Genomic DNA, 56,107 nt, shown 5'->3' with positions numbered 1-56,107 from the left:
AAACGCTCCCAGGTTTTTAACAATGTATAACGAAGCCGTAAATTCCGAAAAGCGCGCTAAAGGGCAGGTTACCGATTTTAAATACCCCAAACAATACCCCGGCTGGGAAAAACGTTACCTGCCACAAATGCGTTTTAAAGGTTTCAGGAACGCCCTGGTATCAACCATGTATGATTATAATGTGCAAGGCCGTCAAAGTAATGCCTGCTTAAACAGTACCAACAAGCAGGTGCTGCTAATATGGGGTAAGGACGACCAAACGGTGCCTTTTAGGTTTAGCGATTCGATACGTAGCGTTTTGAAAGTAGATTTTTTCCCGGTGACCGATGCCGCGCATCTGCCCTTTTTAGAAAAACCAGATTCGGTTAACGCGAAGATAGCAGCGTTTTTGAAGAGGTGATTTCATATTTAAACTAAAGCGCAAAGAGCGGTTTCTAATCAAACCTTATTTAAATCAATAGTTGGCTAAATACCACGTTTGATCTACAGTTTTGAAAAGCAACTCCCTTTTCGCTACATTGTACAAATGAAACCTAAATTATTCTCCTGCTTATTTTTGTTTTTGAATTTAAGTTGTTACGCAGTCAATAACAGTATAAATAATCGCCCTGATACCACAAATAAAATTATAAAAAGCAATTTAAAAGTTAAACATCGGGAACCTGGGGTAAGTTATTCGCGCGAATCTTTTGAAGGATATAAGCCTTGGTTTGACAACTGTGTTTTCACCAATAAGTATACTATTCAACAACGGTTAAAAATGTATCCGTATTCTAAGGCCGTTAAAGTCCTGGCTGTTTCCTATGCGGGAAACGAAGTATCCGCCCCATCGTACAAAGGGCATATAACCGGCAAAAAAGCTTTAGGATTAGTTATTCATCAAAATCAGTTGGATTACTCTACCCTTATAGAGCACAAGGTAATGGACTTTGCTGCTATAAACCGGCTGACCGAAATTATTTTCAATACCGACTATAAAGTACAATTAAAAGATTTTGCGACTATGGGACACACTTGCTATGAACCTCATAACGCCTTTATATTTTTAAATAAAGAGGGGAAGGTAATTGATTTCCTTGAGATCTGTTTTGAATGTAAACAATACAGATCGATGCATAACAAACTTACAGTAGGTGAATATTGTACCCAAAAATTCGACATGCTTAAAAGATGCTTTATCGACCAAGGCGTAAACTATGGTACTTTGAAAGATCCATGGCAGAGAAATTAACAATAACGGTACGCCCTAAAAGTGTTTTAAAACAAAATTTGATTTTATTTATCTACAACTTTTAACAATCAAAACGTAAGTTTCTCCGCCCAGCCCAATCCGCCATCCAAATCAGCCCTGCTAAATTCAATATGCACTACCCTGCGCTTTTGATTATTGGTGGTTCGGTTGGATGCATGGAGCAATAAGGGGCGCATAATCATGAAGCCGCCGGCATTTACATTGCAGGTGGTTTCTGTTTCGATATTCCAATCGATAGTCTCTGGTCGGTAGATGTCTTTCAAGTGAGAGCCTGTGATCGCTTTTAAAGCTCCGTTAGCTTCGTTGGTGTCATCCAGATGAATGCGGATAGTAAAGTTATCCTTGAGGATGGGTAACGGTGGCTGCACACCGAATTGATTTTGTTTAACCGTCCATGGGCCATAGCCTTCAACGTCCGTTTTCTTATCCACCACAATGGTTAAATCCTGGTGCCAGGCAACAAACCAATTGCTTAGTTCCGGCTTATCAAAGTAGATGGATTTGGTAACAAAATAGTCCTGATCAAAAAGCGCGGTGATGATCGCTTTTAGTTTATCATTAAAAATTAAAGGAACTACCTGCGGTAATTCCTTTAAAAATTGCCTGATGGCAAACAGATCGTCGGTTTTGCGGAAGGCAGGGTTGCTTTGGTTTGCCGATGCTATTACGTCAAGGATGCTTTTAACTTCGGCATTGGTATAAATTCCGTTGATAACGGTAAAGCCATCGTTTACGATCTCCTGCCGATGTGCTGTTAAATGGTTATCCATCTAACCAAACCTAAACTACCTTTAATTCCTTTTTACGGCGCAGTATCGACATAAAGAAACCTATTACCATAATAATACTACCCGCCCAAAAAAAGTTGATATAAGGGAACTGAATGGCCTTCATTACCACAAATTTCTTTTTGCTCTCTGGTTGTTGAAAAACCACGATCTCCACCGTTTTATGCTCGGGGATTACCTTACTGAAACGCAGTTTTAAACCTGCATCATCAACCTTGCGGGCAAAATCAAATACGTTGCCGTTTTTGATCATGTAAACCGGGCGGGCGCTGTATTTGTTTCCGTTTGATACAATTTCCAAATCGGCACCAATGGCTACGTCGCTATCGGTAAGCGGAATATTTTGCACTTTGGCTTCTTTGTTAAGCGATTTCAATACGATATAGCCATCGCGGTACTTGATAGTATCGCCCGCTTTAACTTCGTGCGCTATCGGTGCGTCATAGTTTTTGTCATCGTTATCAGCATCGTGGGCTGCTTCCGCGCTTTCACTGCCGGCCTCAACCGGGGTAATAGCGTTGGTAAGGGTGATGTGTGTGTAAAGATCGCTGAACAAGTAATGCCTGGTATCCGGTGATGCGGCCAGTTGCCCCTTGCTAACCTGCACTTTTGGTTTCAGCGTAAACTCCTCAGTAACTTTACCTGTTGCATCAACCCTTTTATAGTTGATTTTAAAGAAGTGATTTGGTGACGATATCGAGTCGCCCAGGTAAGTAACCATATAATCGCCCATTTTCATGGGCTGGTTACGGTATACGGTGATGTTTTCGCGCGGATTTTCTTCTTTGGCAAACTCGGCCGAATAGGCCTCGCCGGTGTTGTTGACAGAGATAACAGATTGGGTACCTGCAGATACTACCGCGCCAACCAATAACATACCAAAACCAATATGCGCCACCGCCGATCCGGCCAGTTTAAACTTGCCTTTAATGGCATCGGCCAATATTTTACCGTTGGCAATAATAGAATACAATGATCCCCACATTAGCAACACAAATACAAAGTTAAGTTTGTACAGGCCGCTTAAATAAGCGAATAGTGTAGTTAACAGTGCCGCAAAAAGCAGGTAAATACCAGTGGTGATAAAGAACCGGGTAACATCGGTCTTTTTATATTTTAAAAACTGGGTAAAGCCAGTTAGTATCGCAATCACAAACGCAAACGACGATTGGATAACATTATAATGTTTAATAATGCTTGATGGCGGTGCCATTTTGGTATGGAATATCTCGTTCCAAACCGGCACCGATGTTACGATCAACAGGTGAAAGCATGACAGGCCTAAAAATACCGAACCTACAAACATCCAGAATTCACGGCTATAAGTTTCTTCGTCTTTTTGGGTGATGGGCAGTTCTTTATACCGGCGCACCAATAATACTATCGATAACACCAGGAACAGCATAATACCAATTACCAGTTGCCAAAACATGCCCAGGTCTGTAAATGAGTGTACCGAAGTATCGCCCAAAATACCGCTCCTGTTCAGGAACGATGAATACCAGGTTAGCACGTTGCTCAGCAATACTAAAAACGTAGCCGTAAAGTACGAATGCCCCGTATTTTTAAACACGATCATCACATGTAAACCCGCTACCAAAACTATCCAGGGGAAAATAGAGGCGTTCTCTACCGGGTCCCAGGCCCAGAAACCGCCAAAGTTAAGCGATTCGTAGGCCCAAAAAGAACCCATTACCACACCAGTACCCAATATCATACAGGCAAACAGGGCGTAAGGAATGGCTTGTGAAACCCACTCTTTGTATTTTTTTTGCCAAAGGCCGGCAATAGCGTAAGCAAAAGGCACTACCATTGATGCAAAGCCCAGGAACAAGGTCGGCGGGTGGATGATCATCCAGTAATTTTGCAGGGATGGCACCATTCCCTGCCCATCTTTTATAAAAGAAAGATAGTCTGGGTTAGAGAAGATGGGCGCTTCCATTGATTGCCTTAACAGCAAAAACGGCGAGCTGCCTATACGCTGACCAAATATTTCGACACCTAACACCATGGAGGCCAGCATTACCTGCGATAGCGCGATAACCGTCATTACCGGGCGCTCCCATGATTTTGAACGGAAGATTAATACAATACCCAATACCGCCTGCCAGAATAACCAAAGCAAAAAGCCCCCCTCCTGTCCGTTCCAAAAAGCGGATAGGATGTAATAAATGGGTAACGACCGCGAGGTATAGGCCCAGGCGTAGTGATACTCAAAATAATGTTTATAAATAACGTAAAACAGGCAGGTACCTATTCCAATAATGGACACCCCATTAATAAAATAGCTTATGCGACCTAATTTTTGCCAAAAGCTATCGGTTTTCCCGGCATCTTCTGTGGTGGCAAAATAATAACTGATACATGATAAAAGAGCGGCTCCGAAAGAAAGTACGATAAAAAACTGACCTATCTGCCCCGGTAAAAGGTGTTCACCTTTAAATTGAATATCCATCAAAATGGTTTTATATGCTGGCCTGTTTGGCCTTTACTTCTGTAGTTTTTAACTCATCCTGCTGGTATTTGGATGGGCATTTCATCAGGATTTTTGACGCGTGAAATTCGCTGCCCACCATAGTGCCGGTAAGTACCAGTTGTTCGCTGCGCTCAAAATCCTCGGGTTTGGTACCTTTAAAAACTACCTTGCGCTCCTCGCCTTTGTTATCTTTCATGTAAAACGAAAAATAATTGGCATCCTTAGTGGCATCAAAAAACAACTCCTTTGTTTTATTAAGGTGACCTACAATATGCAGCTCGCTGCTGGTTTTGGTTGCATCGTTAAATGAACCGTAAGTACTTGAGTTGGCATATACACTTATGATAACCGCTATAGCTATAGCTATAACAACAAGACCAAAAATTGAACTTTTTTTCATCTGCGGTTTATAAAATAAAAATCGATTTGCAAAAATACAAAACGTATAGCTAATAATGTTTATTACGGGTGGTTTGTGTTATTTAGAATTATTCTTGATAGAATAGAGCAAGGATGAGGGGATCAAAGAGTAAGGACTTTTAGAAGGAAGATAGCAAACCCGCTTACAGCTATTTTGTCTGAACCACGATTTATAGGATTAAGGGATTCTCAGGATTTTACCTTGATACCAGGTTTAAGTTTTTTTACTGAAATAAAATCCTATAAATCCCTTAATCTGTTTGATCCCGGTTCAGACAATTTGCGTTAGTGATAGTAGCGGATACCGACCCTCGCCTAAGGCCTTGTGCACGTATGAGCGAATAGCACGGCCCAAAGGGAACGCCAAAAAAACAAAAAGAGGCAAGCTTCTAAACTTACCTCTTAATAATGTTATTGACTCTGTAAGGTTCGCGATTGCTTCGTTCCTCGCAATGACATGGCTGTTAACGCATTGCACTAATGATTAATGACAGCGCAGCGAAATGACTAATGACGCGAAGCAAATGACTGCGCAGCAAAATTTACGGCCAGATACCTAAGTTTTGGTAGCTAACGGCAATTTTGTTGATAGCACCTACCATGGCCGCGCTACGTAATGTATCTATCGCTGGGTTGCTTTTGTAAGTTTCCCTTATTTCGTGGTATGAGCGGATCATGGTATCTTCTAAGCCCGAGTTTACCAACTCAAGTTCAGATGCACCTTTAATGATGGTTGAGCGCTGCATTGGAGTTAATGATGTACCGGTAATGCCTTCTACCATGTTTACCAGGTTAAGGTTTGAGTTTTCTTCAAACCGGCGGTTCATGCGGCCAAATGCTACGTGGCTCAGGTTTTTTAACCACTCAAAGTATGATACTGTTACACCGCCCGCATTGGCATACATATCCGGAATGATGATACCGCCATTTGCGTAAAATATAGCTTCTGCCTCTGGTGAGGTTGGGCCGTTTGCACCTTCGGCGATAATTTTTGCCTGAATGTTGCGAATGTTGGCTTCGGTGATTTGGTTCTCTAAAGCGGCAGGTACCAGGATATCGCATGGCTGCTCTAAACCTTCCATGGTATTTTTAAACTCCTGGGTGGCACCAGCGTAACCTAAAATAGATCCGCTTGCTTTGCGATGTTGGAAAACTGCTTCAACATCTAAGCCATTCTCGTTGTAAATAGCACCTTCAAATTCGCACAAACCAACAATGATGGCACCAAACTCGGCCAGGAATTTAGCTGAGTAATAACCTACATTACCTAAACCCTGTACAATAACTCTTTTGCCCGATAAACCTGGCAACAAACCTAACTTCTGCATATCATCACCAAAGCTTACACACTCGCGGATAGCGATTGCCACGCCCCTGCCGGTTGCCTCCCTCCTGCCTGCAATACCATGTAAAGCAATAGGTTTACCTGTAACAGCACCCATTGCATCCAGCTGACCTGGGTTCATGGTTGCATACGTATCGGCAATCCAGCTCATTTCACGTTCGCCGCTGCCGTAATCTGGCGCGGGTACGTCAATGCTTGGACCAATAAAGTTCTTTTTAATAAGCTCCACAGTATAGCGGCGGGTAATGTTTTCCAGCTCGCTTACAGTGTAGTTTTTAGGATTGATTTTGATACCGCCTTTGGCACCGCCAAAGGGCACGTTTACAATAGCACACTTGTAGGTCATCAGCGCGGCCAGGGCCATCACCTCATCCTCGTTCACCATTTCGCTGTAGCGGATACCGCCTTTGGTTGGCGATTGGTGGTGCGAGTGCTCTACACGCCAGGCGTCAATTACCTCGAAACCATTACCCCTGCGGATAGGGAAACGGAAACGGTAAACACTGTTACATGATTTGATCTGATCAAGCAGGCCGGCATCGTGTTTGGTGAATTGAGCGGCATAATCAAAGTTTTTGCATACGTCGCCAAAAAAGTGTGTCTCTTCGTCGGCAACTAAAATATTGGTATCCATAATTATTGTATAAATATTAAACTCTTAAAAAAGTGTGCAAATTTGGTACAATTTTTATCAATATTGCAAATATATTATAGTTAGTGTCGCGGATACACACTATGCATGCATAGTAAAATCAGTGTTTAAACAACATAGACCTTGTTTTTTTGTTAGTTGTTTTTTTCGATTTTTTTCAGCCTGCGGTCGATAGAAAACAGGTAAATGGCCAAACCGATAAAAACGATCACGATAGTACACACCACGACGTATATTTTCCCCGAACCGCGCAAGGCATCGGCCATTTCAACAGGCTGGTTTTGCTGTGCAAACGCGGTAGCAAAGCTCAGCAACAACATTAACATTAATGTTAACTTTTTCATTAATTTATCTGGTTCTTTTTATTTTCAATTAAACGGATGCGGTAACGTACCGACGCTATCCAAACGCCCATAAAGCTCCAGGCGATGAATGCCGGGTACAATACAATGCGCATACGGTTATCTAAATCGAGCTTGCCGAAAGCGGGGTTACCGCCATTGCCGGGATGCAGGGAATCTGTCATACGGGGCAGTACCATAATCAACACGATCATGATAGGAAACGCGAAGATGTTATAGATGGCCGAAATTTTGGCGCGCTTTTGTTCCTCATCAATAGAGTTACGCAATACCGAGTAAGCGCAGTATAACAGGAAGGCAATGGCCGCGCTGTTTTGTTTAGGATCATTACTCCAGAAAGCGCCCCAGGTGTACCTGGCCCAAAGCATACCTGTAACCAGGCCTATAACAAAAAAGAAAATGCCTGTGTTGGCACTTTCAACCGCTATCAGATCATACTTCTCTTCACCTGTTTGCAGGTACTTAATGCTATAGTAAACAGATATGGTAAACACCGTGAACATGGCCATCCACATAGGTACGTGGAAATAAGTATTACGGATAGTTTCGTGTAGGATGGGCATGGCCGGCACGCCGAGTAATAAACCCGCGATCAATGTGTAAATGATCACGATTACGGTTATTACCTTCCACCAGGTTTGATAAATAAACTTCATATTATGCAACAAAGGTAATAATTAGTCATTGATCATTAGTTTTTTTGTGCAGTTATTGGTCATTAAGGCAAGTCGGATTTTTAAAAGCGGTTTTAAAAATTTTCAAATAAAAACTAATGACTGCAAAGCACCAATGACTAATGACAGCGAAGCGAAATGACCAATGACGGCGAAGCTAATCCCCCGGTTCGTAGTCAACCGGTAACAGGTCGCATAGTTTGGCTTTTGACCAGGTGCCTTCGTACAGCGGGGCCGGGTTCGACATCACAATGCCGTTTTGATCAAATGCGGCATAACCACCATACAGGGTAATAATACTGGTTTCAAAGTTTTCCATATCCAACGGACGGTAAACATCTTTAAACTCGGTAAGCTCATGCTTTTTGGTGTACACCACGTATAAAAAATGCGGGAAAGCAATGGCATAAATACCGGCCTGCTGCGTTTTACGCAGGATCTCTGCAGATTGATAAGGGATCTTTACCACATTCTCATTGTTCCACTTGGTGTAGTTAGCTACATGGTACCAATGGATAAGCGAATCGCGGTTGGTTTCTTTATAACGTTTAATTTTTTGCTGAATTACTTCTTCAGGTGGGCGTTCCCTGTTTAGCGTGCGGGTAAAATCATGGGCCTCAAAGCCTTCTTCCTGTAGTTTATCTTTATATAAAGCCCTAAAGAATTGCTGCGGCGAACCATAATAGGCTTCTTCCCGCTTCAGCTTCCAAAGCTTCTTTTGCTCGGGCGATCCCGGCAGGTTTTCAAACAAGGCCCGGCCGGTATATTGAATGGTATGCTCAATGGCATCGCTCAAAAAATTCTTCAGCAAGTATTTGGTACGATAGCCTAACGCGCGGTTCTCCACCACTAAAAACTCATCACCATCGGCCTCTAACTGTTGTTTGGTGCGGTTATAAACCAGGTTAAGGATATGCGGGTTAAGCACCTTGCACAGTTTGGAGTTTTCGGTAGTGCCGATAAACTCGCGTCTGAATTGTTCATAATTTTTTTTCCAATCGGCATTACTGCTGATCACCACTTCACGCAGCATCAATACCTTTTGATTTAAGGAGATATCCAGTTTGATCACATCGTGTCCTACCTGTACGGTTTGTGAATAGTCTTCATAGCCAACCACAGTAACAATCAATTCATACTGACCAGGTTTTATTCCCGATAGCGTAAACGAACCATCCTCGGCTGTGGAAGTGCCATAGGTAGCATTGTTTAAAAACACGCTGGCATTGGCAATTGGGGCTTTACTTTCGCCATGCACTACCCTACCCGTAATGGTTGCAGTTTGTGCCAAAACAACAAACGGGAACAGTAAAAATAAAATCAGGGATAACCGGTACAGCCGCATCAATATTAAAAATACTCAAATTTATTTCAAGCTATCAAAAAAACACATTTTTTATGAACGCAGGATGAATTAGGCAAGTATTTATTTTGTGATATAGGATTTTTACAAATGGAGGTGCGGGTGATGAGGTGCGGGGAGCGGGGTTCGAGTTGCGAGTGAAGCCTGGAATCGGGTTGTCGATTGCGAGGCTCAGCTAAAAAACATGTTACCCTCTCAAGGTCATTAACCAAACAAAGTTTTTTGAATTTTTATTTTTGAATTTTGAATTAACCATGGCGTTGCCTGCGGCCCGTGCTGTACGCTCATACGCACACAAGGCCTTAAGCTCGGGGCCGGTATCCGCTTCCATCACTAACGCGAAAATTTCGTTAACGCAGTTTTATCAATCATCACCCCAAATGAGCAATTTATCTATATTAATTATGTTCAAACTGAGAGATTTATTTATGCCTTCTATTCTTTCAGCGAATTTGTAAAGTTCTATTTCTACCTCATCAACCGCCTTTTTCAAGTCGGCCTTTTTTATGATAATTTTATCATAAAGTGGTGGTGGCGTAAATTTTTCACCAATCTCACCAGCCTTAAAATCGAATAGAACTTCGTCGTCGGTAAAAGTTAAAACCGGAGCTGGATGACCATCATCGTAACCAGCCTGGCTTTCCCGTGCCATTCTTTTCCAGTAATTTATACCGGCAAGGTCTGAGCAACATTGTGGAAAACTCACATCTTTTCCGTCAATATTTAAAACGTAGCCTCCCGATAAGTACCCTCCGTCTTCTCTTGAATGTTCGCCGCTCAAAATGCCTTTAACTTCATCTTTGATAAGCTTTTCTAAATTTGATATTGTTATGTCATTAATCCGTACAAAAGTGGCTCCCTTCATATAAAATACAAACTCATCTTCGAACCCTGCCTTTAAGCGGCATGCATTATTGTAGTGATTGTACTCTTCCGGATAAAGCCAATAAGGACCATTGCCGGGTGATAGTACATCGGCATCCCAGCAATTTATTTCTAATACAGGAATTAGTTTAACGTCCATGCTTAACTTATCTTAAAACAACTGCCAATTTATAGATATGTACTTTATTATACCCATCATTTCTCTTAAATATTGTTTGTATTTTCCGCCCCTATTATCACAACAACCATGCAGGAAAAAACTATCCATATCCCATTTAACCGCACCTACTTTTTAAACAAACAGCGCGTTCATTGGTCGTTATCAAACGCCAAAATCATGAAACGGTATTTTATTTTGACGTTAGTAATCATGATTGTGGCAGCAGCAGTATTTTCCGGCGACACCAGTAACCGGTTTCCACTGGATAAAATTATCGAAGGAGGCTCGGTATTTTACCTGTTTTTGTGGTGGTTAACCTTTATAGAACGCTGGGTTCGCTTTTCCAGAAAAACAAAGGCGCGCGCGGAGCGGCTTGAAAAGGAAATGATGGATTGTACTTTTACCTTTAATGATGAAGGGATAGATTACCGGGATAAGGAAAAGCGTTTACAATTGAGCTGGTCTCTTTTCAACTCCGCCATAATTTTTAAGGATACCCTATTCATCCTGGTTAAAGAATCCGCAGGGGTAATGTTTTTCTTTAGTCGCCAAGAACTTGGCGATAAAGAGTTTAACGAAGTATTTGAACTTCTACAGAGTAGAATTGACAAATAAAAAATCAAGAATTAAGACAGAAATGCTTACCTGTCTTAATTCTTGACTCTAACCTCTTGACTCTCTTTCCTTACAAACTTCCCAAAAACTTCAACACCAAAGTTCTGTCGGATTTTGACAATTTAGAGAAATATACTTTAGCCGATTCGGCCTCTCCCCCATGCCACATAATGGCTTCGGTTACGGAGCGTGCGCGACCATCATGCAAATAATAGCCCGGGCTGTTCACTTTTTCAAATAAACCAAGGCCCCAAAGGGAGGCGGTGCGCCACTCTTGTCCGCCGGCTAAAAAGTCGGGGCGGTTATCGGCAAGACCGGTACCCATGTCATGCACCAGCATATCGGTATACGGGTGAATAACCTGGTTTGATATTGATGGGAAAGATACATTTACTGCTGTAGTAAGCGTTTGCCTGTGGCAAACAGCACATTTTGCTGCTTTAAATAAAGCCTCTCCTCTTTGAGCATCAGGGTCGGTAACGCTGCGGCGAGCAGGTACCGCCAGGGTAGCCGCATAAAACCGTACCGCATTTAAGGTACTGTCCGGTAATTCGGGATCATCCTTCAAGCCATCATCCTGGGTTTGGCCAAAACTACTTTCAACCGGAAAAATCCTGCTGGTAATGCCTATATCCTGGTTATAGGCGGCAGCAACCTGTGTTAATATCGACGCGGTATTAGCTTTCCAGCCAAAACGACCTAACTGGCGCGATTGTGTGGCTACATCCCAAACATAGTTTGGCTTACCTTTTATACCATCGCCGTCGGCATCATTAGGGTCGGCCATGGCTACAATTTCACTTTCGGGTACTGCTTCCAGCAAGCCCAAACCAAACATGGGCGGCGCCAGGCGTGGCGAAAGCAGGTAATTACCTGTTATGGCGGTGTACAAATTGGTTAAAGTATACGTTGGTGCCCTTAATTCATAAGTTTCGCCATCGGCAAAACTGTATGTAGTATTGGTGTAGTTAATATTGATTTTAGCTTCGGGGACTTTACCATAAACGGCTTTATCCTGTAGCTGTAAGCCATAGCCAGGCACCGCTACCGGACCTCCATGGGCATCAGTGCCGGGCAAACTAATCCGCACTAATAATGAAGAGCGGGAATCTCCTGCAGTGGGTAAACCAATGCCATCGTTGTGGTGACAAGAGATACAGGAGTTATTGTTAAAAATAGTACCCAAGCCACTATTAACAGGTGCAGGCGCAGTAACAAATATTTTGCTGAAAGCAGCGTCGCCAAACGCGTGCACTATCTGATCACGATCAGATAGTCCTGGAAACATATTGCTGAACGCGTGTGATGTGATATCAAACACGGTGGCTACACCGCCCGATAAGCGTGCGTCATAACCGGTATCAGGAAAAGTTGCCGCCTTTTGACATTGCGACAAAACAAGCACTAAAATTGCTAATACGCCTACTACTGTTAACTTTTTCACCTGTATTGTTAGTCTTTTATGTTTGCTTCAACAAAAGCGTTTAAATCAACATCAAGCGTGCTTTGCAATGTGGCAATAGCATCCTGGGTTGCTTTTACCTGGGCACGCTGATCATAGATCGCTTTTTCGAATGTATGTGTAATGGTTGCAAATGATGCCAATACAGCATTGTATTGTGTTTTTATTTTTGCATCTAAAGAGGCATTTTTAGCAGCTACCAGTGTGCTTAAACTTGCAGAACCGGTTTTGCCCCCGTAGGTACAGGTATATACGTTAAGGATACCTTTGATGTTGTTTGTAAAATCGACAGTGGAGTTGTGTGAAAATGACGACTCGTCTAATGTACTATCGCGGGCAGCGTATGGATCTTCCATTTTGCTGGTACCAACTTCGCCGCAAATATCACTCATTGCGCCAACCATTGCTTTAAACACATCTTTACGGGTTTTGTATACCGCGCTGCCTTTACCTGCTGTAGTAACGGTTGCAGAGTAGTTGCCTTTTGAGGCATCCCAGCTATCGCGCAAAGCTTGCGTAGTAGCTACTAAACTTGTGGTTGATGCAGCAAGGTATAATTTTTCGCGCGCGGTAACATCAGTTGCTTTTTTAGCACCACCTTCACCAAAAATAATGTACTCAATACCGTGAAAACCTTTGGCAGTGCCATCCAGTCCATCAATATAAGAAGTGGTAAACACATCGCTGCTGGCCAAACGGGCATCAACATCTGTTTTATTTAAAGGCCAGCTATCCATAGTAGGGTCATAATCATTGTCCTCTACCGGGCCAAATAAAAAACCTTCGCATGATTCCCATGGCTCGCGGGTTGCTTTCCACGCGTTTTGAGCAGCTAATAAATTAGCAGCGTTAGGCGTACTGATCAATAAAGTAACAGCGGCCTGCAACTTAACAGCGTTATCGTTAATCGCGGCATAATCGGGGTTGGCAACAACGTTAACAAACTCGGTAATAACGGTTCCCTCAGCATCCGTAGTGACCGGTGTTGGTGTACTTTTGCTGCTGCAGCTGGCTAAAGCAAGCAGAGCCACGCTTGATAGCGCAAGTAGTGTATTTTTCATAGGTAGTTTAACTTAAATGAATAATTATTTGATCTGATTGTATTTCTGTGGCGTATTTTTTAAGCGGGCGTTCTGCCGGGCCGGTAATTACTTTGCCGGTGGCGCTAAAAGCGCTGCCATGCAAATCGCATTTGTAACCGTTACCGGTTGGAGTTAGTTGGTTATCGGCGTGGGTGCATTTTAAAAGCAGCGCTGTGTAGGTGCCATCTGCTTCTTTTTTAAGACCGATATTGTAATATTGATTTTTAGGTTGGATAAGCTGGAAACTGGTAGTAGCAAATATGGCTACCGGTACGCTTACGGCGTTATTGGCAACAGCGGTTTTGTATACCGGCAGGGTCGCGCATCCGTCTAATGAACCTATTACCATGCCTGCGCCAACAGCTACACATAATGAGCACGACTGTTGTATAAATTTCCTTCTGTCCATATAAATCAGCTTAAAATGAATATCCAATGCCCAGGTTTATCAAAGCGTTGTTGTTTTGATAGGGTAAAGCCACCGGGCTGGGATTAATTATCAACGCCGGATTTTGCGCGCCGCCATGAACCAGCCTTACATCGGCTTTTACAGCTACGTTACGCAGCGGCAAATAAGTAAAGCCCGCTACAACATAGTTTTGATTTAAAGTTTGATCGGTAATGCCGTTGCCCGGGATGCTGGAATTGAGGTTAAGCTTTTCATCGCGCACAAATAGAATAAGCTGTGCAGGGTTTGCTTTACCGTAACCCGCACGATACAAAAGATCATATCCAATTTCGGCGTAAGCACCGTAGGCTGTTTTAGGAGTGTTGCTGGCATAAGCCCTGTTTATTTTATCAGCATCGGGTATAGATAATATCGTACCTAATATTTTTACCGAAAAGCCCTGGTTATTGAATTGAATATCGCCTTCGCCCATAGCAACCGGCGTACCAAACACGCCGGAGTTTAAGCCTAAGCTATCGGCCTCTGTTTTCCTGATGCCTACTGTACCACCGTAATAGCCGGATAATTGCGCTTTAAAAGGGCCCTGGTAGTATTGCAGAGCGCTGGTTACAGCAAGATTGGTGCCGGTTGCGTTACGCCCTTCAAAACGGCCATCAACAATACCTGTACCATGGGTAAAGCCCGCGGCGCTCAAACCGTTCATTATCCCTACCGAGTAATTGACAGGCAGGTTGTTTAAACGGCCATAAAAACCAACACCCAATTCACGCCAGGTAGCAGGGATCAACAGTGTTTCTACATAATTGCGCTCGTTACCGTTAAAAGTGGTAGGCAGGTGGTTTTCGTTAAGGATACCTATCCTTGGTAAAAACAAACCAGCTACAATGTATTGGTTAGGATTAAGGCTAAACTTTAAATAAGCCTGCTCAATGGTGATTTCACCACCTGGCTGCCCGCCATTTACTTTGGCATCTTCTAATTCCATTTCGGAGAAAAAAGAAATCTTATCGCTGAATTTATGGCCAATAAAAAGCACAAAACGCTCCAGATCAACCTTGGCTGTTTTTTGGTTTTTATTGTACTGATAAAAAGCGTTGCCGTACCCGCCAATGGACGTATTGGATAGGAAGTTTTTGGCCGAGTTATTATTTAATGAATCTTCGGCAGTTGAATTATTAGGCTGCTGCGCTAATAAGGTACCTGATATAAATAAAGAAGATATAACTAAAGTAAAGAATTTACCATGCATTGCCATGAGTTTAATGTGGCAGCAAAAATAATTGTTACTTAGACTTAATCCAAATAAAGTTTTTAATTATTCTAAATAAGGTATAACAATTTGATTTTAAGGCATTAATCCCGCCACAAATAGGGAAACAATAACAGCGCGGTTGTAATAACAATGGCATTTATGGCAAACAGCACACCTATATCGCCATAGCTTAAACTCCGTTCAAGGCCATCCATAGCCCTTTTGCTCAGGCGGATAAGGATTAATATTATGGGAATAATAACCGGAAAGCTGAGGATAGCCATCAGCGTACCGTTATTACCTGCTTTTGAGGCAATGGCCGAGATCATAGTAAATACAGTTGAAAAACTGATACTGCCCAACAGCACCGTTAAAAAGTAAAAAAGCGGATCGCCAAGTGGTTTTACAAAAAATACCTGGTATACAAGTAACGCGAGTACGCTGATCAATGACATCAGCAGGATGTTATAAATAGTTTTTGACAGGATGATAGCCTGAGGGCTGGCAATGGAATAATAATAAAGCAGGCGGCCTTTACTTTCCTGCATAAAGCTTTTGGCAATGGCGTTTACCGACGCAAAAAGCATAATGATCCAAAACAGCACATTCCACACCAGCGGATAACTACTGGTACCGCTAAGGCCGGCACTTTGGTTAAACGAAATGTAGCACACAAACACGGTTGATACAACATATAGCAAAATGCCGTTAAAAGCATATTTTGAACGCCACTCCAGTAAAATTTCCTTTTTAAGCAAATGGACGGTTTCGTTAACAAGCTTCATGCGGCAAAGGTAATAATTTGTGGTATTTGATTTTATCCATTTGTTTCATCGGGCAGTTTCTGTTAAGTTTGATATTCTTAACCAATTTTGAAATTCATGCCCATAGCCTACTACCGTACCCCAATTGGCATTGTCCGCATTACGCAGGATGATGAATTTATTTCGGGCATTTCTATCCGGGATGAGGAATATGATATTGAGCCGGCCTCTACCCCGTTGTTGCAAATAGCTATTGATCAGCTGCAGGAATATTTTGCTGGCAAAAGAAAAACGTTTGATTTCTCTATAAAGCAACCGGGCACCGATTTTCAGCAACAGGTTTGGCAATGTTTGTTAAGTATTGAATATGGTACTACCACAACCTACATGCAGCAATCAAACCTCATGAAAAACCCTTTAGCTATAAGGGCTATTGCAGCAGCCAATGGCAAAAACAACTTATGGGTTGTAGTACCCTGCCACCGGGTTATAGGTTCCGATGGCAGTTTAACCGGCTACGCGGGCGGGCTTTGGCGCAAGCAATGGCTGCTTGACCACGAAGCCCGTATTATGGGTGTTGGGCAAACTAAATTAAACTTTTAACCCTTTAGCATCTCTATTTAAAAGTTTGCTCATTTTTTCATGTAACTGGTATGGTTGAAATGGTTTCGATAATACATCGTTCATACCAGAGGTAAGCGCTTCCTGCTGCTCGTGCCCAAATGATGCTGCCGATAGCGATATGATAGGAATACTCCTTTTGGGTTCGGCAAAATCAACCCTGATGTTCCTGGCTGTTTCATATCCATTCATTTCGGGCATATGCGTATCCATCAATATAATATCGTAGTCATTTGCGGCCAGCTTATCAAGCGCTTTGCGCCCGTTATCAACCATATCAACCTCAATTTGCCAGTCTTTCAAAATTTTTGAAAGCATAAACTGGTTTACCATATTATCCTCAGCTACCAATACCCGCACATTAACAAAGGGAGCAAGAGTTTTATCAGGCTTTACGCTTACCTTATTTACCGGTTTGGTGGCAATAGTATGCCAGTTTATAAAACTGAATGTGCTGCCCTTACCTAACTGACTGCTCACAGTAAGTTCGCCGCCTTTTAGCTCAACCAGGTTCTTTACAATGGCCAGGCCCAGTCCCGTACCACCATATTTGCTTACAGTATCTTCTTCGGCCTGCTCAAATGATTCAAATATCCTGTTGATCCTATCGGCCGGGATACCTATGCCGGTGTCTTCAATGCTGTACTTTAATTTCACTTTATCATTGTGCTTTTGCAATACCGAAACCTTAAGTTTTACATATCCCCTTTCGGTAAACTTAATGGCATTACTAAGCAGGTTCATCAGGATTTGGTTAAGCCTCAACGAATCTACCATCAGGCTTTGGGGTACACCGGGATCAATCTCTAATAAAAATTCAATATTGCCTTCATCAGCCCTGAATTTGAGCAAATCAAAAACCGACTTAATGATATCAGAAACATTATTTGGCGTACGGATGATGTTAAATTTACCGGCTTCAATTTTTGAAATATCCAGCACATCATTAATTACGCCCAACAATGATCTTGAAGAAGTTTCTAACAAATTAAGCATTCCTTTTTGCTGCTCATCAACATTGGTTTTAAGCAGCATACCGGTAATCCCTATAATACCGTTTATAGGCGTACGGAGTTCATGACTCATATTGGCCAAAAAGGTTTCTTTTACCTTTTTAGTATACTCGGCCTGCTCTTTTGATTTAATGAGCTGTTCCTGGTAGCTTTTTTGCGGCGAGATATCGCTGATATTGATAAAGATGATTTTGTTACGGTACGATGCACGGCACTCAACCCAAATGACTTGTTTATCAAACCGCTCAAACCTAAACTCAAATACCGCAAAGGGCAGGTTATCTTTAATAATTTCGCCCAGCTTTTTTCTAAACGCCGGTTGATGCTCTTCTATAGCCATATTAACAATGCTTTTACCCAAAAGCTCGGCAGGTTTAAAACCCATAATAGGTTCAACAGCCGGGTTAATATTTTCTATGCGTAAGGTTTGCGCATCAACAGAGCAAATGATATCGGCAGAGTTTTTTACAACTATAGAATAATTTTGCAGTTCGTCGTTCTTCTGCCTGATCTCAGCTTGTGTACGGGCAAGCTGCACAAAGGAGTCAACTTTCGCCGATGTAATATATGGATCGAGGGGTTTGTACAGGTAATCAACGGCACCGGTCCCTAAGCCTTTTACCGCGTATTTGGTTTCCTTTGATATGGCAGTAACAAATATTACCATAATATCTTTGGTGCGAGGATTTGATTTCAGCATCTCTACCAATTCAAAACCATCCATTTCAGGCATCTGCACATCAACCAGGGCTATGGCTATATGGATTTCCCAGGCTATTTTTAAAGCTTCATTAGGCGATGTTGTAGAAAAAATGCGAATATCATCGCGGGTTAACAAAGCCTCAAGCGCTATAATATTCTCTTCCCTATCATCAACAATAAGAATATTTACAGGGGTCATGTAATATTAATTAATGTATGGTGAATCATTCTGTTTGCAATAATTTAAAAATCTCGTCTGTGTGTAATATATATTGAGCAGCACCAATGTTTATGGCTGCCCTGGGCATTTCGTCCATTTCTGCATCTTCGGGATGTTGTGCAATAGTTGTGGCGCCGCTTTGTTTTAGTTTTAGTAATCCTTCGGCCCCATCCTGGTTTGCGCCAGATAGCAGTATAGCTATGCAGCGTTCCCTATAAACTTCGGCCGCGCTTTCAAAGGTTACATCAATTGATGGCTTTGAGTACCAAACCGCTTCCGAAACATCCAAACCAAAGGTACCATCTTTTTCTATCAGCGTATGATAATTTGCAGGTGCTATATAGATAGTGTTCTTATTAAGGGTATCCTTATCAACAATTTCGCGTAACGACATACGGCTATTCTCTGCAAACAGTTTTTCTATCTCGCTGAAAAAATTCTTTTTTCTGTGAATTACGATGATTACTGCTTTATTAAGCGTGGGCAACAAAGATTTAACGATATGGAACAACAGTTTAAATGACCCTGCCGACCCTCCTAACAGGAGGATATCGGCATTACGCCAACGTTCGAGTAAATTTTTATCAGGTCCCAACTTTTTGATAAATATTTTCTTTCTGATTGATGACCTTAAACTTCTTTTTGAAGGCATCTGAGCGGATGGTTTCTTTACTGCCCAGGCATAAATACCCTAAATGACATAAGCTTTTATAAAACAGCTCCAGAATACGTTCCTGCAATTCGGTTTCAAAGTAGATAAACACGTTACGGCAACTTATAAGTTGAAACTCATTGAACACGCCATCGGATACTAAATTATGTACCGAAAACAGTGTATTTTGCTTCAGTTCGTTATGGATAGACGCCGCATCATACAATATCGTAAAATTATCTGATATTGAACCTTTTAAACCGGTAAACTGATAGTTCTCGGCATAGCTTTTTATATTACGCAAACTATAGATGCCACGACGGGCTTCCTTCAATACTTCTGTGTTGATATCGGTACCGTAGATGAATGATTTTTGACTCAGCCCGGCCTCACGCATCAATATGGCCAGTGAATAGGTCTCTTCGCCGGTTGAGCAACCTGCACACCATATTTTTGAATGCTGATAGGTTGACAGGTAGGGCACCACCTGGTTATTTAAAGCTTTATAAAACGAAGGATCACGAAACATTTCGGTAACGTTTACCGTGATCTCCTCTAAAAACTCCTGGAAAAAATGCGGGTCGTTTACCAGTATATGTTTCAGATCATAAAAGCTTAACTTTTTTAACTGCATGATCCTGGTAACCCTGCGTTTTAGCGAAGCCTTGGTATAGCCCGAGAAATCAAACCCATGAAATTTCTTTACAAGGTCTATCAATTCAGCTATTTGAACGGATGATATTATAACGGAAGTATCGGTCATAAATTAACTTTCCAGCCACAGCTGCATCAATGAAATAAGCCTGTCCATATCAACCGGTTTGGTAATATAGTCATTGGCACCGGCCGCAATACATTTCTCGCGGTCGTCTTTCATTGCTTTGGCCGTCAAAGCTATTACAGGTAGCTTAGCCCATTTGTTTTGTTTGCGTATATATCTTGTAGCTTCGTACCCGTCCATTTTAGGCATCATGATATCCATCAGCACAATATCAATGTTGGGTATTTCTTCTAATTTGGCAATAGCTTCTTCACCATCGTTGGCTATCTCTACCACCAGGTCGTAACTTTGCAGGGCACTGCTTAAGGCAAAAATGTTACGCATATCATCGTCAACAATAAGCACTTTTTTGCCTTTAATAGCGTCTTTGCCTTTTGATGGTAATTTGGGTTTAGGCGGCACCGACTGCACATTTACTGATGATTCGCTGATTTTGTTCAGGAACAGGTTAACCTCGTCAATTAGCCTATCGGCCGATTTGTTGGTTTTGATTACCATGGCATTGGCATATTGCATCAACCTGTTCACCGATGTTTTATCAAGCTCCATGGCTGTATTTACCACAACGGGTAACGATGCAAAACGATCAACTTCTTTAATCTTATCCAACAGATCAAGACCCGAAATGTCGGGCAGGTTCAAATCAAGGATCACGCACTGGTATTCATTTTCATGCAACATCCTGAATGCCGATTCGCCATCAAATGCCTGATCAACAGTGATACCCTGGCTTTGCATCATATCCTTAAGCGCCTGGCTTTGGGCCCGGTGATCTTCAACCAGCAATATCTGTTTAAATTTGGTGCCGCTTTGCAACATGATATCTGCAAACAGCTTATCCAGTGTTTCGGTATTGATAGGTTTTTTAAGGAAACTGATAGCGCCTTCCTTACGCACACGGTTAGCCGCTGCCTCGCCGGCCGACATTAAGTGCACAGGGATATGCATCGTTTCGGGATGAGCTTTTAGCTCTTTCAATATCTGCCAGCCATCTTTTCCCGGTAGCATGATATCTAATATCACGGCATCGGGCTTAGCCTCCTTCACGGTTTCTACCGCGCGGGTGCCTTCATAAACCATAATAGATTTATAGCCATGGTCTCGGGCGTAATCCTGTAATATATTGGCAAAGTTTTTATCATCCTCTACAATAACTACCAATGGCTCGCGGTTATCCTCCCTTACCAAAGCCTTGGCAGGTTTCAGGAAGTTAGCTTCAGACCTGAAGGTTTGCGCGGTTGGCAACACCACATCTTCTTCAACAACGGGTACTATTTTAGCTTCGTATGGTATGGTAAGCACAAACTCGCTGCCTAAACCCTGTTCGCTGGTTAGGCTTATACGGCCACCAAGTAATACAGATAATTCGCGGCTGATGGATAGCCCCAAACCTGTGCCTCCGTATTTACGGCTGGTTGAACCATCTGCTTGCTGGAATGCCTCAAATATGATGCGCTGTTTTTCGGCAGGGATGCCTATGCCTGAATCTTTAATAGCGAAGGCAATAGTTTTATCTAAAGCACCCGGACTAACATTGATGGATATTGAGCCATTCTCCGGCGTAAACTTAAACGCGTTACTCAGCAGGTTTTTGATCACCTGTTCAACACGTACTTTATCTGTAAATACGGTAGCCGGAACATTTTTGGCAATGCTGGTAGTGTAATTGATGTTTTTGTTGCTGGCTACTTCGGCAAACAGCATTTCCATGTCGCTCAAAATTTCGGATACTTTGATATCCTCATTTTGCATATCCAGCTTGCCCGATTCAATTTTTGAAAGGTCGAGGATATCATTGATCAGCGTTAACAGGTCATTACCGGCGTTAAAGATCACGCTGGCATATTTGATCTGATCTTCTGACAGGTTGAGCGGTTTATTATCTTTCAGGATGCGCGCCAACACCAGGATACTGTTGAGCGGCGTACGCAGCTCATGGCTCATATTGGCCAAAAATTCCGATTTATATTTGCCGGTTGTTTCCAGTTCTTCAACTTTGATGTTGATAGCAGCACGGGCCTCTTCAATAGCCTGGTTCTTTTCTTCCAGCAAACTGGCCTTCTCTTCCAGCTCGGCGTTGATGGTACGCAGTTCCTCCTGTTGTACACGCAACTCTTCTTCTGATGCCTGCAACATTTCTGTTTTGTTCATCAGTTCCTCGTTGGTAACGCGCATTTCTTCTTGCTGTGCTTCCAGCTCTTCGGCCTGTTGTTGGGTTTCCTCAAACAGGTCGTGCATAATGGTGCGGGCCTGGGCGGTATTTACCGCTATGCCTATATCGTTGGCCACGGCTATTATGTAACCTTTATCCTTATCGGTCAATTCGCCGGTAAAGGCTACCTCCATAACACCTTTCAACTTTTTATCAAAAAAGAAAGGAATAATAAATGTCTCTGTTAAAAGCTCTTTTACTATGGATGAAGAAAGCTCCAACTTATCGTTCAGTTTACCTTTAACAACAGCAGCCTTTTCATCGGCAGCTACCTGGCCAAGCCAACCTTCAGATAGTTTTACCTGTTTTTTAAGCAATTCGGGGTTATGGAAAGCGTATGAAGCATACAGGTCAAGGCGGTGTTCTTTATCCTCATAAAGATAAAATGTGCCTGCTGCGGCATTGGTATAGGTACAAACCTCGGCCAATACATTTTGCGATAGTTCCCTTTCGCTTTGCTGGCCCTGCATTTTTTCGTTAAGGGCACCGGTGCCGGTAAGCAGCCAGTTTTTGGCTTCATTTTCGGCAAGTACCTTAGCCAGCTCAACATTGGCAATTTTTATTTCGTCCTCAATTTTTTTCTGTTCATCAAACGTTTTTTGTATGTAGCGGAACAACATCAGGATGATAAGCAGAAATATCAGCGAGCCACAAACAATAATAATAATAGCCAAATTAGAAGCTTTGTTAGAGCTTGACTTACGCTCTTTAAGAAAGCCGTTTTCAGTTTCCATCAGCCGGGCAATAATTGCCCGTATTGTATCCATGTTTTGTTTGCCATTCAAAAACATGTTGTTTGTAACCATAAAATCGAGCCCCTTGGTTTCGCGGGCGTCAACGTTTAGCTTAAGAATGGCAATCTGGGCATTAGCAAGGGTATTTAATGAATCTATCCTTCTTTGTTGGAGTTGTTTATCTGCAGTAAGTTTCCTCAATTCATCAATGTCACCACCTATTCGGGGCAAGGCGTCATTATATGGGTCAAGAAATATCTTCTTATCTGTGGCCCCAAAACCGCGCATACCGGTTTCGGCGTCTATTAAATGTTGCAGCAAATGATTTGATGACCTGATAACACTTTGAGTATGGTCAACCCAAACATTATCATCTTCTAACTGGCGGATGCTGGTGTAGGATAAAATGCCCACCACCAAAACCAATAAAATTGATACCACAAAGCCAGCTAATACCTGCTGGCGGAAAGAGAATTTCAACATTTATAGATCTTATTAATCTGAATTACAAATATGTTCAAAAAAAAGCTGTTTACATAAAGTGCACAGCTAATAAACATTTGAGGAATAATTTGTTTTAATCAAATTGTTTCGGGTGGCACAACGAAGCCTTTGGACTTGCCACTTAAACTACCTGCCAATGCCAAAACGGCACCTGCAAATAAAACCCACCAACCCCATTTAAATTTAATATGCCTGGTTAAAAAGGAATCGAACTTTTTGAATGGGATAAAGCTAAAAGCAGTCTCGACCTTAAAAATAGCGGCTGCAAGCAAAACCACTACCAACAAAAGCGATGCCCACGCGGCAACCCGGGTTAGTTTTTGCTGATTAAGAAAAGACGCGAGCACGCCAACAACAGCAACAAGCAAAATTACCAAACCATAAGGCTGGTTAAGTTGGTAAACATCCCAGTTAAACAAGCCCAGCGGGCGCAACAAAGGGCAATACGTTCCCGCAAAAAGCAGTACAAAGCCAAGGAAAGATAAAATTGAACTAAGTCTCATAATAGTATCAAGTAATTAGTAGCAAGTAGCAAGTATTTTTTTAAAGTCGTTTAGGTATTCAGTTTATTAGTATCCGTTTAGTATCAGAACAGTTCCAATCAGGCAATTCTCAAGTCAAAATCTTGATACTTGATACTAACTACTTGATACTGTTCCGATACTCACTACTTGATACTAAAAAGCTATTGTTTAATTTCCATTTTATCGGCAAAGTGGGCACAGTAATCGCGCAGGTCTTCAACGATGGCGGTTTCGCCGGTGGCGCGTAAAAAGCTGTCGCCCATGGTTTGCAGGGTTTCGTAAAAAAACCGTTTCATTTCATCAACCGGCATGTCTTTAGTCCAAAGGTCAATGCGCAGGGTATTTTTATAGCTTTGATCCCAAAGGGCCAGCATAAATGATTTTACCGGCAGTGCTTCCTTTGATGTTGAATCGGTTGATTCCCACATGATGTTTTCAGGAACATTATTATCGTCGAGGGTAACGGTCAGCTTTATTTCAGCAGTTTTCATTTGAATTTAAATGTAGTTTTATTTAACAAGAAAGAATATGATGGTCACCAACGCTATAAAGCACAGCTCAATGATCCATAGTTTTTTAAGCTCGGCAAAAAAATTTCGGAAGATGAGATCTAAAAAAAATACCACAACAGCAAACAGCACAAATATCCAACTGATGGTACCGCTAAAATGTTCAAGCGGCCGGCCGGCAACAGCCGCGCCATTTATCCAAATGTAAACCGCTATCACTATAAAAAAGGTAGTGGCAAAATTTAGCGGGGTGATACGCAATTTCATCTATAAGTATTATTGGAGTTTTATGGTTTAATGTTTTTTACGGGACGATGATTTACCTTTTTGACCACCGGCCATTTTATAAGCCTTGCCATATTTAACCTTGTTTTTGGCGGCATCGAATTTTTTATGCTGATTGGCAGTCTTTTTTTCGTGGAAAGCCCCTTTAAAATCGGGATCTTCTTTACGCTTCTGCATATCAATTTCTTTGTTCTGCTCCTGGCGCTCGTCGTAACCTGTTTCCTCAATAAATACATCATCGGGCATTGGCTCAACGGGGATACTTTGCTTGATCAGCTTTTCTATCTTTTGCAGGTAATATTCTTCAGATGGCGCGCAAAAAGTAATGGCTACGCCCGATTGCAGCGCCCTGCCGGTACGCCCTATCCTGTGCACATAATCTTCAATAACTACCGGTACATCAAAATTTATCACATGGCTCACATCGCTCACGTCAATACCGCGCGATGCCACATCCGTAGCTACCAATATTTTCACCTCATCGTTTTTAAACGAGTTGATGGAATTGATGCGGGTATTTTGCCCTTTATTGGCATGTAATACTTTAACGCCGCCCTCGCCGTATTTGCGTTGCAAAAACTTGTAAACGTCATCGGCCGCCACACGGGTTTTGCAAAATATCATCAGTTTGGTGATATCGCCTTCCAAATCAAGCAGCTTTTTGAGCAGGTTTATTTTGGTTTTAACATTGGGCACATGGTACAGATGCTGGCTAACCGTTTGCGCCGGCGTTGCTTGCGGACTAACCTCTATAATGGTTGGAAACTCCAGGAAATTATTGGATAGCTCATGGATCCTGTCGCTCATGGTGGCAGAGAACAGCAGGTTTTGCCTTTTTACGGGTACCACTTCCAACAGGCGATTGATCTGGGGCATAAAGCCCATGTCCATCATTTTATCGGCCTCATCAAGTACCAGCACCTGCAGGGTTTTGGTAACGATATGGCCTGCCAGGTAAATATCCATGAAGCGGCCGGGTGTGGCCACAATAATATCAACCCCTTTATTGATCTGCTCTATTTGTGTTTTAGGGCCAAGGCCGCCGTATAAAACCACCACGCGCAAATCGGTATTAGCGGCAAAGGTTTTAACGTTTTCCTCTATTTGCATGGCCAGCTCGCGTGTTGGCGAAATGATCAATGCGCGCGGATTATCGCCCTGCGCGTATTTAAGCTTCATGATAATGGGCAAAACATAGGCCGCAGTTTTACCTGTACCGGTTTGTGCTATGCCCATTACATCCTGCCCGTTTAATATTGGCGGGATAGCTTTTTGCTGTATAGGCGTAGCTTCGGTATAACCGGCATCGGCTATCGCGTTTAAAATTTGCCGGTTAAAATTAAATTCTTCAAAAGTTACACCCATGCCGCAAAGATAGGCTTTTTGTTTAATAGGGACATTTTAACTTAACAGCGGCTAAGGGAAATCGCTTTTACCATTTAACTTTATTTATCACAGGCGGGAGCGTTGAGTAAACACGAATTTAACTGCCCGTAAAATAGCTTATAGCTAATTTCACGAATTTTTTCAATCACATTTAAATTTTTGCCACGGGGCAAACGCGCCTGATTGGGTTAACATAACTTAACATATTTCAGATAAAATACCTATTAACAATTTGATAATCAATATTTTAAATTTCAACATGGTTAACACTAAACTGATATATATTGCAGTATAGGCGCATCCAAATATTGGAGCCTGTTGTTGGCCAATATAAGTCCCTTCGGTACCGGGTCCGCGGGCAGTCGTGCATAACTCCCCAAAAGGTACCTTAAGATAACACAAATTCATTACTTGCGGGTAAAAGCGATTTACCCGGATACCGGCTAACCTTAAGCACAAGTTTTACGTTTAAATGAGGATGGAGAAATGACTTTGCGAATACAAGCTAAGCGCCATTTGGAGATTTTAAGGGTAGTTTTCAGATGGTATGTTTCGTTTTGACCGCATTGTTCGTATGCCTATTTAAAAAACTTTATATACACACGAATGAAAAAAATTCTACTGATTATCCTTTTAACTACTATGGCAGCGGGCGCTGCAAACGCACAAATTGGCACCGGCCGTTATTATGTTGGCGGCAGCTTTAACTACAATTACGATAGTTATGGCTATACCAATACCTACACTTATACCCAAGGTACTACAGTTTACAATAATCACGGCATATCTACCCTGCAGATCAATCCCGACTTTGGTATGTTTTTATCAAAAAACTGGACGATAGGCATCCAACCGGGCTATTCGCGCACGGCAGGTACCGAAACATCTACCTATACCGCACTGGCCAACAGTGGCACAACCAGCTACGTTTACAACCATACATACCACAATGATGCCGCATCTTTCGGTATTCATTTCAGGTATTATTGCATGCTGAACGATAAGGTAGGCATCTTCCCTCAATTTGGGATAACCACGGCCAACGACATCAACAACCTAAAATCAGGGTCGTTAAACATTGGCGGTAACCCCAACATTGTATTTTTTGCAACGCCAAAACTTGCCGTGAACCTTGGATTTGGGAACATCCTTTACACGCATGATTATCAAACCAAAGCCAACTCTTTTAACATCGGCTTAAATACCAATATCGGTTTCGGTGTAAATTATTATTGGGGAAAGCAATAGACTTTTGGATAAAGGACTTTTAGACAAAAGAATAAGGACTTATTTATCAACCTGCAGATAGAAAGAAGAACCGACGTTTTAAACAAAGCCGCCACCTGTTTGGGCGGCTTTGTTGTTTAATATACCAACCTTTATGTAAAGTCTCCCCTACCGGGGGAGATTATTCACATTTTAATAGTCTTTTGGTGTTCATGAAGGCTACGCCGTTTAGAGGGGGCTTATTTAAGCGTTGTATACAGCGGCAAATTCTTTGGCAAAGTCGGCTAATTTGATTTTGCCGGTTGTTGCTGGCTGGTGCTTATCATAATCTTCCCAAATTGCGCCGCTGCGGATGGCGGTGCCCATCTCCACAAAGTTTTTGGCCATTTCTTCGGGTACATCGTGCTGGGTCATTCCGCCGTAAGCTTGCTCGTCGGTAAATTCTACCCATGGTAGTTGTGGCTTGCCTATGGCCGCGCCTAAAGTTTTGGCAAGGTGGCTGGTAGTGGTTTCGTCGCTTACCAGGTAACGCACGCTTTTGCCGGTAAAGCCTTTTTGTAATTCTTCGGCAACGGCGGCGGCAATATCAGTGGGGTGTACCATTACTAACCTTGCCGTAGCCGGATAATTTGCGCCTAAAATGCCCGCGGTTTTAATCATCGGAATATCGTTAAACAGGTTAACGTAAAAGAACGGCGCACGGATAAATTTGACGTCCACACCGTCTACCTGGCTCAAGATACCTTCCACATCATGAATGCCTTTGATTGGGCCGGTACCGCTATCTAAATGTGCGCCGATACTACTTAAGGCCACAACCCGTTTAACGCCCGATTGCCTGATCGCTTCGGCATAGTTTTTACCGGTTTGGCCCATGTAAGCCCTCAAATCGGCAGCGCCAAAGTTTGGTGGTACCATGGCGTAAACGGCATCGGCACCGGTAAATGCCAAAGTGATGAAAGCGACATCGGCCAGTGAACCGATGGCTGCTTTGGCACCTAATGCCTCAATTTCGGCAGTCTTATCCGGGTTGCTGCTCACAATGGTTAATTCATGACCTGCTGCTTTTAATATTTGAGCCAATGGTTTGCTGATGTTGCCTAATGACCCTGTGATGGTGATTTTCATAATCTTTTATATTTTGTTTTTGTTGAGGGCAAAGCTATATTTGTACTTACTTTTACACAAGTACTTACCCTAAAGTATGTATCCATGACCCAGATCAAAGAAAGCTCAACCATACAGGAAAATAAAATAACGGCCTTTAACGAATGCCCGGTAACGTATGTAATGGAAAAGATAGGCGGTTACTGGAAACCCATTATCCTGTACCACCTGCTCACAGGCAGCAAACGGTACAGCGAATTGAAAAAGACCATCCCGGCTATTACCGAAAAGATGCTCATTCAACATCTGAAACAACTGGAGGCTGATGATCTGGTAATCCGCGAATCCAGGCCCGTTGTGCCACCTCATGTAACTTACACATTAACCAAAGCCGGCATGGCTTTAAAACCGGTGATGTACACCATGGCTAAATGGGCTATTGAACAGGCCGATACCAATGCTAAATTCACCTATAAAAGTTTGGATGATTTTCCGGAATCGCCAACTATGCTGGAGGAGGTTTAATTAAAAGGCATTCCTGATAGCAATGGGTTTAAAACCTATCACTATCAGGAAATGTTATAGGTTCTGTAAACATCAATGCAAACGTTTAACTTTGCCACCAAACGTCAAATCCGAAATCGAACATCCAAAATCCGAAATCAAACATGTCAACTATCCTCATTAAATCAACAACCGTAGTAAACGAAAACAAGCAATTTATTGCCGATGTATTGATCAAAGATGGATTGATTGAGCGGATTGACGCCAATATAAACGCACATACCGATGAGGTGATCAACGCCCAAGGCCTGCACCTTTTACCCGGCTTAATTGACGACCAGGTGCATTTTCGTGAACCGGGCTTAACTTACAAAGCCGATATCCATTCCGAATCGCGCGCTGCTGTAGCGGGCGGTATTACTTCTTTTATGGAGATGCCTAACACTGTACCCAATACTTTAACCCAACAATTATTGGAGGATAAATATGAGATAGCATCCCGTAACTCATTGGCGAACTATTCCTTTTTTATGGGTGCCTCGAACGATAACCTGGACGAGGTGCTGCGTACTGATACGGCCAACGTTTGCGGTATAAAAGTATTTATGGGATCATCAACCGGCAATATGCTGGTTGATAACCCTACCACGTTAGATAACCTGTTTGCCAATTCGCCCATGTTGATTGCTGTGCATTGCGAAGATGAGGCAACCATAAAAAGTAACCTTAACCACTACAAGCAGCTCCTGGGCGAAAATATCCCGATAGGGTTACATCCTAAGATCAGGAGTGCGGAGGCCTGTTACCTGTCATCGTCATTAGCGGTTGAACTGGCTAAAAAACACAATACCCGCCTGCATATTTTGCATATTTCTACCGCGCTCGAAACGCACCTGTTTGATAACACCATCCCGCTAAAAGATAAACGCATTACGGCCGAGGCCTGCGTGCATCATTTATGGTTTACCGATGCCGATTATGAAACCAAAGGCAACTTTATAAAATGGAACCCGGCCGTAAAAAAAGAGAGCGACCGCGATGCTGTTTTAGCTGCGGTATTGGATGGCAAAATTGACGTAATAGCTACCGACCATGCCCCGCATACTTTGGCAGAAAAAGAGCAACCATACCTGCAGGCCCCATCCGGCGGGCCATTGGTACAACACGCCCTGCCCGCACTTTTGGAACTGCACCATCATGGCAAAATGAGCCTTGAGCAAATTGTCGAAAAAACAGCCCACAACGTAGCCACCTGTTTCCAGATTGATAAGCGTGGTTTTATCCGAGAAGGCTATTGGGCCGACCTTGTGCTGGTTGATTTGAACAAGCCATGGAATGTGAACCGAAGCAATATTTTATACAAATGTGGCTGGAGTCCCTTTGAAGGGACTACCTTCCGATCCAAAGTTGCCTACACTATTGTATCCGGTAATGTGGCTTACACCAATGGAAGTTTAATTGAAGGTAAAGCCGGTAAGCGACTGAATTTTAACAGGTAATGAGTTTTATGTTTTGAGGATACAGAAATTTCTGTAGAGGAAATTAGTTCATTCTCAAGCATCATTGGTTTAAAATCCGGGGGACAGTGAAGGTGGGAACGACAAAGCTACGAGAGACTTACGAAGTTTTAAAAACTTCGTAAGTCTGGGTATACAAGTTGCCATATTGGGCACGATGCAATCCCCGCTACGTAAATGTAAGTTGGGGATTGCTTCGTCGTTCCTACTTATAATGACACCCATGTAAGTTATTGATTATCAAATATGTTTTTTTTGTAGAGATGCAATATTTTGCGTCTCTGGCTATACAGAGCGGGTTTGCGTGGTGCATTTGCACGCGGGAGACGCAAAATGTTGCGTCTCTACACAAGCGCGTTAACGATGTCATCACTGTTTTTTTTCAGGTTACCCTGATGGATACTCGCAATGACTATCGCCCCTCACCCCAAATTCCCACCCCATTTACACACTTTATTGCAATATTTCCACAACAAAGAACAATACCAGTTTAAAAAAGGCTATTTAAATGCTTTTCAGGCGGCTTTGGCGTTTGGCACTGCAATTGAATATACCTTATTACCCTTCCAAAAGGGTTGTTTTTCATAGGTAGATGTAGGGTCGAAATACTGCGAGAGTCTTTCGACCTTTTTTTGTTTACACTTTTTTAAACCAGGCATTTACAACACCTGTTTCAACTTAAGATATGGCTTTTTATAGCACGCCAACGTAAATATCCACTTCGGCGTCTTCGGGATTTTGTGCTTTTTCGCCCCAAACATCAAAATCGGCTTTATATGTTCTGTTGAACGACGTGTTCCATATCTCCTGCCAGGTTTCGGCAACGCAATCGGGCAGCCGGCCTTTGGCAATGTATCTTACGTATTCTGAAGCCGGCACAGTTACGCTAATCAATCCGGCAGGCATATTATCCAATGAACTCACCGGGCAGCCTAAAACGGCTGTATATGGCCCCGTATGGTCGCTTTCATAATCTGTATAGATGCAGTAGATGGAGTCGGTAATACGGTCTTCTATTTTTTCAATCACATCATCGGCCATAAACCGCCCCCAAAGGTCGCCAATGTCTTTAGCCGATTGTCCGTTCTGGTTTGTCGTTCGTACAGATATGCCCTGTAAAAAGAAGCCCTTGCTATGTATGTTTTCCATGTTGTTATGCTTATTACTATTTGTTATACTGACCACTATTTATTTAGAAGTCAACTATTTGAGAAGATTAATTGATGGGGGAATTGATGTGCAGATATGCAGATTTCAGATGTGCAAATGAAAAGAACATTCCTCATTTTCAAATTTTCAAATCCTCAAATTTTCAAATCAAAATTATTCAATCATCTTCCTCAACTCTTCAAACATCCCTTTCCAGTTTTGTTCGGAGTGCTCTTTGGCATCCTGGTTCTTCACGTTGTCCTGGGTAACGGTAAGCGTAGTTTCGCCATCTTTTTCATCAAGATCGTAGCTGATGTTGGCGTAGTTTTCGGGCTTATCTTCTGTACCGCTCATGCTGCTCCAGTAACTATAGGTTACAAATTTGCCTGGATCAATTTCAAGGATAGTACCCTTGTCTTCGTACTTGTGGCCATCCCACTCGCCGCTGAATTTAATGGGCTCCCCTACCCTCCAGGTCGATTCTAAATTGGTACCAAAAAAGTAGGCTTTTACCATTGCGGGATCGGTAAGGCCCTGCCAAACTTTTGCCGCCGGGGCTTTAAATTTAATCTGAACGTGCACTGTTAGCTTTTCCATATTGTTTTTGCTTGTTGATGATTTTGTACTATTGTGAGTAGAACTGTCAGTCTGAGCTTGTCGAAGACTTGTGCGCAGAGGCCTTTGCACGCGTGCTTCGACAAGCTCAGCATGACCCTCTTTTTACTTACTGGTTATCTACTTCCCTACCGCTTCCCCCACCAACATACACCCCTTAATCAATTCAAAATCCTTTTCGGGCAGTTCAAAAAAACCGAACCTGAAAGGATAACCCCATGATTTTTTATTGGCGATGAAACTCAGTTCATCAACCAGCGGTATTATCGGTGTTTCTGTACAGGGGTAATAATTAACGTTGCGGCGGTAAGGGGTAAAGTCTTCACTCATTTTATGCTGATAGATGCCGTCATGAGCCACCTGCCCTATCGCCGTAAAGGCCTGTAATGGCTCGGTACCGCTCATGCTTTGTTTGGGCGAATAGTTGATCACCCAGTCGCCGGGTTGCATACGCTTTAGCGGACCGGGTTTGCCATGATTAGCTTGTATAAAGCCACCTGCTATGCCACGTGTAATGTGATCTTTTGATACTACGGTTATCCAGTATTTCATGATGCCTGTGCTTATGGTTAATTACAAGCAAAAACATGACCACAACGCGTGGTTTATTTTTGATTGCATTACAAAGAAAGCACCGGGCACTGACAGCAGTATGTCAGTAGGAATTGGTAAGTTGTAAATTTTTTTGAGCAATGGCGGCGGCAATCTCGCCCACCCTGTCTTTTAGCTGCCCGGGTTTTATAATTTCGGCCTTATCGCCAAACATCAGGTACCAGCGGGCAAAACCTTCTATTGATGAGGTTAGGAAAGTCATTTCAATTTTGCTGCCAACGTGTTTTTCGGATACAAAACCACTATAATATTTCTGGTAATCCAGGTGACTGTGTATTTCCTTTTCGACCTTGATCACCACCATCTCCAACTGTTTTTCTTTACTGGCCTGCGCTATATAGGCTTTTAAAGTAGGGTGCTTGCTGTTGTTATAGGTTTTATCGGTTACAGCAAGCTTAAGGATTCGATCTATCCTGAAATCGCGGTAGTCATTACGTAAACGACAAAAGGCTATCAGGTGCCAAAAACTATCAATAAAAACAACACCTACCGGCTCCACATCCCGATTGGTATTTTCCTGGCTATGGCTGGCAAAGTAATCAATACACAAAACCTTTCTGTAAATAATGCTATCCAAAATGGTTTGAATGTGATCACCACCTGCGCCCTGTTTCATTTTGGCACTTTTCATTACCTCAATGCTGCCATCCAGGTTTTCCAAGGCATCCTTCTCGGTAGTCTTAAGTATCGCCCGCACCTTATACATGGCCGATTGATATTGCGCCATGGTGGTAGAATCGGTCAACTTTTCAACAAACTTTTCGGCAGTTAAAAAGGCTGTAGCTTCCTCGCGGGTAAACATTACCGGCGGCAGGCGATAGCCATCCATGATAGAGTAACCAACACCGGCTTCGCCAATGAGTGGGATACCTGCTTCTTCCAGTGTTTTAATATCACGGTAAACGGTACGCAGGCTTATGTTGAAGCGCTCGGCAATATCACCGGCCTTTACCACCCTGCGCGATTGTAACTGGATCAAAATAGCCGAAATACGGTCGATGCGGTTCATGGTGTCAAATTAAACAAAAAACGGGCTACCTTTGTTAACATAATTACATTTACTACCATGGCAAACCAATCCGAAGAAAAGATCATCACGTTTGAAAACTATTACGATGTGATGCTGGCACACATTGTACGCACCAAGCTGGAAGACAATGGCATCCCTTGCTTTATATCGGACGAGAACACGATAGCCGCAAATCCTATTTATAACCAGGCAATAGGCGGTATTAAACTCAAAATCTTTGAACGCGACCTGGAACGCTGCCGTCAGATCATGGCCGAAGAAGGCGACATGCACAATCTGGACCATATAGAAATTGACGAGGAAACCAATAACGCCGTGATTTGCACCTATTGTGCGTCAACCAATATAGGCAGCACCGATACGGGCAAATTCGCATCTATATTATCAGCAGTATTCCCTTTCTACAATAACAAAGCCTGGCATTGCTTTAACTGTCAGCAGGATTTTGAGTAGTTGTTGCCAAATTGTATCAAAACGACTACAGAATCCTGTACTTTAAACGATTTAAATTATATTAGCGGTATGTATAACCGCCGTAAGTTTATCAAAATTTCTGCCGCAGGTGCGTCACTTGCAGCGCTTTCAAAATCGGCTATTGCCAAAACGGTAGCCTTAAAACCCGAAACTACTTTACCTATTGTGATCTCCACCTGGGATTTTGGCATTTATGCTAATAAAGAAGCCTGGAAAACCCTGGTAAAAGGTGGCCGCGCGCTGGATGCCATTGAAGCCGGTGCCCGTGTACCCGAAGAACTGGACATTACCAATGGAACGGTTGGCCGTACCGGCACACCGGACCGGGATGGCCATGTTACGCTCGACTCCTGCATTATGGATGAATTTGGTAACTGCGGATCGGTTGCGGCGATGGAAAACATAGCTCACCCCATTTCTGTCGCCCGTATGGTAATGGAAAGAACGCCACACGTGATGCTTGTTGGCGAAGGAGCTACCCAGTTTGCTGTTGAGCAAGGCATGAAAAAGGAAAAGCTATTAACACCTAAAGCCGAAAAGGCCTGGAAAGAATGGCTTAAAACTGCTAAATACAGCCCGGTAATGAACGTAGAAAACGGCAGCAACCGCCCCGGCGGCAAATATAACCACGATACCATTGGCATGCTGGCTATTGATGCCAAAGGCAATATATCCGGCGGCTGCACTACCAGCGGTATGGCATTTAAAATGCACGGTCGTGTAGGTGATAGCCCTATTATTGGTGCCGGTTTATATGTAGACAATGAAGTTGGCGGCGCTACCTCAACCGGTGTAGGCGAAGAAGTGATTCGCAATGTGGGTAGCTTTTTAGTTGTGGAGCTGATGCGCCAGGGTTTATCACCCGAGGATGCCTGTAAAGAAGCTGTAAACCGCATCATCAAAAAGAAACCCGAAACTGCTAAAAATATCCAGGTGGGCTTTTTGGCCATCAACAAAAAAGGCGAATACGGCGCTTATGCTATACAGCCAGGCTTTAGCTACGCGGTGGCCAACGCCCAAACACAGGATTTATTGATCAAAGGAAAAAGTCATTATCCGGCGCAGTAACAGTTGGCGGTTTGCAGTTATCCGTTGGCAGTTGGCATGCAAAAGCCAATGACCAATGACAGCGCAGCGAAATGACTAATGACAGCGTAGTGAAATGACCAATGACAGCACAGCGAATGACTAACGACCTCGAAGATACGATGACCCTTAAAGACACTCTTAAAACTACCGGCCAGCCAAAGCGGGTTTCGCTTGAAGTTTGCGCCAATTCGGTTACATCGGCGGTGGCGGCGCAGGAAGGCGGTGCTGTAAGGGTTGAGCTTTGCGAAAATTTAAAGGAAGGCGGCACTACCCCATCGCAGGGGCAAATCCTGATGGCCCGAAGCCTGTTGCATATTCAACTGTTTGTTTTAATCCGCTCACGCGCGGGTGATTTTTTGTATACCGACCTGGAATACCAGGTTATGCTGGCCGATATCCGCTATTGCATTGAGGCCGGGTGCGATGGCGTGGTAATAGGCATACTTAATGCCGATGGCACTATTGATAAGCCACGTTGTCTTGAAATGGTACGCCTGGCCAAACAATGGGGCCTAAAGGTAACCTTTCACCGGGCCTTTGATATGTGCAAAGATCTGTACCAGGCCCTGGAAGATGTGATAGAAATAGGCTGCGACCGCATTCTTACCTCGGGCGGTAAAAGTACCGCCATGGAAGGAGCTACCGTTTTAAACCACCTTGTTGAAAAAGCAGCAGGCCGTATCAGCATTATGCCAGGTGCAGGTGTAAGCGAGGCCAATGTTGCCGACCTGGTACATTTTACCGGCGTAACCGAAGTACATTCATCAGCGCGTGTGCCCGTGCAAAGCAAAATGCAATACAAAAACGACCATATCCTGATGAGCGATGTACCCGGCGATGAGTTCAGCACAGACTTAACCAGTGTTGACAGGGTAAAAAAATTGATTGAGCTGGCAAATAGTTGATAGAGCGCCCTCTAAATGGTAAAATACCATCCCCCCCTTTAGTTAATATGTATACACACATTAACTAAAGGGGGGCTTAGTACTCCATAAATAGTTTCCTTTAGGAAATGCTTTCTGCCAGTTCTGGCTTAACTTGTTTTTCTTTCCTGTACTTGCTCAGGTTGATAAGCAGCACACTTCCCAAAATGATAACCAAACCTCCAACTTGTAGTAATGTTACACCTTCATGGGCAAATAGTACACCTAAAATAACAGCAATAACCGGGTTAACATAAGCGTAGGTACCTACCTGGGTGGCCGGGCGTACCTGTAGCAGCCATACATATGCGCTAAAGGCAGCTATCGAACCAAAAATTATTAAATACAATAAGGCATACCAGCTATGCATCGGGATGGTGTGCCAGTTAAAGTTTTGCACCTCGTGATGAAAAAAACTTGATGGAATAAACACTACACCAGCCGCCAGCATTTGCCAGGCTGTATTTACCGATACTGAACCTTTAGTATTGTAATGCTTTGAATATAGCGATCCCGATGCCCAGCCCAAAGTGCCAAGCACCAAAAGCAGCATCCCCGGTAGTTTGGACGGACCGGTGGATGGGCCAAACATGCCTTCAATTTGTTCGCTAAATAATAATATTACTCCTACAAAGCCTATTACCAAGCCAAAGAGCGTGCTTTTGCTTTTAAAGTTGGTACCCCAGTTTGGCTTATCTAACAATACAAACCAAATTGGTGGCGATGATACCATAATGGCCACCATGGCGCTTGGCAAAGTTTGCTCAACCCAAATCACCGCGCCGTTGCCTATTACCAATAACAGGAAACCGCTTGCAATTGCATGGATAATATTGCGCTTTACAAAAATCTGCTCGCCTTTAATGGCACACCATATTAATAATAGTGCACCGGCTGTAAAAAAGCGAAGCGCACCCAACAAAAACGGCGGAAAACCATCAACAGCCATTTTTATAAAAAAGTAGGTAGATCCCCAAACCAGGTAAACCGTAGCAAAAGCTATGATAACCAACAGAGACGACGCGGATTTTTGTGTATGTGAGGCCATAGTAATATTTATTTATTCGGGTATAACTAATTGTTGTTGTTCTTTAACTGTTTCAAGTACAATGGTGGTACGGGTACTTAAAATGTTTGGGATTTTACTAAAGTGGGTGCGTATTAACTGCATTAGTGTGGCAGAATCATAGGTACGTACCTTTACCAGGTAGCAATCATCACCAGCTATGCTATGTACTTCCTGCACCTCTGGTATTTTAGCCAGTTCGCGGGTAGTCTGTTCGGAGCCCATGCCATCGCCAGATCTCATAAATATAAAAGCCAGCATTTTTTGCTGCAGCGCCACCGGGTTTATTTTGGTTACATATTGCTGGATCACGTTTTTTTGTTCCAGCTTTTTTACCCGCTCTAATATACCTGAGGGGGCCATGCCCAGTTCGCGGGCCAGGTCGGCGTTGGAAATGCGGGCGTTGTCCTGCATCAGTCGTAAAATCTGTAGATCTGTTTTATCTAAAACTATTTCCGCTTCGTTAATCATACGGTAATATTACTTAATTTGTGAATTAAATTCAAAATAAATTTAATTAAATGAATTTAATTCGACAAAAGCAGCATTGAAAAGAATCAAGAAGTTAGACTCAAGAATTAAGATAGCTTAGGAAGATTCGTTTAATTGGAAGGAATTTGCTCTGATTGAGCTTGGGGTCGATGTTTTCATTGTGCCACTTCCATTGTTGTTTAAACAAATATTGGGGAAGGAGAGTCAAGAATCAAGAGCCAAGAATTAAGACAGCTTCATATCAGTAAATAACCAGAGAAAATGGCAAAGCAAAGAAAGACTTACGAAGTTTTGAAAACTTCGTAAGTCTGCGATTTAGCAAAATCTTAATTCTTGATTCTAACTTCTTGATTCTTTTCCGAAAGGGCTAAAATGCAAAACACCCATCTGGACGTGACGGGCGTTTGCAACAAAGTTTAGGTAGGATAAAAAATTAAGATTTAGGTTTCCTTTAATTATTTTAATGTAACCAGGCTCAACAGCCGGTCGTGTTTTGTTTCGTCTAACACGGTTTTAACATATTTAAAACCGCTTTTGGTGATTGCTGTTAACAATTTAAATTTATTGCCTTCGTCATCAATGATATAAGCCAGGCCATTATCATTGATCCAATCAAAAAGTACCTCCCTTGTAGTAATGCCGCGATTTTGTGTAGTATCATCTATCCACATTAATGAATTGATAGCCAGGTAAGGATTCTCAAACTCATTGCTCATTTTGTGAACACCAGTTATCTGTAAGGGCATCGCAGTTAATTATCAGGGATTAACAGTAGTAAATGTCCGGAATTTAATACGCCCCGTCAATCCGTGAAAACACTGTATTTAATCCCGTTAAAACACGGTGTAAAAAGTGGTAAACACCCTGTGTGGTGTAAAATAAATTACTATAGAAGTAAAATTCAGATTTAGATCCTGATGATCTTATCTTTCTTAAGCAGAGGCTGTTTACCGTTATCAGGCTTAGGGATGTTTTTTATAATGGTAATCAGGGTGCCTGCAATAAGCCCTGTTGCCGCTAAACCAAATTTAACAAATGGTTTCATTACTTCCCAGGTGTTTTGCACGGGCTGCACTTTGGGTTGATGATTTCCTATCTTTTTTACGTTGTTGCTTGCCATGTTGTTTCTGGTTAATGTATGTTGATTAATTATAGGTATAAAAACCCTGCCAGAAATCAGGGGCTTTAAATATCAACTAACCCAATCCAAATTACACAGTACCACAAACCATTTCCCTTTTTTCTTCTCCAGGAAAATATCATAACCTTGCGCCACCACCAGGCCGCCACGCTTTTCAAGGTAAGCGAAAGCCTTTGTTTTATCCGCATTGAAAAATACGGCCGACATCCTGAACATCCCCGCGTTAAATGAACCAGCCGGCAAAGTTTTTAATTGGTTGAAAAGCGTATATGTGTAACCGTAAGCAAAACCAAGGTTTTTCATTTGGAAAGTCCCTGCGGTTTCATGGATATCTACCTGGGGCGACCAGCTATCTACCACCATGTTTTTAACCATATCCTTATCACTGCGGTGTACATCTTTCGATTGTTTTTTAAGATAATCCTGAGGCAGCCTGATCAGCGTATCGCCTATAACCACAAATATTTTTGCGGTATCCAATTCGGTTGTTAGCCGCGCAATCTTTTCTGTTGCCGATGCCGGAAACTTGTATTTAATGAGATGAGCTTTATATACACTATCCGACGGCATGATGTAATTAAAGGCCAAAGTGCTGATCGTGGCCTCGTCAGATGAGACATACAATTTATTAACCGGCTTAGGTTTTGGCTGCTTGCAGGATGCAAACGCCAATAATAAACCGGTTAATACAACAAAGGATCTTTTCATTTTTAAGCTTGCAATTTTTTCTTCAGTTCAATCACCGTGATCTCGGGCCAGATGCCCAGCCTGCCGCTAAAGGCAAGGAAACCAAAACCGCGGTTTACATACAAATAGCGGTTTTTCTCGTTAGCTAAACCAGCCCAATCAAGGTACTTATATTTTACCGGGCTCCACCTAAAACCGGGGATCTCTACGCCAAATTGCGCACCGTGGGTATGGCCGGCTAAAGTAAGATTGATATTGGTTGGGTGATAACGCACATGATCTTCCCAATGGGTAGGATCATGAGATAGCAGCACTTTAAAAGCATCCTTAGGTACGCCCTGCAGGGCTTTATCCAAATCGCCTACCTGGATAAACCCCCGGCCCCAGTTTTGTACACCGATGAGCGAAATTTTTTGACCATCTTTTTCGATGGTTACGTTTTCATCCAGCAGCAACCGGTAGCCCAATGTTTTATGGTGTTGCTTTAGCTTATCAAGGTTGGCTGCTTTTTCCTGATCGCTGTTCCATTCTATATAATCGCCATAGTCGTGGTTCCCTAATATTGAAAATTGGCCGTAGGGTGCTTTTATCGACCCAAACTTTTCCAGGTAAGGCTCAATTTCAAATGCGGCGTTATTAACCAGGTCGCCGGTAAAAACAAACAGGTCGCTTTTTTGCGCTTTAGCCATATCGATGCCTTTTTGAACACCGGCCATACTATCAAAACTACCTGAATGAATATCAGAGATCTGGGTAATGGTAAAACCATCAAAAGCCTGGGGCAAATCGTCAAAGTAAAGCGTGGTGCGGTGCAGCCGGTAATCATACTTACCCTTAATCATCGCGTATAAAAAAGAACTGAACGGTATGGCGGCAGCTAAAACAGCAATTTCGCTGATGAATTTACGCCGGCCCGGAAACGCTTGCTTATTGTTTTTGCCGCTTACCAGGTTAAACAGACCAACAAAAAACCGACCGATATCACCCAAAAACAAAACGAGTATAAAGATTAGCTTAGTAATAAAAAACGTAAGAAATATACTCAGGATCCATTCATGGTAGGGCTGCATGCCATTGGCCGATCTGAAGGCACTAAAACCCAATAATAATAACGCTGTAACGCCCACCGAAACGATGAGATATCCCCACAAAACAATACATTGCCAACGCTTGGAAGACCAACCGGTGCTTAAGGTTTTTAACCCCGAAAAAACATACCAATCAAATAATAAACTGATAGCCGATATAATAAGAAAAACTTTGATAAGACCGCTGCCGTGCATATAAAGTAAGTATAGGTATGCAATATAATAAAATAGGTGTCAAATGTTTTGAAACGGCGGATAACCCCGAGAAATTGGTTTTAAGATTTTGCGCAAAAGAGGGTAGCTCCTATGGAGCAAAAGACATCCGAATGATTTTTTCTACAAATAGGGAGCCGCTATGCGGCAAAGTAATACCTAGTAAAACGATTCGGGATAGCTTCTATCTCTGGCGAGCTGAATGATAGGAGTTAATCAGATATAAGTTTGCCGCATAGCGGCTACCTATTTGTAGCAAATGTATTTCCGCTCGATGATGCCGCATAGCGGCTACCTGTTTTGCGCGTTGCAGAGTATTTGCCATTTGAAAATTAAGGTTGGTTTCAATCTGTATAGTTGGTTTAAGGGCTTTGTAAAAGATAGTAAAATTGAAAGGTTGTTAAACTTTGTTAAACCACTTCAGCTTCCATAATACAATCAAAACCTGCTGCGTTTAAGCCTTAGAAAACATGAAGGTTCAAAAAGTTAATCAAATGATTAACTTTTTGACTTTCGGCAAACATACCTTTAAAAGGAAACGCATATTTTTGAGATAACAATTTTAAACATCAACTACCCATGGCAATATTAACAATCCAAATTCCCGACAACGAGGTACCAACACTATCAACCATAGTGGAGCGTATAGCAGGCAGTATACTCAAAGTAAATGCCGACGAAGATATTTACACTAACGACTGTTTACAAAGAGAAGACGACATTTTTATAAAAGCAAAACTGGCAGCATCGGCCCCGTTTAACCATTTTTGGAACGACTAAATTAAGCTTAAAGCCAAAGGCAAAAAGCATAAAGCCATGAAATATTACGCAAAAAAATAGCGGTGAAGATAACTCCACCGCTATTTTTTTGCTTTTTGCTTTTTGCTTTATGCTTTATGCTTTTTGCTTTATGCTTTTATCTGATCACGGTACGTGTCACAACACGCCTGTGTGGCCGGTGATAAGCGTGCCTTACAACTACCGGCCTGCGGTGGTAATGGTGACGCACTACAACTGCCCGGCGAACCCGGTGGCGGTAATGGCGATGAACCGGTGCCCCAACCCGGGCTTTTACTACTACCTGTGCCTTGGCCCCTTCAAAGGTGAACAAAGCAACAATTGCGATCATTAATATTTTTACAGCTTTCATTTTTTATAATTAAAATTAGTTGTGGATCACTACGCGTTCATGCACACGTGTGGGTTCTTCATGGTGATGTCTTCTGCGTTCGCGGTATTCTGCCGAGCAACTTGTAAAGCCCATGGCTGCTAATATAAGCAGTGCTATTGAGCGGGAAATTTGAGTTTTCATAACAATTCAACTTTATGTTTTAAATAGATATACAGGTTAAACATCTATTAGTCCCCAAGGTTTAATTTACGGGACTTAGCGTTAATATTGTTACAAATGCTATCTCCGGATTGTTACTGTTTTTGCGAGGAACTGTCTAAAAATAAAAAAAGTAGATTGTTATCGCCTTTGGTAAGATTTTGGGTATCTGAAGGATAGCATGACATGAACAAGGCGCAGACGACTCACCCCGACGAGGCTACGCCCGTCTGCCCCTCTCTCCGACTGCGTCGCCTAGAGGAGGCTAAAAAGGTTTTTGTGTCCCCGGCCCTCTTTGCGGCTTTAGCCGGAGAGAGGGCGGTCCAGCGAAGCGTAGACCGGGTGAGTCGTAGCCAGCGTGCAAACGAATATGCCATGGGTAGAAGGAACAACGAAGCAATGGCAATTTTTAACTATAATATCTTTTCGTAATTGTTTTTAAACAGATTCTGAGGAAACCTTATTATTGATAAAAAAGAACAATAAGCCAAACGCCAAAAATGCAATCATCACAAAAAACGAATTGAGCAATACATGACCATAGCCCAGCTTATCAACGTTCATAAAAGGATAAGGGTACAAATGTTTAACCGCACCGCGTGCAAGCGTGTAAACTAAATAAACGAACGGAAACCATAACCAGGTTAAACCCTGCCGCCGGCTAAGCTTTTGTTTAGGTACAAAAAACAGCCAGAATATGATGAATAACAAAGGGTTTATGAGGTGCAATAGTTCGTTAGCTATTTTAAATAAGCCTTGCAATTGTTGCAGGTTGCGCAATACCAAATTGTAAACCAGCCCAACAATGGTAATATATAAGGTAACTGCGGCAATAACAGAACCACGTTTAAAAAAGTTAATAAAAGCAGGCCCGGGCTTTAGTAACACAATAACGAGCACTATAGCCGCAAGTATATTACTTAAAATGGTAAAGAAACTGAGCAGCTGAACCACAGCACCTAACGTACTAAAGCCGGTTTGCAGGTACACCGGTATAGAAATACTGAATTGCAAAACAATTGCAAACCAAAAAATTACGGTGGCAACGGCGGCGTAAGCTTTAAACATAGTTATCTGTTTTAACGTTTGTTCACACTATCTAACATGAAGTTAAGCGACTGTTTGTTTTTGCGCACACCCTCAATAACCCCGATATTGGTTTTTATAAATGATACCAGGGTATCAGTAGGCTCGCCTGTTCTAACCTGTTTGGCTGCTTTTACGTTACGGGTTAACGCCTGTACCGATCTGATAATTCCCCAGGGCAAACCCCACCAGCCTAACAACGCTGTTGTGTTGGTAGCACTTTGATTGGCATTTTGCAAACAGTTTGGGCAGGCTATCATCAATTTCTTTTTATACTGGGTAAGCAGGATAAAGCTTTTAACCGTGCTAACTATGGCCGCGTTTAAAGGTAAGGTTGTGCCGGTGCAAACAGGACAAGCCTGGCCGCGTATAAGCGATACATAACCATCAAACTCCAGGCTGCCGGTATCTATGAGCTGGGCATCAATGCCACTGGCAATATCCTCATCTAAACCACGGCTTTTTATCTCGGCTTTTAAAATCTCAAGCGCTTCGGGGCGCAGGCTGGCGGCTTCGGTAATAGCAAGACTTGTAAGCTTATCATCGGATAGATTCTTGTAGGTTACTTTTAGTTGTTCAATATCAGGTTGCATGTTATAAATGTAATAAAAGAAATTAATATGAGGCAGAAGCAACTAATAAGCCCCACGCTATCGTAATAAATGAATAAAATGGTTTCGTTCTAAATAAATTTATTGTTTTAAATTAACTCAAACAGCAACCTGGAGGTCAACATGAACGTACAAATACCAGCTATGAGGGGTTACGTTAATATACCAAGAACGATATATTGCAAGTTTTGTAAGATATGTGGGGCACGGCCGGTTATTGAGCCGGCGGCAGATGGGCTTTATGTGGTTAAGTGTCCTAACGATGACGGCCACTACCAAACCCGGTCGGGTTTAATAGATATTGATGACTGGAACCGGAATAACACGGTGAATTTTGTTTCCGATCATGATTTAAACCAGCAGGTATCCTATTAGGTAATATTTCTGTGGATATCCTCTTAGTGTTATATAAACACATATATTTAAGTTTTAAAACCAAAAACTTAAAATGAGCTTTTTATTTACCCAAAACACCTATAAGCCAGGTAAACTTAAACTTGTGCTATTAATTGCCGCTTTTTTGTTGCCTGCACTTAGCTTCGCGCAATCGGGCAGTAACGCTGCACCCGTGGTTGATCATATTGCCATTTGCGTAAAAAATCTTAAAAAGAGCGTTGCTTTTTATACCGATGTAATGCACCTTGAAAAAGTAGGCAACCCGTTTGGCGATACCGTGCACCAATGGTATAACTTAGGCAATCATATTAAACTGCATGCCATACAAGGCACCTGCTCAGATACGCATATTAAAGCCGAGCATTTATGTTTTACGGTAGGATCTGTAAAAGAATTTGCCAAAACGCTTGATAAACTGAACATCCCTTACGGCAATTGGAATGGCGATAGTAAAGAACCAACCTTACGGAAAGATGGAGTGTTGCAATTGTATTTTCAGGATCCGGATGGTTACTGGATAGAGATCAACAGCCCGGCTCCTAAAAAGTGATTGTTGTAGGGGGACACTTGGCAGGCGTTTAAACTAAAAAATCGTCATTGCGAGTTGTAAAATTTCGCGAAATTCTGAAGGTGGAATGACAACATAAAGCTATGTCATTGCGAGGAACGAAGCAATCGCGAACTATGCAGATCCGCCCTGTAGAGCATGCGATTGCTTCGTGCCTCGCAATGACATGGTGGACTTGTCATGGGTAGGAGGAACGACGAAGCAATGACGGTGACGAGGGTGTTGCTTGAAAAAATATATACTGACAATCAGTGTTTTAAAACAATGTCATTATAGTAAGCAACGACGATCTTTTTAATGTCAGTATTCCAGCTCCTGGCAATGAATGCCGGCATTTATCAACAGCCATTCGATGTACCGCGGCGACAGGCCATTAGCCTCGATACGCAGTATGTTATCGCAATCTTCCAAATCAAAATTCCATTGAAATATTGAGGGGACCTTGGTAAGCAGGGTGGTTACCTTATTTACCTGTCTTTTTTCCTTAACACTTGTTGTAAATACCAGTATATCCATAGTAGTGAGTTGTCAGTAGTGAGTTTCAAGTAGTAAGTTTTAAGTAGTAGGTAGTGGATGGTGAGTTCTTACCAATTGATGAAAACTCACCACTCACTACTGACCACTTAAGACACTTTTTCTTCCTGATCGGCAGCAAAATCCTCCCATGGCTTGTAGCCAAATCTTCCGCCACGGCCACGGCCTCCCCAATCGCACATACGGTCTTTCATTTTTGCTTTAAAATGTTCTTTTTCTTCAGGGCTCATATTCCTGAAACGCTCTTCCATGCGTTTGCGCATCCAGGGTGCGCCTTGTTGTGCCCAGCCTGGCTTACCACCGCCTTTGCCAAAGCCAAACAATATTTTACACAGAATGAATATGCCCATAGCCTGCCAAAAAGTGATGGCACTAACGTGTAATATTGCGGGTAATAAATTGTTCCATAACTGCATCACCACAAAACTGATGAGCGACAGGAAGGCGGCTACCGCGAAGGGTATAAATATGAACCGTCCTTTATAAAATGCTCTTTTCATTGTCTTTTTAATCTTTTAAATTTTTTTAATATTCTGTTATTTCCAGGTATAACTGTTTAAGCCTTTTGCGCAGGTGCAACACTGCGTACCGCTTACGCGATACCAGGGTGTTAATGTTTTGCCCTGTTCGTTTAGCAATTTCCTCAAAGGGCACATCTTCCAATTCCTGCCATATAAAAACCTGTTTTTGTTCTTCGGGCAGTTCGTCAAGCGCTAAAAATAATTCCTCCCAAAACAGGTTGCGCAAGTATTCGGTTTCGGGGGTACTGGTTTCGGCAAACATGATGCTTCTGAAATCGGTAGCATCATCTTCATCCTCATCGGTAGTAAGCATATCATCCAACAGGGTTTCTGTTTTCTTTTTATGCTTATCGGTTATTTTATTGCGGGCTACCCGATACAGCCACGCGCTTGTTTGTTCAATAGGTTCTGAATTGATAACCGAACTAAACTGGTACCACACATCCTGCAGAATGTCTTCGGCATCGGCGTCATTGTTTACCCTCCGGCGAATAAAACTCAACAGGCTTTTGCCATACTCTTTTATGGTATGTATAATGTGCTTGTTTTTGTCTTCGGGCATTACGGCGGTTATCACTTTTTACTTCTTTAAAGATAAAGACGATTAGCGATTGAAAACATTTTAAATTATTTGAAAAAAGATTTTAGGATAAAGGACTGTTAGACAAAGGAGCAAGGACGAAAAGTAGATGGGAAATGAACTTCCTCTCCTGCTGTTGCGATTTTGTTGCGGTTTACAAATAGTGATAAAATTATAATTAATTGAAAATTAAATAGATGTAGTTTTTAAAAGGTTCACACTGTTGCGCAACGCAACAGTTTTTGGATAGCAGATATTTTGTACTCGCCACTCCTTTAGCGCGGGCCGGGGTGAGGCTGGGCTATTGTTTAAATTACAAAATGTGCTTACTTTCAACCCTGAATGATAAACTGCCCATCTGCCCGCAATATTTTACCCCGGCTATTGCTCCCGTTACTGCTTGTGGCTGCAAGTGTTGTCAACGCGCAGGAGTTTGGCGGTAATCCGCCATCTATCAAATGGAAACAAATAAATACGCCCGCGGCCAAAGTTATTTTCCCTGCGGGGATGGATTCGGCTGGAATGAGTGTGGCCAATATCGTGCAGCAGATGAATGGGCTTATCAAACCTACCATTGGCAATAAGCAAAAACAGATCAGCATTGTATTGCAAAACCAAACCACTATAGCCAATGCCTACGTAGGTTTGGCCCCTTTCCGCAGCGAGTTTTTTTTAACACCCGAACAAAATAGTTTTGATATAGGCAGCCTGCCCTGGCAGCAGCAATTGGCTATTCACGAGTTTAGGCATGTGCAGCAGTACAATAATTTCAACGTAGGTTTCTCGCACTTTATGCGCATCATTTTTGGCGAGGGGGGGCAGGCTTTTGCCAATGATCTATCAGTGCCCAATTGGTTTTTTGAGGGTGATGCCGTATTTAACGAAACTCATGTGAGTGAGCAGGGGCGTGGCCGCCTACCCTATTTTTACAACGGCTACCGGGCATTGTGGGCTGCCAATAAAGATTACAGCTACATGAAGCTGCGCAACGGATCGTACCGCGATTATGTGCCCGATCATTATCCCTTAGGTTATATGCTGGTATCGTACGGGCGTGATAAATATGGCGATGATATCTGGCGGAAAATAACGCATGATGCCGCAGGCTTTTATACCGGTTTTTATCCATTTCAAAACGCGGTAAAAAAATATACAGGTACCAGTTTTAAAGCGTTTACCAACCTGGCATTTGATCATTTTAAAAGCCAATTTGCCGATGATCTACAAAACGCATCTACAGCCAAAGGCGCTAAAATGCCCAAACATTTTGATGCTGACAGGGAATATCCTGCTTTTGTGGACGATAGTACACTCATTTACATGAAGAGCAGCTATGATCATGTGCCTGCATTCACCATTAAAACCGGCAATACCGAGCGGAAGCTTAGCACCCGGTCGTACTCTTTAGATAATTACTTTGATTACCATGATGGTAACATTGTTTATGCCAGTTACCGTCCGGATCTGCGCTGGGGCTACCGCGATTACAGCGAGCTGATGCTGTTGGATGTTAAAACCGGCCAGGAGCATCGCATCACCCAAAAAGCAAAATACTTTTCGCCTGCTTTTAGTGCCGATGGTAAAAGTATAGTAGCGGTGCAGGTTGGTCCGTCTGGCAAAAGCGACCTGCATATCCTCAACCTGGATGGCAAGCTTTTAAAAACGGTGCCCAATCAGCATAAATTATTTTTTACTTACCCTAAGTTTTACGGCGATAACGAGTTGCTAACCGCTGTACGCAATCCGGAGGGTAAAATGACGTTGGCGCTCATTAATATAGCTACCGGCGAACCCAAGTACCTGCTGCCCTTTACTTATAAACCTATTGGTTTTACAGCCTTAAAAGGCGATACTGTTTATTTTACCTCCACCGCAGGCAAGCAGGACAGGCTGTTTGCGTTGATGATCAATACCAACATTTTTTTTGAATTACTGCCAACCGGGGATGATGTCAGCATAGGCAGCTATCAGCCCGCTTTAAGCGATCATAAAATGGCCTGGGTAGGTTTTACTGCCGATGGCTACAGCATAACCCAAGCCGATAAAAAAGATTTGAAATGGGTAGATGCTACTGATGTATATACCAATACCAAACTCCCGCTTTTAGGGATCAGCGCCATTGGTAAAGATTCATCGGCAGCCATATTGGGTGGTATAGCTGATAAGCCGCTGCCGGTTAGCAATTATTCAAAAGCGCATGGGTTATTTAACTTCCATAGCCTGATCCCCAACATCAGCGACCCTAATTATTCGTTTGCCATCACCGGCGAGAACGTGCTGAACACTTTTCAGTCCGAGATCTCCTTTAATTATAACAGTAACGAGGGCTATAAAGAGTTTGGCTTTGAAGGCGTTTACGGTGCGTTGTTCCCGTACCTATCTGCCGGTGCTGATTATACTTTAGACAGGCGCGGTTTTACCAAAGGCAATTTTGTGTACTGGAACGAAACCCAGCTGCATGCCGGCCTGGAAGTACCATTGGTATTATCGCAAGGGAAAAACTTTACCGGCTTAACCTTTGGCAGCGACCTGTATTTTAACAGTACCAATTTTCAGCAACCATACGTTACCCAGTTTGCAGACAAGCGGTACACGTACCTTAATAACTACATCTCGTTCAGCAACCAAACCCAGCGGGCAAAAAAGAACATTTATGCACCTTTTGCGCAAAGCATCAGCCTCAATTATAAAACCGCGGTTGCGGGTACCAATGCTACCCAGTTTTTAGCATCGGGGAATTTTTATTTCCCGGGTTTAGTAACCAACCACAGTTTTGTCATCAACCTGGCGCACCAGCAAAAAAGTAAGGATAATGTGATCAGCTACTCCAACGATTTTCCTTTCAGCAAAGGCTATACCGCCGAAAACCTGGATGTGATGAATAAAATAGGCCTTGCATATCACTTCCCTATTGCTTATCCCGATGGCGGATTTGGCAACCTGTTTTATCTGTTACGGTTGCGCGGCGCATTGTTTTTTGATTATACCCATGCTAAAGAGGATAACCTGTTAATCAACGGCAAAAACTTTAACCAAAACTTCCGCTCGGCGGGGGGCACCTTATATTTCGATACCAAATTCTTTAACCAAAACAGTATCTCCTTTGGCATCAGGTACAGCAGGTTGTTAGATGAAGATATTTTTGGGGGAACAGGGCGAAATAGGATAGAGTTGGTGTTACCTGTTACGTTTTTTTAGAGTGAAAACCAAACAAAAGCGGGGTTACATACAATGCCCGGTGGGCTAATTTTCCCATTTCCCAAACTCAAAGTATTTGGTTATTTTGATACTTACCTGGCTGCCGGTTTTGTATTTACCACGTTTATAATTCATTACACGCAAAGTAACGCCTTCGCGCTCAATGATTAATTCCTCATAAAAGCCTTTAAACAATACCATTTTAACAAACCACTTTTTCCCAAAAGATACTATCCGAATGTTTTCGGCATAAATAACTACGATGCCGCGCCTGCTTTTAATACCGCAAATTTTAGCCTGGTATGATGTTATTTTACTGCCGCTGGCCAATATTTGCGAAGTATATAGCAGATTTGGCGAATGATATAACACATCCGGCGAACCATTCTCAACTATCTCCCCTTCTTTAATTACAATGAGCTCATCGGCCATGGATAGAATTTCGGCCGGGTCATGAGAAACCAGCACTACCGTTGTTTTCCACTCCCGTACTATCTGCCTGATATCGTGTTGCAGGGCTTCACGATAAAATGCATCTACCTGGTTAAAGGGCTCATCCAATAACAATACCTGGGGTCTGCTAATGAGGGCCTTTGCTATGGTAACCCTTTGCTTTTCGCCACCACTTAATTTACCAAAAGGATAATCTTTTAGCGGATAGATATTGAGCATGTTAAGCGCTTCGGTAACTCTTTTTATCTCATGGCTCAGGTCTTCTGGCGGTAACCCATCCCGTATGGTTTCCCAAACGGTCGAATCCGGGTTCATATCTATGCCGTTTTGGGTTACCATCCGCATTACCTGGTGGGCATGCTGTATCCCGTGGTCGCGACTTAAAACCTGTTCTTCTTTAAAAAAAACCTCGCCATGATCAGGCTGGATAGTGCCATATAATAAGTTGAGCAAAGTAGTTTTACCGCTGCCGCTTTCGCCAACTATAGCAGTAATCTTTCCTTTGGGTACAAATATGGTAATGTTGTTTACACCTGTTGATTTATCGCCAAAGAAATTTTTGGTAACGGATATGGTTTCCAGTATCAGGTCGTCTTTCATTCCAGGTGTCTTTATTACTAATTAAGCTTTAATGCAGCTAATTTACCTGCTCCTTAATCAGGTACCTAAGCTATAAAAACTTTAGTATCCAAAAAAGGCCGTCCTTGTATTTTATGCAAAAGCAAACAAATAACCACTATTGGTTATTCATATAATATCTAAAAAACAACCATGAACAAAACCATTGGCATTTTATTAATTATTGTGGGTGCAATTATGATTATCTGGACTGGCTTTACTTATACCAAAAAAGAAAAGATCATCGATGCCGGCCCCATCCACTTATCGGCCGACAGGCAAAAAACGGTAAACTGGCCACCCTACCTGGGCGGCGTATTAATTATTGGCGGCATAGCGGTGGTTGCGCTGTCAAAAAACAAATAAGCAATTACTTTTTGTCTTATACAATACTATCTGCTATGAAATAGGTAAACTTACAGTATCCGCTTGATGATGATGAAAGCCCTAAAGATGAAACATACAACTTTTAGGTAAAAGAGTGCTATCCGGCGACTCAAATAATACTGCGACAACTCAAACAATAAAGCCCTGGTAAAAATTCCGGCAAATTCATCAAGGTTATTTAGTTAAATCAAATACCTACTCCAACAGCAAAGTATCCTCATCATCGGTAAGGCTAAGCTGAATGCTGTCGGCACCGGCAATACCTTCAATGCTGCCTTTAATATGTGCCGCATTTAGCAATACTTTATCCAACTGCTTTTCGCGTGATTTCCACATTTTTTCCATGGCATCACGTTCCTTTTGTATAGACAGGCGCATACTCATGTAACCCTCCCGAATGGCTTTCCATTGTTCAGAAAACTCGCTGCTGGTTAGGTAGTCATACAACAAGTGCATTTTATCACCCTTATTATCCTGGGCTTTTACCAGGTTTGATAATTTGATCACCCCATCGCGCAATATATAGGATACCGCCTTTACCTCATCAAAACTACAGATCCATACCCCATCCTTTTCGCCAAAGCAATCCATCCCTTTAGGGTAGCATTGGGTTACTATAACCGCAACATCAACACCAATGCTGCGCATGTCTTTTTTAAGTTTGTCAATCCAGTCGGCACCAAAAGTAGCGGTGCGCTTACTTTCGTAAATAATGCGGCCACACTCCTGCCCAAACTGGTTTCGCACAGTTTGAATACAATCGGCACCACGCACACCTTTACCTACTTCACTAATCAAATCAAAGGGGAAATAATTGCGGAGCAGTTCTTCCAATATTAATTCCTGCGCTTCGCCTTGTAGCTGCATGCTGCCCTGCTCGGCCTTGCGTTTCATTTCTTCGGCCAGCTTTTTCTGATCGTCAAGCTGCTTTTCAAGCTCCTTTACCTTTAGTTGATATTCGGTATCCTTTATACTATGGCGTTCGGCTTCCTGCTTGCGGATCTGTTCGCCCAGTTCATTACGCTGTTCCTGTAATTTGCGTTGCAGCGATAGCTCCATTTCCTCTTCCTTTTGCTGCAACTGTTTTTCGCGTTGTAAATACTCCAGTTCTTTTTGGCGCGATAATTTTAACTTCTCCTCTGTTTCTATAGCCGAATTTTTAAGCATCAGCACCTGGTTTTCATAATCCTGGCTGATAGATTTACGCAAATCGCCTTCCAATACAAGCTGTAACTGTTTCTTTTCGGAGTTAAGTCGTTGTTCAAATTCGTTTTTTTGCTGCCGTTCTTTAGCCAAAAACTCTTCGTCCTTTTTGCGGTACTCCTCCTCTTTTTGGCGGGTATAGTCCTGCATTTTAACCCGGAGCTCTTTTTTATACTCCTCGGCCATTACCTCTTCTATCGGAAACCCAAAACCACAACTGGGGCACTTAACTTCTGTAGCCATAATTTGTAATACGAAACACATTTTCGCACATCAAATATAAGGATTATACTACGCTGTCGTTAATGGAATGATAGCTATTGCAGTTATCAATTATTAATCTTACATTACAGCAATGCAAATTTTACAAATTGGTAAGGTTTTCTGGAGCTTCGATTATGAAATTGCCGCTCTTACTTTGGTAGACGAAGCCGGTGCCCTGTTTTCACATACCCCTCCGCCCCACCACCGTGAGGGTGAAATTATACTGACCAATAACAGCCTTGTTATTGATGGTTATAACTATCTCAATATCCCGCTAAATAAGCTTGAACAAGCATATTTGGGCTTTGATGAAATTTACAAAAGATCCCTGGTACGCAACAATGGCATGTTTTGGCAACCGCTAAGATTGCGCTATAAAGAAGGCGACGATACCAACGTGATTTATCTGATAATTGATCACCGCTTTTTCGGCACTAAAAACCAGCTTTGGTTTGATACGTTGAAGCAAATGTTATCTGACTAAACGTCGGTTAATTCTTCTATCAACTTGCGTAAAACAATGAGGGTAATATACCATCTTCATGGTATTTTTTATTTCGGGTAAATTGGGCATATTTACATCAGCAAGCCATCACTAATTTTATCTTAATTTTACAACCCAATCGTCAATCGTTTATCCTCCGGTGACGGCTTACATGATAATTAACTTTTACGTGTATGAAAAAACTTGGACTTTTAAGATTATTTGTCTGCCTGCCGCTCATCGCACTCATTATCCCCAACATTACCGAATCGTTGATGAACCCTAATTACGAGGTACCATTAATACATGTTATTGCAGGTGCTGCTTTAATAGCCATAATTGGTATTTGCACAGTACTTATTTACTACTTACAAAAACAAAGCCTCAAAGTACAATACCAGCGCAATAAAAATTAACAGTTAAAAACAAACGGCGCACCTGTTAAAGGGCGCGCCGTTTTGTTAATTAATAGGTGTTATTAAAAATTATTTCGCTTTAGCAAACTCGCCGTTAGCTTTAATGGTTACTTCGTCGCTTAAAGTAGCAGAACCGAATTTTGTACCGAAGTTAAAATCAGAACGTTTGATAGTACCTGTTAACTGAAAACCAGCGTCATCGCCTTTGGTCATTTGGTTAACAATAGTACCACGGTACCATAAATCAAAAGTAACTGGTTTTGTAACGCCAGCTAAGGTAAGGTTACCGGTAAGAGCATAATGTTTATCAGATGTTTTTGAAATGCCAGTGCTTGTAAAAGTAAGAGTTGGATATTTTGCAACATTGAAGAAATCTTCGCTTGAAAGGTGTTTGTCGCGGTAATCGTTATCAGTACTTACAGTAGCAGTTTGTACAGTAAAAGAAACTTTAGCGTCGCTAAAATCTGGTTTAGCAGCAACTATAGTTGCATCAACACTTTTAAAAGTACCATCAACATCATTGATCAATAAGTGAGTTACTGTAAACTTAACGTTTGAGTGGTTTTTGTCGGCAGTCCAGGTAGTTTGTGCCGATGCTGCAGTGTACAAAAATGCTGAAGCCAACAGGATTAAAATCTTTTTCATTTTGTTTAATTTTTTTTGAGATTGTTTTTTTCTATGCCCCAAAAGTAGGTAAAGAAATGATACTTCCTAAAAACAAATGTTTAAACATCTTTTTTATTGAAATACGATGACAAATCACGACTAATTTAGTGGGAGTTATTGGTTTTAACGTCAAGAAATTGGGCTAATCTCGCTGTTTTAGGCATATTGGAATTGTATTTTTCTCAGCAAAATGCCCCTTCCAGGTACTTCATCACAGACATGAACATCAATTACATTTAATGACTGATAATCCGACATTATTTATTTGGTGTTCTTTAATTGCAATTTGACTGACTGCTCTTTTACGGGCTCGGGAGCAATTATACCGGCACTTATTAAAAAGGCGAGTGCCGTTTCCCTTGACACATTTGCTTTAGAAGTAGCAGCTCTTATTGCGGCAATTTGTTCTTCAATGCTTTTTGTTGTCATAATACAAATATAATTATTTCCCACCTATAGTTACCCTATCGTTTCCCATTTACCAGAATCAAGGCTGCGGTAAATAGCATCCACCACCCTCATATCTTTCAGCCCTTCTTCACCGGGTACCCTACTTTGAACATTACGGGTAACGCAGGTAGCAAAATCATCCATCTGGGCAGCCTGCTGTACTATTTGTGGATAGTTCATGGGTTTACCATTAACTAAACCATCAATTCCGCCATAACCATAAGCAGGCTCTAATTGAAAACTACCTTTTTCGGCCTGTACCTTTAAATAACCCCAATCATGGTTATAGCTCGATTTACCGTTAACTTTTTGCCCGCCGGGGAATTTAAGTTCCCAGTAAACGGTTTCGTCGACCTCTTTAAAAAAGTCGGGTCGGGTTTTCTCCTGGGTAGCTTTTACGGCTATCGGCTCCTGCCCTAAAGTGTAACGGGAACCTTGTATAGAGTAGATGCCCATGTCCATCAGTCCGCCACCACCTGCCATGGCTTTTTTAAGCCGCCAGGCGTTGGGATCGCCGTTGTAGGTAAACCCATTACCTGTATCAATACTGGTTACCTTACCAAATACCTGTTTTTGGCCCAGACGCATCAGTTCAACAGTATGCGGTTCAAAATGCAGGCGATAACCTATCGATAATAAGCGGTTTGCTTTTTTACAAGCCGCTATTATTTCTTCGCAATCCCTGGCATTAAGCGCCATTGGTTTTTCGCAAATTACATGCTTTCCCGCTTTTGCGGCCCTTATGGTATACTCCTTATGCATAAATACAGGGAGCACCACGTACACTATATCTATGTCCGGATTTTTAGCTATCTCATCAAAGTTTTGATAGTTATAAATATTTTTTTCGGGGATATTATATTTCTTTGCCCAGTCAACAGCTTTTGCAGGTGTGCCGGTAACAATACCAGCCAGGTAGCAGTTGTTAGTTTTCTGTAGTGCCGGTGCTAATTGCCCACTACTGTAATATCCTAAACCAACCAGCGCAATTCCTAACTTTTTTGCAGGTTTGGCCAATGCCAGGTTTACCAATGCCGGCGATAGCGCCAAAGTACCAAAACCTAAAGAAGCATTACGTATAAATTTTCTACGGGATGTATTTTGTGTAGCCATTGGTTTAACAGGTTTGATGAGGTTATTACTTTATAAAAATACAAGATAACAAGGAATATGTTTAATGAATTTTTAACCAAACCAACATCAATTATTACGAGGCCGTATCATAATTCAAATGATGCGGCCTCTATGTTTGCAACGTATTGGCTCCATGTTTATCTGTTTTCGTTGAATTTCTCAGCAAGGAG

61 protein-coding genes (1 of these 61 cut by a window edge) are annotated in these 56,107 nt (G+C 42.3%); 17 read left to right on the top strand and 44 right to left on the bottom strand.

Annotated features, from left to right (window positions below):
- Positions 1–400: the 3' portion of an alpha/beta fold hydrolase gene (locus tag FHS10_RS25265; protein WP_259096525.1), read on the top strand. 521 nt of this gene lie to the left of the window's left edge; only the last 400 of its 921 coding nucleotides appear in the window; its start codon lies off the left edge, out of view; its stop codon occupies positions 398–400.
- Positions 401–526: 126 nt separating this feature from the next.
- Positions 527–1,231, top strand: a complete 705-nt coding sequence (locus tag FHS10_RS25260; RefSeq protein ID WP_259096524.1) for a hypothetical protein — start codon at positions 527–529, stop codon at positions 1,229–1,231.
- Between the two features lie 68 nt (positions 1,232–1,299).
- Here FHS10_RS25260 and FHS10_RS25255 read toward each other — a convergent pair whose 3' ends face one another.
- The 8 genes from FHS10_RS25255 to FHS10_RS25220 all read right to left on the bottom strand — a co-directional run bounded on the left by FHS10_RS25255 (position 1,300) and on the right by FHS10_RS25220 (position 10,356).
- On the bottom strand, positions 1,300–2,022 hold the full coding sequence (locus FHS10_RS25255; RefSeq protein WP_259096522.1) for a phytanoyl-CoA dioxygenase family protein: 723 nt from the start codon (positions 2,020–2,022) through the stop codon (positions 1,300–1,302).
- Positions 2,023–2,032: 10 nt separating this feature from the next.
- Positions 2,033–4,495, bottom strand: a complete 2,463-nt coding sequence (gene ccsA, locus FHS10_RS25250; protein ID WP_259096520.1) for a cytochrome c biogenesis protein CcsA — start codon at positions 4,493–4,495, stop codon at positions 2,033–2,035.
- Positions 4,496–4,505: 10 nt separating this feature from the next.
- The gene (locus tag FHS10_RS25245) at positions 4,506–4,916 is read right to left on the bottom strand and encodes a cytochrome c maturation protein CcmE domain-containing protein (protein ID WP_259096518.1); all 411 of its coding nucleotides are present in this window, start codon (positions 4,914–4,916) and stop codon (positions 4,506–4,508) included.
- Between the two features lie 562 nt (positions 4,917–5,478).
- The gene (locus FHS10_RS25240) at positions 5,479–6,915 is read right to left on the bottom strand and encodes a Glu/Leu/Phe/Val family dehydrogenase (protein WP_259096516.1); all 1,437 of its coding nucleotides are present in this window, start codon (positions 6,913–6,915) and stop codon (positions 5,479–5,481) included.
- Positions 6,916–7,067: 152 nt separating this feature from the next.
- Positions 7,068–7,277 carry a CcmD family protein gene (locus FHS10_RS25235; protein WP_259096515.1) on the bottom strand — a complete coding sequence of 70 codons (210 nt, stop codon included), beginning with the start codon at positions 7,275–7,277 and terminating at the stop codon, positions 7,068–7,070.
- On the bottom strand, positions 7,277–7,951 hold the full coding sequence (gene ccsA / locus FHS10_RS25230) for a cytochrome c biogenesis protein CcsA (protein ID WP_374759836.1): 675 nt from the start codon (positions 7,949–7,951) through the stop codon (positions 7,277–7,279). Before ccsA (FHS10_RS25230) ends, FHS10_RS25235 begins: the two co-directional genes overlap by 1 nt.
- Positions 7,952–8,126: 175 nt before the next feature.
- The gene (locus FHS10_RS25225; RefSeq protein ID WP_259096513.1) at positions 8,127–9,314 is read right to left on the bottom strand and encodes a carboxypeptidase-like regulatory domain-containing protein; all 1,188 of its coding nucleotides are present in this window, start codon (positions 9,312–9,314) and stop codon (positions 8,127–8,129) included.
- Positions 9,315–9,696: 382 nt separating this feature from the next.
- The gene (locus tag FHS10_RS25220; RefSeq protein WP_259096511.1) at positions 9,697–10,356 is read right to left on the bottom strand and encodes a hypothetical protein; all 660 of its coding nucleotides are present in this window, start codon (positions 10,354–10,356) and stop codon (positions 9,697–9,699) included.
- A gap of 198 nt (positions 10,357–10,554) precedes the next feature.
- Here FHS10_RS25220 and FHS10_RS25215 point away from each other — a divergent pair, with 198 nt between their 5' ends.
- Complete coding sequence (locus FHS10_RS25215) at positions 10,555–10,992, top strand: hypothetical protein (protein ID WP_259096510.1); 438 nt, start codon at positions 10,555–10,557, stop codon at positions 10,990–10,992.
- 70 nt (positions 10,993–11,062) lie between these two features.
- Here the strand turns inward: FHS10_RS25215 and FHS10_RS25210 are convergent, their stop codons facing one another.
- The 5 genes from FHS10_RS25210 to FHS10_RS25190 form a co-directional block, all read right to left on the bottom strand.
- Positions 11,063–12,436, bottom strand: a complete 1,374-nt coding sequence (locus FHS10_RS25210) for a di-heme oxidoreductase family protein (protein WP_259096508.1) — start codon at positions 12,434–12,436, stop codon at positions 11,063–11,065.
- A gap of 8 nt (positions 12,437–12,444) precedes the next feature.
- Positions 12,445–13,515: an imelysin family protein gene (locus tag FHS10_RS25205; protein ID WP_259096506.1), complete on the bottom strand. Its 1,071-nt coding sequence runs from the start codon at positions 13,513–13,515 to the stop codon at positions 12,445–12,447.
- A gap of 7 nt (positions 13,516–13,522) precedes the next feature.
- Positions 13,523–13,945: a QcrA and Rieske domain-containing protein gene (locus tag FHS10_RS25200; RefSeq protein WP_259096505.1), complete on the bottom strand. Its 423-nt coding sequence runs from the start codon at positions 13,943–13,945 to the stop codon at positions 13,523–13,525.
- Positions 13,946–13,955: 10 nt separating this feature from the next.
- On the bottom strand, positions 13,956–15,194 hold the full coding sequence (locus FHS10_RS25195; protein WP_259096504.1) for a hypothetical protein: 1,239 nt from the start codon (positions 15,192–15,194) through the stop codon (positions 13,956–13,958).
- Between the two features lie 104 nt (positions 15,195–15,298).
- Entirely contained in the window at positions 15,299–15,982 is a 684-nt protein-coding gene (locus tag FHS10_RS25190; protein ID WP_259096503.1) for a heme exporter protein CcmB, read from the bottom strand.
- A 96-nt stretch (positions 15,983–16,078) separates the two neighbouring features.
- Between FHS10_RS25190 and FHS10_RS25185 the strand changes: the two genes are divergently transcribed.
- Entirely contained in the window at positions 16,079–16,564 is a 486-nt protein-coding gene (locus FHS10_RS25185; RefSeq protein WP_259096502.1) for a methylated-DNA--[protein]-cysteine S-methyltransferase, read from the top strand.
- On the opposite strand, the gene FHS10_RS25180 is transcribed toward FHS10_RS25185, so the two are convergent.
- The 8 genes from FHS10_RS25180 to FHS10_RS25145 form a co-directional block, all read right to left on the bottom strand.
- On the bottom strand, positions 16,553–18,496 hold the full coding sequence (locus FHS10_RS25180; protein ID WP_259096501.1) for a hybrid sensor histidine kinase/response regulator: 1,944 nt from the start codon (positions 18,494–18,496) through the stop codon (positions 16,553–16,555). The two genes, FHS10_RS25185 and FHS10_RS25180, sit on opposite strands and share 12 nt — an antisense overlap.
- Before the next feature lie 25 nt (positions 18,497–18,521).
- The gene (locus tag FHS10_RS25175; RefSeq protein WP_259096500.1) at positions 18,522–19,112 is read right to left on the bottom strand and encodes a chemotaxis protein CheB; all 591 of its coding nucleotides are present in this window, start codon (positions 19,110–19,112) and stop codon (positions 18,522–18,524) included.
- Entirely contained in the window at positions 19,102–19,932 is an 831-nt protein-coding gene (locus FHS10_RS25170; RefSeq protein WP_259096498.1) for a CheR family methyltransferase, read from the bottom strand. Before FHS10_RS25170 ends, FHS10_RS25175 begins: the two co-directional genes overlap by 11 nt.
- 3 nt (positions 19,933–19,935) lie before the next feature.
- Positions 19,936–23,379, bottom strand: a complete 3,444-nt coding sequence (locus FHS10_RS25165; RefSeq protein WP_259096496.1) for a response regulator — start codon at positions 23,377–23,379, stop codon at positions 19,936–19,938.
- A 98-nt stretch (positions 23,380–23,477) separates the two neighbouring features.
- A complete protein-coding gene (locus tag FHS10_RS25160) occupies positions 23,478–23,903 on the bottom strand; it encodes a hypothetical protein (protein ID WP_259096494.1) in 426 nt (141 codons plus the stop codon).
- Between the two features lie 182 nt (positions 23,904–24,085).
- Complete coding sequence (gene gldC / locus FHS10_RS25155) at positions 24,086–24,415, bottom strand: gliding motility protein GldC (RefSeq protein ID WP_259096492.1); 330 nt, start codon at positions 24,413–24,415, stop codon at positions 24,086–24,088.
- An 18-nt stretch (positions 24,416–24,433) separates the two neighbouring features.
- Positions 24,434–24,700, bottom strand: a complete 267-nt coding sequence (locus FHS10_RS25150) for a hypothetical protein (protein ID WP_259096490.1) — start codon at positions 24,698–24,700, stop codon at positions 24,434–24,436.
- Positions 24,701–24,727: 27 nt separating this feature from the next.
- Positions 24,728–26,083 carry a DEAD/DEAH box helicase gene (locus FHS10_RS25145; protein ID WP_259096488.1) on the bottom strand — a complete coding sequence of 452 codons (1,356 nt, stop codon included), beginning with the start codon at positions 26,081–26,083 and terminating at the stop codon, positions 24,728–24,730.
- Positions 26,084–26,710: 627 nt separating this feature from the next.
- Between FHS10_RS25145 and FHS10_RS25140 the strand changes: the two genes are divergently transcribed.
- Positions 26,711–27,352: a hypothetical protein gene (locus FHS10_RS25140; RefSeq protein ID WP_259096486.1), complete on the top strand. Its 642-nt coding sequence runs from the start codon at positions 26,711–26,713 to the stop codon at positions 27,350–27,352.
- 222 nt (positions 27,353–27,574) lie between these two features.
- Here the strand turns inward: FHS10_RS25140 and FHS10_RS25135 are convergent, their stop codons facing one another.
- On the bottom strand, positions 27,575–28,459 hold the full coding sequence (locus FHS10_RS25135; RefSeq protein ID WP_259096484.1) for an NAD(P)H-binding protein: 885 nt from the start codon (positions 28,457–28,459) through the stop codon (positions 27,575–27,577).
- Positions 28,460–28,543: 84 nt separating this feature from the next.
- Here FHS10_RS25135 and FHS10_RS25130 point away from each other — a divergent pair, with 84 nt between their 5' ends.
- Both FHS10_RS25130 and FHS10_RS25125 read left to right on the top strand, forming a co-directional pair.
- Entirely contained in the window at positions 28,544–28,963 is a 420-nt protein-coding gene (locus tag FHS10_RS25130) for a winged helix-turn-helix transcriptional regulator (protein WP_259096482.1), read from the top strand.
- A 143-nt stretch (positions 28,964–29,106) separates the two neighbouring features.
- Positions 29,107–30,441, top strand: coding sequence for a dihydroorotase (locus tag FHS10_RS25125; RefSeq protein ID WP_259096481.1), 1,335 nt, complete (start codon positions 29,107–29,109; stop codon positions 30,439–30,441).
- A gap of 711 nt (positions 30,442–31,152) precedes the next feature.
- Here FHS10_RS25125 and FHS10_RS25120 read toward each other — a convergent pair.
- From FHS10_RS25120 to FHS10_RS25105, 4 genes are all read right to left on the bottom strand, one after another.
- Positions 31,153–31,608: a GyrI-like domain-containing protein gene (locus tag FHS10_RS25120; RefSeq protein WP_259096480.1), complete on the bottom strand. Its 456-nt coding sequence runs from the start codon at positions 31,606–31,608 to the stop codon at positions 31,153–31,155.
- Positions 31,609–31,782: 174 nt separating this feature from the next.
- A complete protein-coding gene (locus FHS10_RS25115; protein WP_259096478.1) occupies positions 31,783–32,205 on the bottom strand; it encodes an SRPBCC family protein in 423 nt (140 codons plus the stop codon).
- 138 nt (positions 32,206–32,343) lie between these two features.
- On the bottom strand, positions 32,344–32,775 hold the full coding sequence (locus FHS10_RS25110) for an EVE domain-containing protein (protein ID WP_259096476.1): 432 nt from the start codon (positions 32,773–32,775) through the stop codon (positions 32,344–32,346).
- 103 nt (positions 32,776–32,878) lie between these two features.
- Positions 32,879–33,844 carry a helix-turn-helix transcriptional regulator gene (locus FHS10_RS25105; protein ID WP_259096474.1) on the bottom strand — a complete coding sequence of 322 codons (966 nt, stop codon included), beginning with the start codon at positions 33,842–33,844 and terminating at the stop codon, positions 32,879–32,881.
- 57 nt (positions 33,845–33,901) lie between these two features.
- Here FHS10_RS25105 and FHS10_RS25100 point away from each other — a divergent pair, with 57 nt between their 5' ends.
- The 3 genes from FHS10_RS25100 to FHS10_RS25090 all read left to right on the top strand — a co-directional run bounded on the left by FHS10_RS25100 (position 33,902) and on the right by FHS10_RS25090 (position 36,333).
- Positions 33,902–34,318 (top strand): putative signal transducing protein, encoded by a 417-nt coding sequence (locus FHS10_RS25100; protein WP_259096472.1) that lies wholly within the window; start codon positions 33,902–33,904, stop codon positions 34,316–34,318.
- A 69-nt stretch (positions 34,319–34,387) separates the two neighbouring features.
- A complete protein-coding gene (locus tag FHS10_RS25095; protein WP_259096470.1) occupies positions 34,388–35,407 on the top strand; it encodes a glycosylasparaginase in 1,020 nt (339 codons plus the stop codon).
- A 116-nt stretch (positions 35,408–35,523) separates the two neighbouring features.
- Positions 35,524–36,333: a copper homeostasis protein CutC gene (locus FHS10_RS25090; RefSeq protein WP_259096468.1), complete on the top strand. Its 810-nt coding sequence runs from the start codon at positions 35,524–35,526 to the stop codon at positions 36,331–36,333.
- Between the two features lie 100 nt (positions 36,334–36,433).
- Here the strand turns inward: FHS10_RS25090 and FHS10_RS25085 are convergent, their stop codons facing one another.
- The 6 genes from FHS10_RS25085 to FHS10_RS25060 all read right to left on the bottom strand — a co-directional run bounded on the left by FHS10_RS25085 (position 36,434) and on the right by FHS10_RS25060 (position 41,020).
- Positions 36,434–37,399: an EamA family transporter gene (locus FHS10_RS25085; RefSeq protein WP_259096467.1), complete on the bottom strand. Its 966-nt coding sequence runs from the start codon at positions 37,397–37,399 to the stop codon at positions 36,434–36,436.
- A gap of 12 nt (positions 37,400–37,411) precedes the next feature.
- On the bottom strand, positions 37,412–37,888 hold the full coding sequence (locus FHS10_RS25080; protein WP_259096465.1) for an Lrp/AsnC family transcriptional regulator: 477 nt from the start codon (positions 37,886–37,888) through the stop codon (positions 37,412–37,414).
- 476 nt (positions 37,889–38,364) lie between these two features.
- Positions 38,365–38,655: a hypothetical protein gene (locus tag FHS10_RS25075; RefSeq protein WP_259096463.1), complete on the bottom strand. Its 291-nt coding sequence runs from the start codon at positions 38,653–38,655 to the stop codon at positions 38,365–38,367.
- A 161-nt stretch (positions 38,656–38,816) separates the two neighbouring features.
- The gene (locus FHS10_RS25070; RefSeq protein ID WP_259096461.1) at positions 38,817–39,029 is read right to left on the bottom strand and encodes a hypothetical protein; all 213 of its coding nucleotides are present in this window, start codon (positions 39,027–39,029) and stop codon (positions 38,817–38,819) included.
- Between the two features lie 72 nt (positions 39,030–39,101).
- Positions 39,102–39,758 carry a hypothetical protein gene (locus FHS10_RS25065; RefSeq protein ID WP_259096459.1) on the bottom strand — a complete coding sequence of 219 codons (657 nt, stop codon included), beginning with the start codon at positions 39,756–39,758 and terminating at the stop codon, positions 39,102–39,104.
- A 2-nt stretch (positions 39,759–39,760) separates the two neighbouring features.
- The gene (locus FHS10_RS25060) at positions 39,761–41,020 is read right to left on the bottom strand and encodes a metallophosphoesterase (protein WP_259096457.1); all 1,260 of its coding nucleotides are present in this window, start codon (positions 41,018–41,020) and stop codon (positions 39,761–39,763) included.
- A 597-nt stretch (positions 41,021–41,617) separates the two neighbouring features.
- Here FHS10_RS25060 and FHS10_RS25055 point away from each other — a divergent pair.
- Entirely contained in the window at positions 41,618–41,818 is a 201-nt protein-coding gene (locus FHS10_RS25055) for a hypothetical protein (protein ID WP_259096454.1), read from the top strand.
- 136 nt (positions 41,819–41,954) lie between these two features.
- Here the strand turns inward: FHS10_RS25055 and FHS10_RS25050 are convergent, their stop codons facing one another.
- The 4 genes from FHS10_RS25050 to FHS10_RS25035 form a co-directional block, all read right to left on the bottom strand.
- Positions 41,955–42,188 (bottom strand): hypothetical protein, encoded by a 234-nt coding sequence (locus tag FHS10_RS25050; RefSeq protein WP_259096452.1) that lies wholly within the window; start codon positions 42,186–42,188, stop codon positions 41,955–41,957.
- Positions 42,189–42,203: 15 nt separating this feature from the next.
- Positions 42,204–42,350 carry a hypothetical protein gene (locus FHS10_RS25045; RefSeq protein WP_259096449.1) on the bottom strand — a complete coding sequence of 49 codons (147 nt, stop codon included), beginning with the start codon at positions 42,348–42,350 and terminating at the stop codon, positions 42,204–42,206.
- A gap of 456 nt (positions 42,351–42,806) precedes the next feature.
- A complete protein-coding gene (locus tag FHS10_RS25040; protein WP_259096447.1) occupies positions 42,807–43,436 on the bottom strand; it encodes a Pr6Pr family membrane protein in 630 nt (209 codons plus the stop codon).
- Positions 43,437–43,447: 11 nt separating this feature from the next.
- Positions 43,448–44,047: a hypothetical protein gene (locus tag FHS10_RS25035; RefSeq protein ID WP_259096444.1), complete on the bottom strand. Its 600-nt coding sequence runs from the start codon at positions 44,045–44,047 to the stop codon at positions 43,448–43,450.
- A gap of 141 nt (positions 44,048–44,188) precedes the next feature.
- On the opposite strand from FHS10_RS25035, the gene FHS10_RS25030 reads away from it, so the two are divergent.
- Both FHS10_RS25030 and FHS10_RS25025 read left to right on the top strand, forming a co-directional pair.
- On the top strand, positions 44,189–44,440 hold the full coding sequence (locus tag FHS10_RS25030; RefSeq protein WP_259096441.1) for a hypothetical protein: 252 nt from the start codon (positions 44,189–44,191) through the stop codon (positions 44,438–44,440).
- A 73-nt stretch (positions 44,441–44,513) separates the two neighbouring features.
- Positions 44,514–45,011 (top strand): VOC family protein, encoded by a 498-nt coding sequence (locus FHS10_RS25025; RefSeq protein ID WP_259096439.1) that lies wholly within the window; start codon positions 44,514–44,516, stop codon positions 45,009–45,011.
- A 318-nt stretch (positions 45,012–45,329) separates the two neighbouring features.
- Here the strand turns inward: FHS10_RS25025 and FHS10_RS25020 are convergent, their stop codons facing one another.
- From FHS10_RS25020 to FHS10_RS25010, 3 genes are all read right to left on the bottom strand, one after another.
- Positions 45,330–45,545: a hypothetical protein gene (locus FHS10_RS25020; protein ID WP_259096436.1), complete on the bottom strand. Its 216-nt coding sequence runs from the start codon at positions 45,543–45,545 to the stop codon at positions 45,330–45,332.
- A gap of 107 nt (positions 45,546–45,652) precedes the next feature.
- The gene (locus FHS10_RS25015; protein ID WP_259096431.1) at positions 45,653–46,063 is read right to left on the bottom strand and encodes a hypothetical protein; all 411 of its coding nucleotides are present in this window, start codon (positions 46,061–46,063) and stop codon (positions 45,653–45,655) included.
- Positions 46,064–46,088: 25 nt separating this feature from the next.
- Positions 46,089–46,661 (bottom strand): RNA polymerase sigma factor, encoded by a 573-nt coding sequence (locus tag FHS10_RS25010; RefSeq protein WP_259096429.1) that lies wholly within the window; start codon positions 46,659–46,661, stop codon positions 46,089–46,091.
- Positions 46,662–47,006: 345 nt separating this feature from the next.
- On the opposite strand from FHS10_RS25010, the gene FHS10_RS25005 reads away from it, so the two are divergent.
- The gene (locus tag FHS10_RS25005; protein WP_259096424.1) at positions 47,007–49,862 is read left to right on the top strand and encodes a TolB family protein; all 2,856 of its coding nucleotides are present in this window, start codon (positions 47,007–47,009) and stop codon (positions 49,860–49,862) included.
- Positions 49,863–49,907: 45 nt separating this feature from the next.
- On the opposite strand, the gene FHS10_RS25000 is transcribed toward FHS10_RS25005, so the two are convergent.
- A complete protein-coding gene (locus FHS10_RS25000; RefSeq protein ID WP_259096422.1) occupies positions 49,908–50,915 on the bottom strand; it encodes an ABC transporter ATP-binding protein in 1,008 nt (335 codons plus the stop codon).
- A gap of 171 nt (positions 50,916–51,086) precedes the next feature.
- Between FHS10_RS25000 and FHS10_RS24995 the strand changes: the two genes are divergently transcribed.
- Positions 51,087–51,299 carry a hypothetical protein gene (locus tag FHS10_RS24995; protein WP_259096419.1) on the top strand — a complete coding sequence of 71 codons (213 nt, stop codon included), beginning with the start codon at positions 51,087–51,089 and terminating at the stop codon, positions 51,297–51,299.
- A 216-nt stretch (positions 51,300–51,515) separates the two neighbouring features.
- On the opposite strand, the gene FHS10_RS24990 is transcribed toward FHS10_RS24995, so the two are convergent.
- The gene (locus FHS10_RS24990; protein WP_259096417.1) at positions 51,516–52,766 is read right to left on the bottom strand and encodes a DUF2130 domain-containing protein; all 1,251 of its coding nucleotides are present in this window, start codon (positions 52,764–52,766) and stop codon (positions 51,516–51,518) included.
- A 112-nt stretch (positions 52,767–52,878) separates the two neighbouring features.
- Here FHS10_RS24990 and FHS10_RS24985 point away from each other — a divergent pair, with 112 nt between their 5' ends.
- Together FHS10_RS24985 and FHS10_RS24980 are read left to right on the top strand one after the other, a co-directional pair.
- Positions 52,879–53,271 carry a hypothetical protein gene (locus FHS10_RS24985; RefSeq protein ID WP_259096414.1) on the top strand — a complete coding sequence of 131 codons (393 nt, stop codon included), beginning with the start codon at positions 52,879–52,881 and terminating at the stop codon, positions 53,269–53,271.
- A gap of 194 nt (positions 53,272–53,465) precedes the next feature.
- The gene (locus tag FHS10_RS24980; protein WP_259096412.1) at positions 53,466–53,687 is read left to right on the top strand and encodes a hypothetical protein; all 222 of its coding nucleotides are present in this window, start codon (positions 53,466–53,468) and stop codon (positions 53,685–53,687) included.
- Positions 53,688–53,756: 69 nt separating this feature from the next.
- Here FHS10_RS24980 and FHS10_RS24975 read toward each other — a convergent pair whose 3' ends face one another.
- The 3 genes from FHS10_RS24975 to FHS10_RS24965 all read right to left on the bottom strand — a co-directional run bounded on the left by FHS10_RS24975 (position 53,757) and on the right by FHS10_RS24965 (position 55,916).
- Complete coding sequence (locus tag FHS10_RS24975) at positions 53,757–54,332, bottom strand: YceI family protein (RefSeq protein ID WP_259096409.1); 576 nt, start codon at positions 54,330–54,332, stop codon at positions 53,757–53,759.
- 282 nt (positions 54,333–54,614) lie between these two features.
- Complete coding sequence (locus tag FHS10_RS24970; protein WP_259096406.1) at positions 54,615–54,782, bottom strand: hypothetical protein; 168 nt, start codon at positions 54,780–54,782, stop codon at positions 54,615–54,617.
- 30 nt (positions 54,783–54,812) lie between these two features.
- Positions 54,813–55,916, bottom strand: a complete 1,104-nt coding sequence (locus FHS10_RS24965; protein WP_259096404.1) for a Gfo/Idh/MocA family protein — start codon at positions 55,914–55,916, stop codon at positions 54,813–54,815.
- Positions 55,917–56,107 lie beyond the last annotated feature (191 nt).

Source organism: Mucilaginibacter dorajii (assembly GCF_024808255.1).
Lineage (GTDB): Bacteria > Bacteroidota > Bacteroidia > Sphingobacteriales > Sphingobacteriaceae > Mucilaginibacter > Mucilaginibacter dorajii.
Note: the sequence above shows the minus strand (reverse complement) of the source record. Positions and strands in the feature narration are given on the sequence as shown.

What these genes read in the sequence shown, in the direction of transcription:
- FHS10_RS25260 (WP_259096524.1), top strand. Translation starts at nt 527, where the DNA reads ATGAAACCTAAATTATTCTCCTGCTTATTTTTGTTTTTGAATTTAAGT.
- FHS10_RS25255 (WP_259096522.1), bottom strand. Translation starts at nt 2,022, where the DNA reads ATGGATAACCATTTAACAGCACATCGGCAGGAGATCGTAAACGATGGC.
- ccsA (WP_259096520.1), bottom strand. Translation starts at nt 4,495, where the DNA reads ATGGATATTCAATTTAAAGGTGAACACCTTTTACCGGGGCAGATAGGT.
- FHS10_RS25245 (WP_259096518.1), bottom strand. Translation starts at nt 4,916, where the DNA reads ATGAAAAAAAGTTCAATTTTTGGTCTTGTTGTTATAGCTATAGCTATA.
- FHS10_RS25240 (WP_259096516.1), bottom strand. Translation starts at nt 6,915, where the DNA reads ATGGATACCAATATTTTAGTTGCCGACGAAGAGACACACTTTTTTGGC.
- FHS10_RS25235 (WP_259096515.1), bottom strand. Translation starts at nt 7,277, where the DNA reads ATGAAAAAGTTAACATTAATGTTAATGTTGTTGCTGAGCTTTGCTACC.
- ccsA (WP_374759836.1), bottom strand. Translation starts at nt 7,951, where the DNA reads ATGAAGTTTATTTATCAAACCTGGTGGAAGGTAATAACCGTAATCGTG.
- FHS10_RS25225 (WP_259096513.1), bottom strand. Translation starts at nt 9,314, where the DNA reads ATGCGGCTGTACCGGTTATCCCTGATTTTATTTTTACTGTTCCCGTTT.
- FHS10_RS25220 (WP_259096511.1), bottom strand. Translation starts at nt 10,356, where the DNA reads ATGGACGTTAAACTAATTCCTGTATTAGAAATAAATTGCTGGGATGCC.
- FHS10_RS25215 (WP_259096510.1), top strand. Translation starts at nt 10,555, where the DNA reads ATGAAACGGTATTTTATTTTGACGTTAGTAATCATGATTGTGGCAGCA.
- FHS10_RS25205 (WP_259096506.1), bottom strand. Translation starts at nt 13,515, where the DNA reads ATGAAAAATACACTACTTGCGCTATCAAGCGTGGCTCTGCTTGCTTTA.
- FHS10_RS25200 (WP_259096505.1), bottom strand. Translation starts at nt 13,945, where the DNA reads ATGGACAGAAGGAAATTTATACAACAGTCGTGCTCATTATGTGTAGCT.
- FHS10_RS25195 (WP_259096504.1), bottom strand. Translation starts at nt 15,194, where the DNA reads ATGCATGGTAAATTCTTTACTTTAGTTATATCTTCTTTATTTATATCA.
- FHS10_RS25190 (WP_259096503.1), bottom strand. Translation starts at nt 15,982, where the DNA reads ATGAAGCTTGTTAACGAAACCGTCCATTTGCTTAAAAAGGAAATTTTA.
- FHS10_RS25185 (WP_259096502.1), top strand. Translation starts at nt 16,079, where the DNA reads ATGCCCATAGCCTACTACCGTACCCCAATTGGCATTGTCCGCATTACG.
- FHS10_RS25180 (WP_259096501.1), bottom strand. Translation starts at nt 18,496, where the DNA reads ATGACCCCTGTAAATATTCTTATTGTTGATGATAGGGAAGAGAATATT.
- FHS10_RS25170 (WP_259096498.1), bottom strand. Translation starts at nt 19,932, where the DNA reads ATGACCGATACTTCCGTTATAATATCATCCGTTCAAATAGCTGAATTG.
- FHS10_RS25165 (WP_259096496.1), bottom strand. Translation starts at nt 23,379, where the DNA reads ATGTTGAAATTCTCTTTCCGCCAGCAGGTATTAGCTGGCTTTGTGGTA.
- FHS10_RS25160 (WP_259096494.1), bottom strand. Translation starts at nt 23,903, where the DNA reads ATGAGACTTAGTTCAATTTTATCTTTCCTTGGCTTTGTACTGCTTTTT.
- gldC (WP_259096492.1), bottom strand. Translation starts at nt 24,415, where the DNA reads ATGAAAACTGCTGAAATAAAGCTGACCGTTACCCTCGACGATAATAAT.
- FHS10_RS25150 (WP_259096490.1), bottom strand. Translation starts at nt 24,700, where the DNA reads ATGAAATTGCGTATCACCCCGCTAAATTTTGCCACTACCTTTTTTATA.
- FHS10_RS25145 (WP_259096488.1), bottom strand. Translation starts at nt 26,083, where the DNA reads ATGGGTGTAACTTTTGAAGAATTTAATTTTAACCGGCAAATTTTAAAC.
- FHS10_RS25140 (WP_259096486.1), top strand. Translation starts at nt 26,711, where the DNA reads ATGAAAAAAATTCTACTGATTATCCTTTTAACTACTATGGCAGCGGGC.
- FHS10_RS25135 (WP_259096484.1), bottom strand. Translation starts at nt 28,459, where the DNA reads ATGAAAATCACCATCACAGGGTCATTAGGCAACATCAGCAAACCATTG.
- FHS10_RS25130 (WP_259096482.1), top strand. Translation starts at nt 28,544, where the DNA reads ATGACCCAGATCAAAGAAAGCTCAACCATACAGGAAAATAAAATAACG.
- FHS10_RS25125 (WP_259096481.1), top strand. Translation starts at nt 29,107, where the DNA reads ATGTCAACTATCCTCATTAAATCAACAACCGTAGTAAACGAAAACAAG.
- FHS10_RS25120 (WP_259096480.1), bottom strand. Translation starts at nt 31,608, where the DNA reads ATGGAAAACATACATAGCAAGGGCTTCTTTTTACAGGGCATATCTGTA.
- FHS10_RS25115 (WP_259096478.1), bottom strand. Translation starts at nt 32,205, where the DNA reads ATGGAAAAGCTAACAGTGCACGTTCAGATTAAATTTAAAGCCCCGGCG.
- FHS10_RS25110 (WP_259096476.1), bottom strand. Translation starts at nt 32,775, where the DNA reads ATGAAATACTGGATAACCGTAGTATCAAAAGATCACATTACACGTGGC.
- FHS10_RS25105 (WP_259096474.1), bottom strand. Translation starts at nt 33,844, where the DNA reads ATGAACCGCATCGACCGTATTTCGGCTATTTTGATCCAGTTACAATCG.
- FHS10_RS25100 (WP_259096472.1), top strand. Translation starts at nt 33,902, where the DNA reads ATGGCAAACCAATCCGAAGAAAAGATCATCACGTTTGAAAACTATTAC.
- FHS10_RS25095 (WP_259096470.1), top strand. Translation starts at nt 34,388, where the DNA reads ATGTATAACCGCCGTAAGTTTATCAAAATTTCTGCCGCAGGTGCGTCA.
- FHS10_RS25090 (WP_259096468.1), top strand. Translation starts at nt 35,524, where the DNA reads ATGACTAACGACCTCGAAGATACGATGACCCTTAAAGACACTCTTAAA.
- FHS10_RS25085 (WP_259096467.1), bottom strand. Translation starts at nt 37,399, where the DNA reads ATGGCCTCACATACACAAAAATCCGCGTCGTCTCTGTTGGTTATCATA.
- FHS10_RS25080 (WP_259096465.1), bottom strand. Translation starts at nt 37,888, where the DNA reads ATGATTAACGAAGCGGAAATAGTTTTAGATAAAACAGATCTACAGATT.
- FHS10_RS25075 (WP_259096463.1), bottom strand. Translation starts at nt 38,655, where the DNA reads ATGCCCTTACAGATAACTGGTGTTCACAAAATGAGCAATGAGTTTGAG.
- FHS10_RS25070 (WP_259096461.1), bottom strand. Translation starts at nt 39,029, where the DNA reads ATGGCAAGCAACAACGTAAAAAAGATAGGAAATCATCAACCCAAAGTG.
- FHS10_RS25065 (WP_259096459.1), bottom strand. Translation starts at nt 39,758, where the DNA reads ATGAAAAGATCCTTTGTTGTATTAACCGGTTTATTATTGGCGTTTGCA.
- FHS10_RS25060 (WP_259096457.1), bottom strand. Translation starts at nt 41,020, where the DNA reads ATGCACGGCAGCGGTCTTATCAAAGTTTTTCTTATTATATCGGCTATC.
- FHS10_RS25055 (WP_259096454.1), top strand. Translation starts at nt 41,618, where the DNA reads ATGGCAATATTAACAATCCAAATTCCCGACAACGAGGTACCAACACTA.
- FHS10_RS25050 (WP_259096452.1), bottom strand. Translation starts at nt 42,188, where the DNA reads ATGAAAGCTGTAAAAATATTAATGATCGCAATTGTTGCTTTGTTCACC.
- FHS10_RS25045 (WP_259096449.1), bottom strand. Translation starts at nt 42,350, where the DNA reads ATGAAAACTCAAATTTCCCGCTCAATAGCACTGCTTATATTAGCAGCC.
- FHS10_RS25040 (WP_259096447.1), bottom strand. Translation starts at nt 43,436, where the DNA reads ATGTTTAAAGCTTACGCCGCCGTTGCCACCGTAATTTTTTGGTTTGCA.
- FHS10_RS25035 (WP_259096444.1), bottom strand. Translation starts at nt 44,047, where the DNA reads ATGCAACCTGATATTGAACAACTAAAAGTAACCTACAAGAATCTATCC.
- FHS10_RS25030 (WP_259096441.1), top strand. Translation starts at nt 44,189, where the DNA reads ATGAACGTACAAATACCAGCTATGAGGGGTTACGTTAATATACCAAGA.
- FHS10_RS25025 (WP_259096439.1), top strand. Translation starts at nt 44,514, where the DNA reads ATGAGCTTTTTATTTACCCAAAACACCTATAAGCCAGGTAAACTTAAA.
- FHS10_RS25020 (WP_259096436.1), bottom strand. Translation starts at nt 45,545, where the DNA reads ATGGATATACTGGTATTTACAACAAGTGTTAAGGAAAAAAGACAGGTA.
- FHS10_RS25015 (WP_259096431.1), bottom strand. Translation starts at nt 46,063, where the DNA reads ATGAAAAGAGCATTTTATAAAGGACGGTTCATATTTATACCCTTCGCG.
- FHS10_RS25005 (WP_259096424.1), top strand. Translation starts at nt 47,007, where the DNA reads ATGATAAACTGCCCATCTGCCCGCAATATTTTACCCCGGCTATTGCTC.
- FHS10_RS25000 (WP_259096422.1), bottom strand. Translation starts at nt 50,915, where the DNA reads ATGAAAGACGACCTGATACTGGAAACCATATCCGTTACCAAAAATTTC.
- FHS10_RS24995 (WP_259096419.1), top strand. Translation starts at nt 51,087, where the DNA reads ATGAACAAAACCATTGGCATTTTATTAATTATTGTGGGTGCAATTATG.
- FHS10_RS24990 (WP_259096417.1), bottom strand. Translation starts at nt 52,766, where the DNA reads ATGGCTACAGAAGTTAAGTGCCCCAGTTGTGGTTTTGGGTTTCCGATA.
- FHS10_RS24985 (WP_259096414.1), top strand. Translation starts at nt 52,879, where the DNA reads ATGCAAATTTTACAAATTGGTAAGGTTTTCTGGAGCTTCGATTATGAA.
- FHS10_RS24980 (WP_259096412.1), top strand. Translation starts at nt 53,466, where the DNA reads ATGAAAAAACTTGGACTTTTAAGATTATTTGTCTGCCTGCCGCTCATC.
- FHS10_RS24975 (WP_259096409.1), bottom strand. Translation starts at nt 54,332, where the DNA reads ATGAAAAAGATTTTAATCCTGTTGGCTTCAGCATTTTTGTACACTGCA.
- FHS10_RS24970 (WP_259096406.1), bottom strand. Translation starts at nt 54,782, where the DNA reads ATGACAACAAAAAGCATTGAAGAACAAATTGCCGCAATAAGAGCTGCT.
- FHS10_RS24965 (WP_259096404.1), bottom strand. Translation starts at nt 55,916, where the DNA reads ATGGCTACACAAAATACATCCCGTAGAAAATTTATACGTAATGCTTCT.